Origin of the sequence: Halobacteriovorax sp. JY17 (assembly GCF_002753895.1) — a bacterium.
In the GTDB taxonomy this organism is placed as follows: Bacteria; Bdellovibrionota; Bacteriovoracia; order Bacteriovoracales; family Bacteriovoracaceae; genus Halobacteriovorax.
Genome location: NZ_NJER01000003.1, coordinates 515,328 through 572,998 on the forward strand (window position 1 = coordinate 515,328; position 57,671 = coordinate 572,998).

Annotated in this window: 56 protein-coding genes and 1 tRNA gene (2 of these 57 cut by a window edge); 25 read left to right on the forward strand and 32 right to left on the reverse strand. The window is 35.9% G+C overall.

What is annotated here, in order from left to right; genetic code table 11:
- On the reverse strand, positions 1-124 hold the 5' end (the start) of the coding sequence (locus CES88_RS14975; protein WP_290736180.1) for a LysM peptidoglycan-binding domain-containing protein. Its footprint begins 530 nt before the window's first position; 124 of the gene's 654 nt are visible here — the first part of the coding sequence; the start codon lies at positions 122-124; the stop codon falls past the left edge of the window.
- Positions 125-411: 287 nt separating this feature from the next.
- Between CES88_RS14975 and CES88_RS14980 the strand changes: the two genes are divergently transcribed.
- From CES88_RS14980 to CES88_RS15010, 7 genes are all read left to right on the forward strand, one after another.
- On the forward strand, positions 412-1,398 hold the full coding sequence (locus tag CES88_RS14980) for a hypothetical protein (RefSeq protein ID WP_290736183.1): 987 nt from the start codon (positions 412-414) through the stop codon (positions 1,396-1,398).
- Positions 1,388-1,573, forward strand: a complete 186-nt coding sequence (locus CES88_RS14985; RefSeq protein WP_290736187.1) for a hypothetical protein — start codon at positions 1,388-1,390, stop codon at positions 1,571-1,573. The genes CES88_RS14980 and CES88_RS14985 overlap by 11 nt, the downstream gene beginning before the upstream one ends.
- A 3-nt stretch (positions 1,574-1,576) precedes the next feature.
- Entirely contained in the window at positions 1,577-2,044 is a 468-nt protein-coding gene (gene folK, locus CES88_RS14990; RefSeq protein WP_290736190.1) for a 2-amino-4-hydroxy-6-hydroxymethyldihydropteridine diphosphokinase, read from the forward strand.
- 94 nt (positions 2,045-2,138) lie between these two features.
- Positions 2,139-3,287 (forward strand): acyl-CoA dehydrogenase family protein, encoded by a 1,149-nt coding sequence (locus tag CES88_RS14995; RefSeq protein ID WP_290736193.1) that lies wholly within the window; start codon positions 2,139-2,141, stop codon positions 3,285-3,287.
- 3 nt (positions 3,288-3,290) lie between these two features.
- Positions 3,291-4,079 (forward strand): electron transfer flavoprotein subunit beta/FixA family protein, encoded by a 789-nt coding sequence (locus CES88_RS15000; protein WP_290736196.1) that lies wholly within the window; start codon positions 3,291-3,293, stop codon positions 4,077-4,079.
- A 10-nt stretch (positions 4,080-4,089) separates the two neighbouring features.
- Positions 4,090-5,046: an electron transfer flavoprotein subunit alpha/FixB family protein gene (locus CES88_RS15005; protein WP_290736199.1), complete on the forward strand. Its 957-nt coding sequence runs from the start codon at positions 4,090-4,092 to the stop codon at positions 5,044-5,046.
- Positions 5,047-5,101: 55 nt separating this feature from the next.
- Positions 5,102-6,289 carry a twitch domain-containing radical SAM protein gene (locus CES88_RS15010; protein ID WP_290736202.1) on the forward strand — a complete coding sequence of 396 codons (1,188 nt, stop codon included), beginning with the start codon at positions 5,102-5,104 and terminating at the stop codon, positions 6,287-6,289.
- A 52-nt stretch (positions 6,290-6,341) separates the two neighbouring features.
- Here CES88_RS15010 and CES88_RS15015 read toward each other — a convergent pair whose 3' ends face one another.
- The 4 genes from CES88_RS15015 to CES88_RS15030 form a co-directional block, all read right to left on the reverse strand.
- On the reverse strand, positions 6,342-7,511 hold the full coding sequence (locus CES88_RS15015; protein ID WP_290736205.1) for a hypothetical protein: 1,170 nt from the start codon (positions 7,509-7,511) through the stop codon (positions 6,342-6,344).
- Positions 7,512-7,717: 206 nt separating this feature from the next.
- On the reverse strand, positions 7,718-7,909 hold the full coding sequence (locus CES88_RS15020) for a hypothetical protein (RefSeq protein WP_290736208.1): 192 nt from the start codon (positions 7,907-7,909) through the stop codon (positions 7,718-7,720).
- Positions 7,910-7,934: 25 nt separating this feature from the next.
- Entirely contained in the window at positions 7,935-8,468 is a 534-nt protein-coding gene (locus CES88_RS15025) for a hypothetical protein (RefSeq protein WP_290736211.1), read from the reverse strand.
- A 9-nt stretch (positions 8,469-8,477) separates the two neighbouring features.
- Complete coding sequence (locus CES88_RS15030; RefSeq protein ID WP_290736214.1) at positions 8,478-9,626, reverse strand: Mrp/NBP35 family ATP-binding protein; 1,149 nt, start codon at positions 9,624-9,626, stop codon at positions 8,478-8,480.
- Positions 9,627-9,794: 168 nt separating this feature from the next.
- Between CES88_RS15030 and CES88_RS15035 the strand changes: the two genes are divergently transcribed.
- Positions 9,795-10,367, forward strand: a complete 573-nt coding sequence (locus tag CES88_RS15035) for a hypothetical protein (protein WP_290736217.1) — start codon at positions 9,795-9,797, stop codon at positions 10,365-10,367.
- A gap of 28 nt (positions 10,368-10,395) precedes the next feature.
- Positions 10,396-12,456 (forward strand): lytic transglycosylase domain-containing protein, encoded by a 2,061-nt coding sequence (locus CES88_RS15040; protein ID WP_290736220.1) that lies wholly within the window; start codon positions 10,396-10,398, stop codon positions 12,454-12,456.
- Here the strand turns inward: CES88_RS15040 and ychF are convergent.
- The 5 genes from ychF to CES88_RS15065 form a co-directional block, all read right to left on the reverse strand.
- Complete coding sequence (gene ychF, locus CES88_RS15045; RefSeq protein WP_290736223.1) at positions 12,446-13,555, reverse strand: redox-regulated ATPase YchF; 1,110 nt, start codon at positions 13,553-13,555, stop codon at positions 12,446-12,448. The two genes, CES88_RS15040 and ychF, sit on opposite strands and share 11 nt — an antisense overlap.
- Positions 13,556-13,567: 12 nt before the next feature.
- Positions 13,568-14,137 (reverse strand): aminoacyl-tRNA hydrolase, encoded by a 570-nt coding sequence (pth, locus tag CES88_RS15050; RefSeq protein ID WP_290736227.1) that lies wholly within the window; start codon positions 14,135-14,137, stop codon positions 13,568-13,570.
- A 12-nt stretch (positions 14,138-14,149) separates the two neighbouring features.
- A complete protein-coding gene (locus tag CES88_RS15055) occupies positions 14,150-15,094 on the reverse strand; it encodes a ribose-phosphate pyrophosphokinase (RefSeq protein ID WP_290736230.1) in 945 nt (314 codons plus the stop codon).
- A 22-nt stretch (positions 15,095-15,116) separates the two neighbouring features.
- A tRNA-Gln gene (locus CES88_RS15060) sits at positions 15,117-15,191 on the reverse strand.
- 55 nt (positions 15,192-15,246) lie between these two features.
- Positions 15,247-17,169 carry a transglycosylase domain-containing protein gene (locus CES88_RS15065; RefSeq protein ID WP_290736233.1) on the reverse strand — a complete coding sequence of 641 codons (1,923 nt, stop codon included), beginning with the start codon at positions 17,167-17,169 and terminating at the stop codon, positions 15,247-15,249.
- Between the two features lie 93 nt (positions 17,170-17,262).
- Here CES88_RS15065 and CES88_RS15070 point away from each other — a divergent pair, with 93 nt between their 5' ends.
- A complete protein-coding gene (locus CES88_RS15070) occupies positions 17,263-18,738 on the forward strand; it encodes a hypothetical protein (protein ID WP_290736236.1) in 1,476 nt (491 codons plus the stop codon).
- Positions 18,739-18,785: 47 nt separating this feature from the next.
- Here the strand turns inward: CES88_RS15070 and CES88_RS15075 are convergent, their stop codons facing one another.
- The 3 genes from CES88_RS15075 to galU all read right to left on the reverse strand — a co-directional run bounded on the left by CES88_RS15075 (position 18,786) and on the right by galU (position 22,774).
- A complete protein-coding gene (locus CES88_RS15075; RefSeq protein WP_290736239.1) occupies positions 18,786-20,741 on the reverse strand; it encodes a hypothetical protein in 1,956 nt (651 codons plus the stop codon).
- Positions 20,742-20,867: 126 nt separating this feature from the next.
- Positions 20,868-21,887 (reverse strand): hypothetical protein, encoded by a 1,020-nt coding sequence (locus CES88_RS15080; RefSeq protein ID WP_290736242.1) that lies wholly within the window; start codon positions 21,885-21,887, stop codon positions 20,868-20,870.
- Positions 21,884-22,774, reverse strand: a complete 891-nt coding sequence (gene galU / locus CES88_RS15085; protein ID WP_290736245.1) for a UTP--glucose-1-phosphate uridylyltransferase GalU — start codon at positions 22,772-22,774, stop codon at positions 21,884-21,886. The genes CES88_RS15080 and galU overlap by 4 nt, the downstream gene beginning before the upstream one ends.
- Before the next feature lie 36 nt (positions 22,775-22,810).
- Between galU and CES88_RS15090 the strand changes: the two genes are divergently transcribed.
- The 10 genes from CES88_RS15090 to CES88_RS16675 are packed head-to-tail and all read left to right on the forward strand — an operon-like array spanning position 22,811 to position 32,465.
- Positions 22,811-23,698 carry a hypothetical protein gene (locus CES88_RS15090; protein WP_290736248.1) on the forward strand — a complete coding sequence of 296 codons (888 nt, stop codon included), beginning with the start codon at positions 22,811-22,813 and terminating at the stop codon, positions 23,696-23,698.
- Positions 23,699-23,702: 4 nt separating this feature from the next.
- Positions 23,703-24,407 (forward strand): hypothetical protein, encoded by a 705-nt coding sequence (locus CES88_RS15095; protein ID WP_290736251.1) that lies wholly within the window; start codon positions 23,703-23,705, stop codon positions 24,405-24,407.
- Entirely contained in the window at positions 24,408-25,514 is a 1,107-nt protein-coding gene (locus CES88_RS15100) for an LptF/LptG family permease (protein ID WP_290736254.1), read from the forward strand. It begins immediately after the preceding gene.
- Entirely contained in the window at positions 25,511-27,136 is a 1,626-nt protein-coding gene (locus tag CES88_RS15105; protein WP_290736257.1) for a glycosyltransferase family 39 protein, read from the forward strand. The genes CES88_RS15100 and CES88_RS15105 overlap by 4 nt, the downstream gene beginning before the upstream one ends.
- Positions 27,137-27,168: 32 nt before the next feature.
- Positions 27,169-27,762 carry a peptide deformylase gene (gene def, locus CES88_RS15110; protein WP_290736260.1) on the forward strand — a complete coding sequence of 198 codons (594 nt, stop codon included), beginning with the start codon at positions 27,169-27,171 and terminating at the stop codon, positions 27,760-27,762.
- The gene (fmt, locus tag CES88_RS15115) at positions 27,763-28,704 is read left to right on the forward strand and encodes a methionyl-tRNA formyltransferase (RefSeq protein ID WP_290736263.1); all 942 of its coding nucleotides are present in this window, start codon (positions 27,763-27,765) and stop codon (positions 28,702-28,704) included. It begins immediately after the preceding gene.
- Between the two features lie 9 nt (positions 28,705-28,713).
- Positions 28,714-29,361, forward strand: a complete 648-nt coding sequence (rpe, locus tag CES88_RS15120) for a ribulose-phosphate 3-epimerase (RefSeq protein WP_290736265.1) — start codon at positions 28,714-28,716, stop codon at positions 29,359-29,361.
- Position 29,362: 1 nt separating this feature from the next.
- Entirely contained in the window at positions 29,363-30,910 is a 1,548-nt protein-coding gene (gene hutH / locus CES88_RS15125) for a histidine ammonia-lyase (protein ID WP_290736268.1), read from the forward strand.
- Between the two features lie 11 nt (positions 30,911-30,921).
- Positions 30,922-32,136 carry an imidazolonepropionase gene (gene hutI, locus CES88_RS15130; RefSeq protein ID WP_290736272.1) on the forward strand — a complete coding sequence of 405 codons (1,215 nt, stop codon included), beginning with the start codon at positions 30,922-30,924 and terminating at the stop codon, positions 32,134-32,136.
- The gene (locus CES88_RS16675; RefSeq protein ID WP_365993258.1) at positions 32,124-32,465 is read left to right on the forward strand and encodes a hypothetical protein; all 342 of its coding nucleotides are present in this window, start codon (positions 32,124-32,126) and stop codon (positions 32,463-32,465) included. Before hutI ends, CES88_RS16675 begins: the two co-directional genes overlap by 13 nt.
- Here CES88_RS16675 and CES88_RS15135 read toward each other — a convergent pair.
- Positions 32,462-33,016 carry a TlpA disulfide reductase family protein gene (locus tag CES88_RS15135; RefSeq protein ID WP_290736275.1) on the reverse strand — a complete coding sequence of 185 codons (555 nt, stop codon included), beginning with the start codon at positions 33,014-33,016 and terminating at the stop codon, positions 32,462-32,464. The genes CES88_RS16675 and CES88_RS15135 overlap by 4 nt on opposite strands.
- 36 nt (positions 33,017-33,052) lie before the next feature.
- Here CES88_RS15135 and CES88_RS15140 point away from each other — a divergent pair, with 36 nt between their 5' ends.
- Positions 33,053-33,316, forward strand: coding sequence for a hypothetical protein (locus CES88_RS15140; protein WP_290736278.1), 264 nt, complete (start codon positions 33,053-33,055; stop codon positions 33,314-33,316).
- A gap of 25 nt (positions 33,317-33,341) precedes the next feature.
- Positions 33,342-34,826: a glycerol kinase gene (locus CES88_RS15145; protein WP_290736281.1), complete on the forward strand. Its 1,485-nt coding sequence runs from the start codon at positions 33,342-33,344 to the stop codon at positions 34,824-34,826.
- Here CES88_RS15145 and radA read toward each other — a convergent pair.
- The gene (radA, locus tag CES88_RS15150) at positions 34,821-36,185 is read right to left on the reverse strand and encodes a DNA repair protein RadA (RefSeq protein WP_290736283.1); all 1,365 of its coding nucleotides are present in this window, start codon (positions 36,183-36,185) and stop codon (positions 34,821-34,823) included. The genes CES88_RS15145 and radA overlap by 6 nt on opposite strands.
- 112 nt (positions 36,186-36,297) lie before the next feature.
- Here radA and CES88_RS15155 point away from each other — a divergent pair, with 112 nt between their 5' ends.
- Positions 36,298-37,734, forward strand: a complete 1,437-nt coding sequence (locus tag CES88_RS15155; protein WP_290736286.1) for a phosphatidylserine/phosphatidylglycerophosphate/cardiolipin synthase family protein — start codon at positions 36,298-36,300, stop codon at positions 37,732-37,734.
- Between the two features lie 6 nt (positions 37,735-37,740).
- Here CES88_RS15155 and ligA read toward each other — a convergent pair whose 3' ends face one another.
- The 3 genes from ligA to CES88_RS15170 are packed head-to-tail and all read right to left on the reverse strand — an operon-like array spanning position 37,741 to position 41,440.
- A complete protein-coding gene (ligA, locus tag CES88_RS15160; protein WP_290736289.1) occupies positions 37,741-39,624 on the reverse strand; it encodes an NAD-dependent DNA ligase LigA in 1,884 nt (627 codons plus the stop codon).
- Between the two features lie 5 nt (positions 39,625-39,629).
- Positions 39,630-41,108 (reverse strand): hypothetical protein, encoded by a 1,479-nt coding sequence (locus CES88_RS15165; RefSeq protein ID WP_290736291.1) that lies wholly within the window; start codon positions 41,106-41,108, stop codon positions 39,630-39,632.
- Positions 41,105-41,440, reverse strand: coding sequence for a hypothetical protein (locus CES88_RS15170; RefSeq protein ID WP_290736294.1), 336 nt, complete (start codon positions 41,438-41,440; stop codon positions 41,105-41,107). The genes CES88_RS15165 and CES88_RS15170 overlap by 4 nt, the downstream gene beginning before the upstream one ends.
- Before the next feature lie 125 nt (positions 41,441-41,565).
- Between CES88_RS15170 and CES88_RS15175 the strand changes: the two genes are divergently transcribed.
- The gene (locus tag CES88_RS15175; RefSeq protein WP_290736297.1) at positions 41,566-42,735 is read left to right on the forward strand and encodes a patatin-like phospholipase family protein; all 1,170 of its coding nucleotides are present in this window, start codon (positions 41,566-41,568) and stop codon (positions 42,733-42,735) included.
- Positions 42,723-44,084 carry a lytic transglycosylase domain-containing protein gene (locus CES88_RS15180; protein ID WP_290736300.1) on the forward strand — a complete coding sequence of 454 codons (1,362 nt, stop codon included), beginning with the start codon at positions 42,723-42,725 and terminating at the stop codon, positions 44,082-44,084. The genes CES88_RS15175 and CES88_RS15180 overlap by 13 nt, the downstream gene beginning before the upstream one ends.
- Position 44,085: 1 nt before the next feature.
- Here the strand turns inward: CES88_RS15180 and CES88_RS15185 are convergent, their stop codons facing one another.
- From CES88_RS15185 to CES88_RS15250, 14 genes are all read right to left on the reverse strand, one after another.
- The gene (locus CES88_RS15185) at positions 44,086-46,191 is read right to left on the reverse strand and encodes a hypothetical protein (protein ID WP_290736303.1); all 2,106 of its coding nucleotides are present in this window, start codon (positions 46,189-46,191) and stop codon (positions 44,086-44,088) included.
- Positions 46,192-46,322: 131 nt separating this feature from the next.
- Entirely contained in the window at positions 46,323-46,754 is a 432-nt protein-coding gene (gene atpC, locus CES88_RS15190) for an ATP synthase F1 subunit epsilon (protein WP_290736306.1), read from the reverse strand.
- Between the two features lie 46 nt (positions 46,755-46,800).
- On the reverse strand, positions 46,801-48,222 hold the full coding sequence (gene atpD / locus CES88_RS15195; RefSeq protein WP_290736309.1) for a F0F1 ATP synthase subunit beta: 1,422 nt from the start codon (positions 48,220-48,222) through the stop codon (positions 46,801-46,803).
- 10 nt (positions 48,223-48,232) lie between these two features.
- Positions 48,233-49,099: an ATP synthase F1 subunit gamma gene (gene atpG / locus CES88_RS15200; protein WP_290736312.1), complete on the reverse strand. Its 867-nt coding sequence runs from the start codon at positions 49,097-49,099 to the stop codon at positions 48,233-48,235.
- A gap of 43 nt (positions 49,100-49,142) precedes the next feature.
- Positions 49,143-50,645, reverse strand: coding sequence for a F0F1 ATP synthase subunit alpha (atpA, locus tag CES88_RS15205; RefSeq protein WP_290736315.1), 1,503 nt, complete (start codon positions 50,643-50,645; stop codon positions 49,143-49,145).
- 18 nt (positions 50,646-50,663) lie between these two features.
- Positions 50,664-51,203, reverse strand: a complete 540-nt coding sequence (locus tag CES88_RS15210) for a F0F1 ATP synthase subunit delta (RefSeq protein WP_290736318.1) — start codon at positions 51,201-51,203, stop codon at positions 50,664-50,666.
- Positions 51,204-51,220: 17 nt separating this feature from the next.
- On the reverse strand, positions 51,221-51,751 hold the full coding sequence (locus tag CES88_RS15215) for an ATP synthase F0 subunit B (RefSeq protein ID WP_290736321.1): 531 nt from the start codon (positions 51,749-51,751) through the stop codon (positions 51,221-51,223).
- A gap of 13 nt (positions 51,752-51,764) precedes the next feature.
- Entirely contained in the window at positions 51,765-52,208 is a 444-nt protein-coding gene (locus CES88_RS15220) for a hypothetical protein (protein ID WP_290736324.1), read from the reverse strand.
- A 181-nt stretch (positions 52,209-52,389) separates the two neighbouring features.
- Positions 52,390-52,731, reverse strand: coding sequence for a polymer-forming cytoskeletal protein (locus CES88_RS15225; RefSeq protein WP_290736327.1), 342 nt, complete (start codon positions 52,729-52,731; stop codon positions 52,390-52,392).
- An 84-nt stretch (positions 52,732-52,815) separates the two neighbouring features.
- The gene (locus tag CES88_RS15230) at positions 52,816-53,748 is read right to left on the reverse strand and encodes a ParB/RepB/Spo0J family partition protein (protein ID WP_290736330.1); all 933 of its coding nucleotides are present in this window, start codon (positions 53,746-53,748) and stop codon (positions 52,816-52,818) included.
- Between the two features lie 12 nt (positions 53,749-53,760).
- On the reverse strand, positions 53,761-54,636 hold the full coding sequence (locus tag CES88_RS15235) for an AAA family ATPase (protein WP_290736332.1): 876 nt from the start codon (positions 54,634-54,636) through the stop codon (positions 53,761-53,763).
- 38 nt (positions 54,637-54,674) lie between these two features.
- The gene (locus CES88_RS15240; protein WP_290736335.1) at positions 54,675-55,316 is read right to left on the reverse strand and encodes an RsmG family class I SAM-dependent methyltransferase; all 642 of its coding nucleotides are present in this window, start codon (positions 55,314-55,316) and stop codon (positions 54,675-54,677) included.
- Positions 55,313-57,160, reverse strand: coding sequence for a tRNA uridine-5-carboxymethylaminomethyl(34) synthesis enzyme MnmG (gene mnmG / locus CES88_RS15245; RefSeq protein ID WP_290736338.1), 1,848 nt, complete (start codon positions 57,158-57,160; stop codon positions 55,313-55,315). The genes CES88_RS15240 and mnmG overlap by 4 nt, the downstream gene beginning before the upstream one ends.
- A gap of 147 nt (positions 57,161-57,307) precedes the next feature.
- Positions 57,308-57,671: the end of a GTPase gene (locus CES88_RS15250; protein ID WP_290736341.1), read on the reverse strand. Its footprint extends 1,133 nt past the window's final position; 364 of the gene's 1,497 nt are visible here — the last part of the coding sequence; its start codon lies beyond the right edge, outside the window; its stop codon occupies positions 57,308-57,310.

Here is a 57,671-nt window from a genome sequence, read left to right on the forward strand (position 1 = left end):
CTTCGGCACTTACCTCTTGAGAGATATCTGCTGTCTTAGCTGCATTATCTTTCTTTCTCTTACTCGAACAACTTACTCCTAACGTTAATAGTGCTAGTAGTAAGAGTATTTTTGATAGTTTCATAAACATCTCCCCTTGATATCTAAAAGATTTTCTTAACTCTTTTGATACTTGTCGGATAATTATATCAAGTAGTTAATTTTTTTTAAGTTTTAATATTACTCTCACACAATCTTAAGATTACGGTACCTTAGAACCTATATTTTTAAATAAATATTGCATTTTTTGTGAAATCCCATGATTTATTGCCAGTTTTGCGACAAATCTTTGCTCATCTTTCATTTTTATCTAATAATAAAGAGAGTATTGCCCTATTTAATAAAGCTGACTTAAAAGGTATTATTTATCTAATGAAGAGAAATCTATTTATTCTACTTACATTCTTCCTCATTTCTCAGAGTATATTTGCTCAATCAGTTATTGAGGATTTCAGCCAAGACTCAGAAAGTAATCAACTAGCTTCAGAGCTAGTTACAGAGAAAATCACTAGTGTTTCTAACTCTAAGAGAACTTATATTATCACTAATGAAAATCAATCTTTTAATAAGGGAGATTTCATTACACTAGTCCTTGCAAATAAACTAGCAGCTCGCGCCATTGTTGCTAAAAGTGTTAACAATCTTGCAGGTATCAAAATTATTAAAATATATTCCCTCGACTTATTCAAAAGTTTTAGACCAGAGCTAGAAGTTCAAATAATAAGAGGTGACGATAGTTTCTTTGGTGCAAAGAAAGAAACTGAAGAATCTAAAGAAGATGCAAACCTTCTTAAGGAAGAAGAAGATCTATACAACGGTACACTCTTAGAAGATGACCTCTCTCTTGACGAGAAAACAAATCGAAAAATAAAAACAGATAATATTGTTTCTTTAAATGTAGGCCTTATCGAAGGACTGAATAACGATGGATCTACCCAAAGATATACTCACTTAAATGGTATGTGGATGTATCAATTCGATGACAATATCTGGGCAGAAATTGGCTACGGTCAAAACCTCATTAATGACTATCCTACTCCTGGGCTAGACACAAAGATGACAAATCTCTTTGTTAGAGCAAAGTATACAATTAGCGCACCATTCTTCTCTTATGTGCAACCTTATCTTGGATTTCAAATGATTAATGCAAGTAGCCCTCAGGCCGGCGTAGATGATCCAAACGATAGTATCACACCAACTCAGCCTCAACTTGACAATGAAATTCAACTTGTAGAAGATTTAAAGAAGAGGCAAGTAATTTTTGGCGTCACTGTTTTAAAAAGACTTGTTCCCGGATGGTTTATTCGCGCAGACCTCGGTTCTGACATCATGAATTTAGGATTCAGTCTTGAATTTTAAAACTATATTCTTTCTTATTTTTCTTTGTGCAAGCTGTGGAGTAAAAGGTCCTCCTAAAGCTCCTGCAGGAACAGCTGTTCCCTCTTTTTTAGACTCTCATTTAAGTAAGTACAAGACTAATGCTGAATCTGAAGATGAAAAGAAGAAGTCTGACACTAAAGAAAAAAAAGAGTAAAACATGCCTCTCATTATTGCTACTGGCTCAAATCTAGGCGACAGATTCAGTAATCTAAAAAAGGCCAAAGAAAAGCTCTCTAACTATTTTTCACTTATCGAGGAAAGTAGAGTCTACACTTCAGAGGCCGTCGATTACAAAAATCAACCAGACTTTTATAATCAGGTTCTCTCTTTTGAGACTCCGAAGATTGAAGCTAGCTCTCTAATGACTCAGCTCCTTGCAATAGAAGCTGAATTAGGAAGGACTAGAGAAATACACCTCGGACCTCGAATTATTGATATTGATATGCTCTTTTTTGATGACCACAAATCTGAAACAGAACACTTGACTCTTCCTCACCCAAAATTATTTGAGAGAAGCTTCGTTATTCTTCCACTAATGGAGCTCGAGTGCTTTAAAACTCTAAAAAAGAAGTATGAGTTTCATACCAACTTTGACAATAGTGCTACGGTTTTAAACTTTAGCTAAATTTAATCTTCCTCCATTGACCCCACCTCTTTATACTTCTATAATTTCTCTCGTACTCAATTTAAGTTAAATCTCCCACTGCAAGGATGCAATCATGGTTAACTTTGAACTTTCAAGTGAACAGAAAGAAATTAAAGAGATGGCAATGAAATTTGCCAGAAACGAAATGATGCCTAAAGCTGGTGAGTACGATGAATCTGGCAAACTTCCAATGGATATTCTCAACAAAGCATGGGAACTAGGCCTTGTGAATACTTGTATTCCACCAGAATTTGGAGGAACAGGATTCACCACACTTGACTCAATGATTATAACTGAAGCACTTGCCTATGGTTGCCTTGGAATGAATACAACCCTAATGGCCAACGATCTTGCTCTTCTTCCAATTGCTCTTGGTGGAAACGATGAGCAGAAAAAGAGATTTCTTACTCCCTTTACAGAGTCCTATAAGCTCGCATCATTTTGCTTAACTGAACCAGGGAATGGATCAGACGCGGCAGGTTTAAAAACAACAATTAAAGAAGACGGTGATCACTATGTGATTAACGGACAGAAGATGTGGATTACAAACGCTGGGTTTGCAGATCTATTTGTCATTTATTGTACAACTGATCCGGAGCTTAAGCACAAGGGGATTTCTTGTATCGTTTTAGATGATAAAAATGCCGAAGGTTTAGAAATCGGAGCCAAAGAAAGAAAAATGGGTCACAAGAGTTCTGACACAAGAGCTGTTACATTTACCAACGTGCGCATCCCTAAAGAAAATTTAATTGGAAATCTTGGTGATGGCTGGAAGCTTGCGAAGATGACTCTAGATCATTCAAGACCAATGGTCGCTGCTAGCGCGGTGGGTGGAGCGCAGTGTGCATTGGATCACGCTGTTAAATATGCTAAAGAAAGAATACAGTTTAATAAGCCAATAGCTGGCCACCAAGCAATCCAAATGATGGTTGCGGATATGGCCATGAAAGTTGAGGCTTCAAGACTTCTAGTTCATAAAGCAGCATGGCTTTTAGATCAAGGAAAGTCTAATACAGAACTAGCTTCATATGCGAAAGCGTTTGCAGCTGATAAGTTCATGGAAGTGGCTACTGATGCCGTACAAATCTTCGGAGGATACGGATACAGTAACGAATACCCTGTAGAAAAGATCATGAGAGATGCCAAGCTTATACAAATATATGAAGGGACATCTCAGATACAAAGATTGGTAATTGCTAAAGAAATTTTTTCAAGGAGCTAACAAATGAATATCTTTGTTTGCATTAAACAAGTTCCGGACACGGAAACAAAGATTACACCTAACGGTGATGGTACTTACATCGAAACTAGTTCGATCAAGTGGATTATGAACCCTTATGATGAGTTTGCTGTAGAGCAGGCCCTATTAACGAAGCAAGCCAACAGTGGTTCTACTGTGACTGTTGTTAGAGTTGGTGGTGTTAAAGACACTGAGGCCCTAAGAACTGCTTTAGCAATGGGTGCTGACGATGCAATCCTAGTAGAGTCTGATGACAATTTAGATTCTTTCATGACAGCAAAAGCCCTTAAAGGTGCTATTGAAAAATCAGGAAAGACTGCTGATGTTATCTTTACAGGTAAGCAAGCGATTGATGACGACTGTCTTCAAGTTCCTCAACTTTTAGCGGGAATGCTTAATATTCCTTCTGTTTCAGTTGTTGTTGGATGTGAAGAAGCTGGCGGAGCTTTTACTCTTAAAAGAGAAGTTGAAGGCGGAGCTTTAGAGGTTTATGAAGTTAAATCTCCTGCTTTAATTGCGTGTAATAAAGGATTAAACACTCCTAGATATGCTTCACTTCCAGGAATTATGAAAGCGAAGAGAAAACCTCTTGCACAACACTCTCTTGCAGATGTTGGAGTAAGCGATGCTGACAGAAGAGTTAAGTACTCTAACTTCCAACTTCCTCCAGAGAAACCAGCTGGGAAGAAGTTTGAAGCAATGGACGAAGGTGTTCAAGCTTCAGTTGTAGCGGAAGTTGTAGGCCTTCTAAGAAACGAAGCGAAGGTAATTTAAGGAGTTAATTATGGCAAAGGTATTAGTATTTACAGAAATTACATCTGATAATGTAAAGTCTGTTACATATGAAATTTTAGGAAAACTTGCTGGGAACGATGTAGATGTTGCAGCTGTTGGACAAGTTCCAGCGGGAGCAGTTACTGAACTAGCAAAGTATGGTGCAGCTAATGTTCACTCTCTAAAAGGTGATAATCTTGATAAGTATTCTCCAGAAGGATACGCAAATGCACTTAAGGAGTTTATTGGAAACGGTGGATACGATTATGTATTTGCTGGATCTACTTCTCTAGCTAAAGACTTAATTCCAAGACTATCTGGAATGTTCGATGCTGGTATGGCCTCTGAAGTTACTAACTTCACAATGGATGGTGGAACGTTCGCAGGAACAAGACCTCTTTTTGCTGGGAAATGTTTAGCAAAAGTTGAAATTGAAGGTCCAAAGCCTCACTTTATAACTGTTAGACCAAATGCTCTTGGTATGCCTACTTCTGAAAACGCTGCGGCAGGAAATGCTGCTGACGCCTCAGTTAACGCTGGAGAGATTAGAGCGGCTATTAAAGAAATTATTAAAGGTGCTTCAGAGAAGCTTGACCTTACAGAGGCGAATATTATCGTTTCTGGTGGTAGAGCTATGAAAGAAGCTGCAAACTTTAAAATTCTTGACGAGCTAGCAGACGCGATTGGTGCAACTGTTGGTGCTTCAAGAGCTGCGGTAGATTCTGGATATGCCCCACACTCTATGCAGGTTGGACAAACAGGTAAAACTGTTGCTCCATCACTTTATATTGCTTGTGGTATCTCAGGAGCTATTCAGCATTTAGCAGGAATGAGAACATCAAAATGTATTGTTGCAATCAATACAGATCCTGATGCTCCAATCTTTACTAAAGCTGATTACGGAATCGTTGGAGACCTCTTCCAAATTGTTCCAATTCTTACTGAAGAATTCAAAAAAATTATGTAATAAATTAAGCCACCGAAAGGTGGCTTTTTTTAGACTTTTCCCTCTATAATTAAGAATGAATTCAAAAAAAGTTTCGAAAGTATGTTCTGCCCCCTGGGTCGCTCTTGCAATTAATGCAAACAAGTCATTTTCTCTATGTTGTAACACACTCTTAGATATTAACCTTGGAAATTGGAATGACTCCAGTATTCTAGAAGTTTTTAAAAGTAGTTCTTTATCTCGCTACAGGAAGAGCTTCTTGAGTGGTGTAAAGGAAAATGCCTGTAAGGGATGCTATGCTCTTGAAGAAAGCCATTTACTAAGCAAACGTGATGACTTTAATAAATATTATAAGTTCGATCCCACTCAAAAAGTATTCTCCTATTCGGACATTAAGAGACTCGAGTTATTCTTAAGTAATAGGTGTAACTTTAACTGTAGAACTTGTGGTAGTTTTCTTAGCTCCTCTTGGAACAAGGATAGCTTAGAACTTAAAAGAGATGTATATAATCATTCTCCCCCAACGGAGAAGCAGATGGAAGAACTCTTTGAGGTAGCAAAGCATCTCCACTCTATTTATATAGCCGGAGGTGAGCCACTTATTTGCAAAGAAACCTACTTGCTACTTGACTCTCTTCTAAAGTTTAATAACGAGTGCGAAGTAACAATAAATACAAACCTTTCAGCTCTACGTTTCCAAGAGTTTAATCTTTTAAATTATATTCCTTCACTTCCTTCATTAAGTCTCAACGTCTCTATTGATGGTATTTATGACAAGGGTGAGTATATAAGAAATGGACAAAACTTCAAAATATTTGAAGAGAATTTATCCTCTTTGGCAAAGACAGATATTAAAATTTCATTTTTAATTACGATTAGTATTTTAAATGTCTTTGATGTCGCCGAAATTATTCATTATATTGTAGAGAAACAACCTGTCAGAAATTATACTGTTGATATTAACTTTGTTCATGATCCTTCTCTCTACAATATTCAGATCCTACCCGATAATATTAAATCAATGATTCAAGCTAGCCTTTATTTAGATGTGATGAATTTTAACAACTCTTCTAATTTAAAAAAATATTCCCAAAAACTCATTTCAATTTGCAGTTTTCTTAAGAATGATAATACCCAATCTAACATAGATGAATTCTTTGAAGAAACTCGCAGGATTGATACCTTAAGAAGTCAGTCATTTCACAAAGTATTTCCAGAACTGGCTTCGACCCTATCCTATCCAAACGTAGAAAGGCCAGTGTAGTTCGCTACACTGGCCTTTCTTATTTTATTAGGGGGGTATAGTTTCTTAATTCTTATTTCGAAGCTGGAGCTCTTTCTGTTTGACCAAAAGAAAATCCTCTCTCTTCTGTGATTCTAGCAAATTCTTCTTGTGTTTCTGGCTCAACAATCTCTTGCTCTTCTTCGTAATTTTCTTCTTCATCAACTTCGTAGATATTATTCCCTTGAGCTGATCTTGAAAACTCTGCATCTTTTTGTTCTTCTACAACTTCAATTTTATCAGAAGTTAAGTCTCTCATTTCTTCTTTAGCGTAAGCAGCCTCTTCTTCAATTCTATTTAATTCATCCATTTTTTCAGAAGTAACGAAGTTTAACATTGCACCTTGAAGAGGACCTGTTGCAAATCTGATTCTAAATCCATCTTTACCATTGTTTGTAATAATTCCTGTTACTTCACCGCTATTTGTCTCAGCAGAAAATTGTCCACCTGCTTTGATTTCTGGAGAATTTATAAAACTTAGTGGTTGCTCATAATTCTTCCCCATTCCAACAACAACACTAAACTCTTCAATTCTTCCTGTGCTTACAACGATATTTCCTGTTAAAAGATTTTCACCTCTTAGTACATTTGGATCTTTAGTTGGGTGAAGTGCTCTTTCAAGAACTAAGTCCTGAACTCTTTCAATTACAACTCCTGTTGTATTTTCTTGAACAACTTCTTTTACTTCTTCGATATTTGCAGCAACTTCAACTTGCTTAACTTCAACTTTCTTAATTGCTTCAATAATTTCGTAACCTTTTCCAAATTGTCTAAATAGAGCTATTGTTCTTCCGCTCTCATCTAAGTATGAAACTCTTAGAACCATTGGCTCTTCTTCACCAACTTTAACAAGTGAAGTTCCAACTAATTCAAAATTCATTTCTACTTTATTTTCAGCTTCATTTGCATTGAAAACAACTTCGTTATTCTCATCTTGAATTCTTCTTATTTCCCACTCACCATTAATGATTGTTGAGTTTAACTTATTTAAAGGTAAGTACTGAACTGCTGGTCTAGCTGCTGATTCTGAAGCGACATGTCTCACAACTTTCTGATCATCTAATCTCTTTACAACTTGAACCTTACTCTCGTTCATAAACTCATTAGAATTAAAATTGGCATCTCTAACCGCTTTAACTCCGATAAGAACTGAACTAGCAGTTAAGAATCCTGTTAATGTTTTAAGAGTCAGTAGTGACTTCATGGTTATCTCCCTTTCAGACTTACTTATATATAAGCAAGTACCATGCCAAGCGTCATAGGCCAAAGAAAGACACAAATCTGTATTTAGATATCTCTAAACTACTGTTTTTATGTGTTTTGATTAAGGAATAAGTATATTGGTGAGGATTGACCGTCTAAAGAATAGACGGCCTGTATAAAATATATATAGTAAATTGAAGCCTTGAGCTACTCTGCCTGAAACTTAGTTCCTTCGTAATCACTGTGACTTACTCTGAATCTTTTTAATGCAATTACTACAAGGTCATCAATCTTATAACCTGTATTTTCGGCCATTCTTGCAAACGCCTCCACTATTTCTTTCTCCACATTAACAGTTAATTCTTTTAATTCGCCTTGATTGTGTTCTTGCGTTTTCAAACGAGTTCTCCGGTTATATTAATTCTTATTTATCAATTACTTTTATTGCCTTCTTCTTCCTAAGAGAAACAAGCGCCGCTGTAACCTCAAAGTCATAAAGGTCACAATTATTATAAATATCTGCCACTAATGAGTATTCCGTCAAGACGTTCATTAGTTTAAATTCAGAAGCACTAACATCAGCACCTATTGAGACAAAGTCCCCATTGAGAATAAGCTTCAGATCTAAAGGCGGCTTCAAGGCCTTAGATTCACGGTGCTTTATATATAAGCTTTGAGAATTATTCTTAAAATCCTCAAAGCTTAAACTAAAATTCCTATGCTCTTCTGGAACAAGCTCAGGCTCAACAATGAATTTAAGAGGCGTGTGATCCATATCATCGAATAGCGCCAAATAAAGAGCCTTCTCACCCTTAAGACCACTATACTTACAATCAACTATTAATCCGTCTGCAATCAGAACTATCCCCAAGTACTGACCACTAGTGCGATTTAAAATATTTAATCGACCAGTAAATCCAAAAGTTGTTTGTTCTTCAATAGTTCCAAGAAGTGACAAGATGATCCCCTACTTTCCTAATATTTTAGAAAAGAATCCTTTTTTACCAGTACCATTCATCTTTGCATTTACCTTAGATGCTAAGTCCATATAAGACTTCCAGACAGGGCGCCCTTCATGCTCTGGTGACGACATATAAGGAACTCCTGTATCTGAACCAATTCGTAAAGCTATTTCCATAGGTATTTCACCCAAGAATTCTGCACTTAATTCCTTACAGGCCTTTTTCACTCCGCCCTCACCAAAGAGGAAATACTTCTTTTCTAGATTATCATCTGGAACAAAGTAGCTCATATTTTCAATCATCCCAAGAATTGGAATATTTACTTTTTCAAACATCTTCATTCCCTTTCTCGTATCTAAAAGGGCCACCTCTTGTGGTGTTGAGATTACAACTGCCGCATCAACTTCAGTCGCCTGAACCATACTTAACTGCATATCCCCTGTTCCTGGAGGAAGATCAATAATCAAATAATCTAATTCACCCCAATCAACATCAAAGAGAAATTGATTTAAAACTCCTCCAAGCATTGGTCCACGCCAGATAACAGCATCATCCTCTTGAATGAATAAACCAAATGAAATAAATTTTAATCCAAAAGACTCGATTGGTAAGATCTTCTTATCTTCATTAGCCTCTGGTTTTGCATCTCTTTTTCCAAGCAACATTGGCATTGAAGGACCATAAATGTCCGCGTCTAAAATTCCAACCTTAAAACCTTGATTCTTTAAAGACATTGCAAGATTGACTGAAACAGTCGACTTACCAACGCCTCCTTTACAAGAAGAAACTGCGAGAACATTTTTAACATTTGGAACGCGCTTCTTATTTGCGCCTACTGGTCCATGACCTGCTTTAATGGCCGCTTGTTCTTTCTTTGGTTCAGCCGGTTTTGCAGATCCTGCAAATACATCCTTCGAATCCTTAGACACTGTCATTATTGTTATATTATCTTCTTCGAAATCGGCCTTTAGAAGCCCATAGATCGAATCTTCAATAACTCTCTTTTGAGCAGGAGTGATTCCTTCACGGTCGTATTTTATTAGAACACTTTCTCCAGTAACTTTAACTTCTGTTATTCTCTCTTCTGCGCCAAGTGTCATTCCCGTTGCAGGGTTAGCTATTGTACAAATTAAATTCTTAATCTTATCACTCATAAATTACCTCTTTATTTATTCTCTATTTATATCTCGAAATAACTTATTCGTTAAGAACAATGATTAAACCTGACCGAAAAGGTCGCATAAATTTATTGGTAGCACTAGATACCATTCTCTTATATCATAAGGGATACTAAGCTCAATCTGTTGAAAGGAATCGACCGAATGTCTGAACCATATAAGCGAAGTATAATTTTAATCAATCCAAGATTTCAGATTAAGTTCAGTATCTTGGTATGTGTATTTCTATTTATTTCAAGCGTATTCTATCCACTAACAATTTATGACCTAGTCACAAAGCTCGTTGAGCAGGCAAATGCTACATCTCCTGATATGGCGGCAAAAATGGGTACCTATAAAAATAACCTAGTTTTTGTACTTGCACTCTTTCAACTAGGCTTTACTGCTGTAACTTTCATAGCTTGCCTCCTCTTTAGTCACAAGATTGCAGGTCCAATTTATAAAGCACAGAAATATCTTTCCGCTATCAGAGATAGGGAAGGAAATGGTAAACTATACTTCAGGCAAGGGGATTACTTCCAGGAGCTGGCAGATGACTTCAATGAAACTTTTGAGGTTATTCAAGAAGACTATAAGAAAGATATGGTCTACCTAAGTGAAGTTTCTTCATATATTAATAATCTTACGATGGTGGTTCCAGAAGATAAGAAGGTCGTTTTAGATGAAATTAAATCAAAGCTAAACGAAATTCAAGATAGGTATCACACAATTTATTAAAACTTACAAAAATGACAGGAGGTCATCTTTGTTAAAACTAGCAACGATTGCTTCATTCACTTTGCTCTCACTCAGCAGCTACGCTGTTAGCAAACAACCTCAAACTTTTTCTATAAAAACGTCTAAGAATGATGAGAAGTTCGCAAGATCATTTCATCAATTCTATAAGAATGTTAAAAGAAAGAATCTGGACTATACCGCAATATCTCTAATGAGTAAGAGGCTTAAATATACTGAAGCCTTCAAAGAATATACTCCCCTAGTAGAAACCCTCTTAAAGTTCAAGAAAGCTCGTCTTAGCGGAGAGGAATTTAATAATGTCTGCAAACCAAAGAACTTTGATACTAAGAATTTACCAGACCTTGTTAAAAGATCATATGTTCAACTAGATCAATTTTGTCGCTGGAAATTTTTAAAGAATGTTTCTACTGGTAAGAAAAATAAAACAATCTCTTTTAAGAATTTAGAGTATTTTAAATATGCTCTACCTTATTATCTAAAAGGAAAGAGTAAGCATGAGTTTATCACTTATCTCTCTCAGATTGATAAAAGCTCTAACTTACACATTCTTATTTCAGATCTTATGACTGAACAATACCTAGAAAAACAGTTTAAACCAAACTCCGATCATTTAAAGTTCATTAGAATCAATAATGCTCTTACAAACTATGTTCAGTCGGCCGGACTCACGGATAGCTCAGAAAGAAATTATTTCACAAAAGCATTCTACGAAATTAGGTCCAACTTAAAAAGCCATTTAGAAAAAGATGAATTTGACCTTGCTTTCCAAGCTGGGCATCAACTTATCAGCTTCTACGACTCTAATAAACAATATATAAGCTCAGATAAAGCTTGGTTGAACATACTCACAAGTGGAAAGAACTTTCTCTATAAACAAGAACCTGAAAAAGCTCGCTACTTCTTTGAGTACGCTCTTACCATCGCAACTAACGACCAGCTTGACGAAGCTCTTTTTCAATTGCTCTGGACTGATATTCTAGTCGGAAAATATAAGAAAGCCGTTGCAACAATTGAAAAGTTTCAATTGATAAAGAACTACTCAAAGTACAATTCAAAAGTAAAGTTCTGGATTGCCTATACTCTTTATAAAAATGGTGAAAATGAATTATCTAAGCATCTTTTTACTAAGCTAACGGAATCATCTCCCTTAAATTTTTATGCAATCATTTCATACAAGAAACTCTTAGATATTTTTGACGTAGAAGATAAAGCAAAACTTCTTGGAAAATATACCGAAGAAATTAAGCCAAATGTTCCAAAGAACAAGGCATACTCTAAGAACTTTATTTCTTCTTTAAAAAGATTATCTCTATGGCTAGAACTCAACCTTGACGCATTTTCAAATAATGAAATATCAGAAATAATCTCAAGAGACTCGAGCTACGTTTTCCAAGATGAGAAAGTTGCCAAGAAAGTTGAGAATAAAGAACTTCGAAAGTATCTCATTGAAAAACTTGTTAATCTTTTTACGAAAGAGAAGAAATACCTTCACTCCTTCAAGCTTGTTCATAACTCTCTAGAGAATGAAGTATTTGAACTAGATGCGTTTACTTTAAAGAATCTATTTCCATTTCAATACCTTCAAAAGATTAAAAATATCGACAAGACTATTGACCCTCTAGTTGTCATCTCTCTTATTAGACAAGAGTCTGCTTTCAACCCACAGGCAAGGTCTCATGTTGGGGCAAGAGGTTTAATGCAACTCATGCCTGCCACAGCGAGGCAGTACAAGAGAAATGTTCGTACCGCACATCTAAAAAGGCCAGACGTTAATATTAAAATTGGAATCACTTACTTAAAGAAGCTTCTTAAAAAGTATGATGGAAACCTGATCTACACACTTTCAGCATATAATGCGGGAGAAAGTAGAGTAAAGAGATGGAAGAAAAATATTTTTGTAAATAACGATCCAATGGTTACGATCGAATCCATTCCATTTAGAGAAACGAGAAAGTATGTGAAGTTAATTTATAGGAATATATTCTTTTACAATCTACTTTCAAATAAGACTGTCCTCGAGAAATCTCTCGAAGACAGCTTTATTGTTGGTGTAAATACTAAACGTTAAATCTAAAGTGAATAACATCTCCGTCTTTGACGAGATATTCTTTACCTTCAATTCTAAATTTACCTGCCTCTTTGACCTTTTGTTCTGTTCCCAGTTCAAAAAGGTCATCGCAGTGGTAAATTTCTGCTTTGATAAATCCTCTCTCAAAGTCAGTATGAATGACACCTGCTGCCTGAGGAGCTTTGTCCCCGGCCTTAAAAGTCCATGCGCGAACTTCTTTTTCACCTGCAGTAAAATAAGTCCTAAGACCTAACATTTCATAAGCTGTTTTAGTTAAAGTTTGTAGACCAGATTGCTCAAGCCCTGCAGCTTCTAAGAACTCTTTCTTTTCTTCTTCTGTTTCCAGTGAAGCAATTTCAGATTCTAATTTTCCACAGATAACACTGACTTCAGCATTTTCTTTTTCGGCTAGAGCTCTAACGCTCTTTATATAATCGTTATCACCATTCACACAATCTTCGTCAACATTGCAAAGATATAAGACCTTCTTCATTGTGATTAAGTTAAGGTCTGCAACAAGCCCTCTCTCTTCATCAGTTAACTCTAAAGCTCTTGCAGCAAAACCTTCTGTAAGATGAGCTTCAAGTTTTTCAAGAATTGGCTGCTGAGCTTTTGCTAAACTTGATATGTCTTTATTATGATTCTTTATAAGCTTTGGAAGGTTTCCAATTTTTTTAGTAACAACTTCTGCATCAGCAAGAGCAAGTTCAATATTAATAGTTTCAATATCATCAACAGGATCTACCCGTCCGTGAACGTGTACAACATCACCATCATCAAAACATCTAACAACATGAATAATTGCATTCACTTGCCTAATATGTCCAAGAAATTGGTTCCCCAGCCCTTCACCCTTACTTGCACCTTTTACAAGACCTGCAATATCTACAAACTCAACAATAGTTGGAATAGTCTTACTTGGCTTAATTAGAGAAGTAATTTGCGCAAGTCTTGAATCCGTTACGCTAACGATTCCCACATTTGGCTCAATTGTACAGAATGGGTAATTTGCCGCTTCCGCCGGAGCTGAAGTCAGTGCTTGAAAGATTGTTGATTTCCCAACGTTTGGAAGTCCTACGATTCCGCAATTTAATGCCATACTTATATCCTCTTAAATTATTTTCTTCTTACTATATGTTCTAGCTGCACTTTGAAAACCTTTTTCAATAAAAGCTTCTACCGCTTTTGCTGCACCTTTTAAATAACTTTCTAAAAACTCTGCATCTTCCCCGTGGTAGCCCGAAAGCACCCAGTTGCTCACTGACCCGTGAACTGGCCTGCCAATCCCAACTCTCAACCTCTTGAAATTTTGTTTTCCAAGACACTGAGCAATAGATTTTAGTCCATTGTGTCCCGCTAGACCTCCACCGTCCTTATAAGCAATCGTTCCAAAGTTTAAATCGAGTTCGTCATGAACGACAAGAATATCTTCAACTGGAATTTTAAAAAAGTTGGCCAAGGGAGCAACAGACTCCCCACTTAGATTCATATAGGTCAAGGGTTTTAAGAAGATAACCTTCTCGCCCTCAACCTCGAGAGTCGCCATCTCTCCTTTGTACTTATCTTGCCACCTTAGATCTGAGACAAAGGATAAGTTATCAAATGTTTCCCACGCAATATTGTGGCGAGTATTTCTATACTCAAGACCTGGATTTCCAAGGCCTACTATTAATTTTGTCATCATATCACCCGATTAAATAAACAGAGAGCTCACAGAATCGTTATTAAAAGTTCTGTGAATGGCCTTTGCTAGAATTTCAGCCGTATCTAATACATGAATTTTATCTATGGACTCAGCCTCTGGACTCAGAGGAATTGTATCCGTCACTATAATTTTATCAAGTTCATCTGCCCCAGCGATTCTATCTAGCGCAGGCCCAGAAAAAACGGGATGGGTAGCGCAAGCATAAACCTTCGTGGCACCATTATCCTTCAGGGCCCTGCAAGCTTCAATTAAAGTCCCTGCGGTATCAACCATATCATCAATAATAATACATTCTTTGCCTTCTATATTACCGACAATATTCATGGCCTTTGCCACATTCTTTCCTGTCCTTCTCTTATCTATCATTGCAATATCAGCTTTTAATTTCTTTGCGTAATGACGGACTCTTTCAACCCCGCCCGCATCTGGAGAAACAAAGATACTATTGCTATTAAAAATTTCAGCTCTTATATATTCTAGAAGAACTGGGGAAGCGTAAATATTATCAAAAGGTATATTGAAGAAACCTTGAATCTGACTCGCGTGTAGATCCATTGTAATTACTCTTGTAGCTCCTGCCGCCGTTAAAATATCCGCTATCAACTTTGCAGAAATAGGAGTTCTTGGAGAGGCCTTACGATCTTGTCTAGAATATCCATAGTGTGGAATTACCGCTGTGATAGAGGCTGCCGACGCTCGCTTTAGTGCATCGATCATTATAAGCAATTCCATTACATGGTCATTAACAGGCGTACTGGTGGACTGTATAACAAAAACGTCCGCACCGCGGACATTCTTTTCTATTTCACAATATATTTCGCCATTGGCGAATCTTACAAGCTGTGGGTCTACTAATGAAACATCGAGAAATTGGGAGATACGAGAAGCAAGCTTCGGGTTAGAAGATCCGGAAACAAGTACGATCCGCTTCATATAAACTCCCATCAAAAAAAGATGGCTGGGCTGGAAGGGTTCGAACCTTCGCATGGCAGAATCAAAATCTGCTGACTTACCACTTGTCGACAGCCCAACATATTTTAGAATTATACAAGAATATACTCACTTACGGTTTATTTGACAAGCCCCTATCTAATCAAATGTCCACTTTTTTCGCAGGTTAACTCGCCTAATCGTCTTCCTCTAGTCAATAAAAAATCCTGAAAGATTTTAAATGAAGTCGTACTTCCATAGAGTCTTAATCCATCACCACTTCTATTTGAGTCAATACCTGTCCAAATAACTCCAAGGTTCCAACCATCATAAAAGACGAACCAATTATCGTACCCATTATTTGACGTCCCAGTCTTTCCAAAGAATTTCAATTCTTCTAAATTCTTAGAAACGATTCTTTTAATAGTTGTCTTCGTTGGATCACTCAAAACATAGAGAATTGTATCTTCCCAGGCCTTATTTCCCTTGGAAACCTCTTCACACTCTTTCTTTAAAACTTTCTTATAAACTTCAAATAACTCATAAGTTGATAGTTCAATTGATCCAAGCAACTGGCTTGGATATTCTGCAAGAGGGGTTTGCATTCCAGGAATATACTTTGTTGCAAGTTTCTCCACTTCATCGAATCCGTAGTGATCAGCAAGACGAACAAGAGGCCTATTAAGAGATTCCTGAAGAGATCTAGAGATTGTGACATATTCATCTGTGACTTTATGGGATTCCCTCGGTGACCAATCTCCCGACTTTAATTTAAGAGTAATTTCTTTTGACTCAATTTCATCACTCCACTTCAATCCTAAATAGGTCATCAATGAATAATAAACAGGCTTTAAAGCACTCCCAACCGAGTTTCTCTCTGAACTTATTGCTTTTATTTTATCTCTTTCCCATTTTGAATAATAAGAGAAGAAATTATTATTCTTCAAATTACCCATCACTACTTTAACTGCAATATCTTCTTTCTTATATTTCTCACGCAGGGACTCTAAGATTGAAATAGAAGACTTCACTAAAATATACTGCTCATAAGAGCTAATTCCACTTTCTTCATTAACTCTAGAAATATAAATAAGGGGTTTATATCTATCACTAAGGGCCCTCTTTTTTAGTTCTCCAATCCATTGATCCCAGTCTCCATCAGTCCACAAACTATCTGCACGACTCGAAAATAAACTCATCTCCACTAATTTATTGAAAACAACTTTTGATCTAAGCTTCAACCTATCTAATTGTGTGAGAGGATTGTAGTAGTACGGCCCCTTTAAAAGGCCAATTAAAATTGCTGCCTCAAAAGGATCGATCTCATTTGGTTTCTTTCCGAAGTAAAACAAAGAAGCTGAATAAATTCCCTTTATTCTTATACCGTTAAAACTTCCCCAAAAAACTTCGTTGAAATAGGAAGTGAGTATTTCTTCCTTTGAAAATTTTGTTTCTATATAAATCGCCACAACCATTTCTTTAATTTTTCTTTTAAATGATTTTTCGTTGCTATAGAACAAATTCTTAACGAGTTGTTGAGTTAGAGTTGATCCCCCTTGAGCAAGACGTAATTCTACAATGTCTGTAGCTAGCGCTCTAAAAATTGATTTTAAATCAATCCCAAAGTGATTTAAAAATCTAGAATCCTCTATCCCTATTAATCCTTTCCAAAAAACAGAAGGCATTTCTCCAAATGGAACCCTTCTTTGATAACAAGAGGATTTTTCACACTCATTCAAGGCCACTTCAGGGAGCTCTATTTCATCTTTAGTTAGATAGCCACTCTTGTACGTTTCAATTTGATTTCTACCAGTAAGCAATTGGGTATACTCATCAAAACTGAGTTCGCTATTTGTAAAAAGCCAATAGTCATATAAATCTGACTTATTTACATAAACATCGCTATCTATTTTAGATTTAGAAACCCCTAAAGAAATACTTTTATCTAAACGCTTTAGCCGCTCTACTGGTACATCGCCAATTGTTTGAACGACAAAAATTGACGCAACGATCGTTGTGATTGCCGAGATCGTTAAGATTATTAAAACTATTGTTTTTATATGACGCGATATTACCAAAGTATTTCTCTACATTTTTGACTTCATTTCTTCTTTTCATATATTATCATGAGACGTTCAGATACTTAAATTCATTTATTAAGGGAGTAACTAGTGTTACGTAAGAAATTTGTCTATTTATCAAAAGTCGCAACTCTTGCAGCTTTAACTATAAGTACGGCCCAAGCACTTCCAATTGATTGGCACGGTGTTTTTGGTGTTGATACAACACTTATTAACAACTACAGAAGAGTTAAAAATACTACTGACAATAAGCCGATGGCCACTAATGTAGGTTCTCAGGAAATTGGACTTGGTACAGGAAATGAGAAAGCTTCATTTCAAAGTTATGTCTTTAGATTAAACCCACATATTATTGTAAACGATTCAGCTAGCTTTAAAGCTGAGCTTACTTCTGGGTACGGAAGAGGTGGAAGACTTGGAGATGACAGAACTACAGATGCAACAAATGATAATTTTGGAAACGCTCTTTATATTCAAAACAAATCATCTAGCTCTGAAAGCCTAGTAATAAACCAAGCCTATATGGAACTCTACTCTGATACTGCGACTTATGTAATTGGTCGTCATACAACAGACTGGGGGCTAGGAGCTGTTTATAATTCTGGAAAAGGAACTTGGGACAGACATGCTTTCTCTAGAGATGGTGTAACTGCAAAAATTAAAATCGGGAACTTTTTAGTTGAACCTTATTGGGCAAAAATTGACTCCTCTGGATCTCTTTCAAGAAATACAAAAGCTAACGAGATTGGTGCCGGCCTTCTCTATGACAACGTCGATAGAGATATAGCTTTTGGTCTTCTCTATGCTAAGAAAAACAATAAAGCTGGAAACACGAGAGCCGATACAAATACAACTGGTGCCCCTGCTGCTTACTCTCTAGGAGAGACAAACGTTAAAGTTACAGATATCTACTTCAAAAAGATATTTGGTAACTTCAAACTCGAAGTAGAAGTTCCAATCGTAAGCGGAGAAGTTGGGAAAGTTTACAACACAACTTCGACTAAAATGAATTCTAAATCTTTTATTTTTGAAACTGAGTACAAAGTTAATGACTCATGGACTATCGCTTTTGACTTTGGTTCTATCAGTGGTCACTCAGGATCGACATCAAGCTATGAAGCAATGTACTTAAACCCTAATTACCAAGTTGCTAATCTACTTTTTAGATACAACCTTCAGGCAATTGGGAATACATCATACAATCTTTACGACTCTTATATGACAAATGCTACTTACGCAAAAATTGCTGGTGAATATAAGTCCGACAAGTGGTCGTGGGTTGCTGCAATGATTTGGGCCAAGGCCAATGAAACTGCAAAACTTGGACAAAGCTCTTATAACCACACAAATAATAAGACATTTACTGCTGCTGATACGCAGGCTGATGACCTTGGAATGGAAATTGACTTAAACTTTGATTACCACTGGAATAACGCTGTTAAAGTTGGCGGATCTCTAGGTTACCTATTTGCTGGGGACTACTTTTCATTTACTAACGATCCAACAAATAAGAACACTGCTGATAACTCATTTGCGCTTCAGTTAAATTCATCAGTAGAATTTTAGATTACATTAAATTCTTTATATAAAAAAAGCTCCTTACGGAGCTTTTTTTATCTTGGCTGCATTAAAGGCATCGCAAACTGTGGCGTTCCCATCGAATACATAGAGGATTGTCCTCCTCCTGACATCATAGAGTTTCCACCTAGAATACTAAAGCTATCGTAAGGCGAAGCTGCTGACTGTAAAGAAGCAACCTCTCGATCATTTTGTTCTGCTTGTCTTCTCTGAGCAGCATCATAGTAAGACTGATAGTAAGAGTACTTTTGATTATACCCCTGAACATCTGCTTGAAGGCCTTTCATTTTACTTTCAAACATCTTCGTTCTCATACTTTGAGAATTTTGCCAGTACTGACATCTGATTGGATTCTTCATTCCACCAAACATACTACTCGCACAGTATTCTTGATACTTCTTATACTCATTTTGTTGAAACTGAGAATATTGAGTTTGCATATTCTTCTGTGCATTTGTGTAAAGCTGTTGAGTTAAGTACATTGGAGTCTCTTTTCCTCTCGCTGCTTGCGAAACAAAACTCCAGTCTCTCTTATCTTCTTTACTATACTTTTTAATTCTCTTTGCAATCTTATTCTCTGCATCTTCCATATCTTGCTGTCCATCACAATCAAGGCATACTTTTGAAAGCTCGCTTGAGTTTGCATAGGCAGAAAGAAGGTCTTTACCAGTGGAGTGAAGATTGTGGACTTTCATCGTCTCAACCCCATCAGTCATGTCAATTTCAGATAACCCAGATAGAGCCTCTGTTACTCTTTCAATTCTACTCTCTAAAACATCTCTCTTTTTTACGCTTGCTTCAGAGTCTGATTCTTCTAACTCTTCATAGCTTGCTAGAGATCTCGCAAGAACCTCTTTTGCTGGCGTTGCAATTTCGCTATTATACTGTCTAGAGAGAGCTTGTATTTCTCTCGCAATAGCTTTCGCTTTTCTCTTATGTGTCTTATTTGAAGGATCGTTATATTTTTCAATTTGACTTAACTTATCTTCAATTTGATTAACGATCTTTTCACTCTTTTCTTTAATGTCTTTTGAAAGTAGTCTCGCGTAAACGTCTTGAATTTTTAACTGTAACTCTGAACTATTTCCCGTATCTTTTGTTATTAATCTCTCGATTGCGTAGATATCGCCTTCTTTTGCAGACTGACATGCTGCTCTTGCAAGGTCCCACTGCTTATCGTATTCAGACTTAAAAACAAATTTTGAACTTTCAGATGATTCTTTATCAATTCCATAGTCTTGTACTTTAGTACATGCCCAAGAACCTTCCGTATCATCAATTGTTTTATCATCGTAAGTTTTATAATTATTATTTTCGAATACAGGACTTGCAAAAAGTATTTTCGAACTTCTCTTAGAATCCATATCGTCTTGCATTTTTAAGAATGATTTTGAATAATCAAATTTTTCGCTATTGCGATCCATCTCATATCCTGAGCCTTTTTTTACAACATACTCATTCTTAACTAAGCAACGACTAACTTTTTCATCCATTGTCATTTTACTAATTAAGGCAGAAACATCGCCCTTTTTCTCATCTTCAGTTAAGAAAAGGTCATTCTCTGAAAATTCTTTTAGATTTATAAATTGAATGATGTGATTATTATCTCCATCAAGAATTCTATTAACTTTTAATGTCGCACATTTTGAAGCGAATTTCTTCAGCTCTAATTTAAACTCTTTATTAGAATGGGCATCAATTATTGGAAGCTCACCACCATTTAGGTACTTCAACTCATCCATTGAAATAATCCCATTCTCCTGAACTTTCTCCCTACACTTAGCAACAGGTATTTTACTTGCCCCCACAGTATCTGCACTAACATTTCCACTAGAAGGTGAACTCGAGTCTGTAGATGATGATCCCGAGTTATTTCCCGATTGTTCAGAACCAACAACATTAATATTGGATAACGAGAAACCTCCGGCCAATACACTTGGAGAGACTGTACCAATCGTTAGAAGTATTAAAAGATTTTTGTTAAAGTTCATAGTTTATTCCTATTACCATTACGATAAAAAATTCTATCTCATTATGAGTATCGGAATCTTAGAAATAAACTTGAATAAAAGGCTTAAAGGTGTCTTAAAACAGATAGTTAGACACCTTTATTGATATTAATAAATTAAGATTGGACGCTTAACCAAAATCTTCTGCCCCTTATCGTTAGCCACAGGCTCTATGTTTTCCCCCACAGGCTTTGGATTCTTGGCCAAATTCTCTTCTTCAATCTTCTTATAGCTTAGAGCTCTTTTAGAGAGGTCGTCCCCCGTATTATTAATTACATTTAACCCTAAGAATCTCACATGATAATTTATTCCACCTTGATCCTTTATAAGGATATGTTTTGGCAGTTCATGTCTTCCGTTAAAGAGAATATAATCTGAGAAGAAAGACTCTACTTCATCAGTTCCTCTAATTACCTTCATTCTTACCAGTCGATGCTCTTCATTTGTAAATCTAGCGGTTACACCATTTAGGTCCAAATTTAGAAAGAAGCTTCTTCCATCTTTTATAAGCCTCAATGATTGATTTTCAGAATACATACTTGATGATCTGATCTCTTGAATTTTCTTCTTCTCTTCCTCGTCTTCACTTTCGAGAGGAGACTTTAGCTCTTCCGTTGTTTCTTCACTTTCTTTAACTGCGGTTAAATATTTTTTATACTTATTAAAGAGTTCCACCTTATCTTTATTGAGTGATTCTTTATTACTTATAAAGTTTTGTGAATATCTTTTTAAGATACTTGAAATGGCTTCAGATTTATTAAGTCCGTACATTGTTAAAAGAGAATAAAAGAGAGATCTTTCAATAAGCTCATCATTTTTAACTTTTGGTAAAAAGTTATTTAGAAAGAGTGTACTTACAACATCATTATTACTCATTTTTCCTTCACTATACTCAACTTGAAGAAATTTAATTCTATCCTCAGGCTCAATGCTAAAAATGAACTTATAGTATGATGGTTTAAAATATTCTTCTTCAGTTGCATCTCTCTCTATCATCGCCTTTAGAACAACAAGGTTTCCATCGATATCTTGGCTATTAGGATTTCGAAATAAACCCTCAATACTAGGTGCCGCTGCAAGTGTATTAAAAGTAAGAATAAATAAAGCAATTAGTGAAAATATTTTCATCTTTTTATCCCATATGTTTTAATTTTTTCTCTAATAATATTAAGCATTAACTCTTTCGTTGATTCATCTCTAAGTGCAAATTCAACTGTAGCATTTAAGAATCCTTCAATATTTCCTGTATCGAAACGATCTCCATCAAATTTGTGTGCATAGACTTCGTCTCTACTGGCCAACATATTGATAGCATCAGTTAGTTGATACTCACCACCGACTCCTCTCGGTATCTCATTTAGGCATTCAAAAATATTTCCAGAAAGAATATATCTTCCAGGCGTCGCTAAGTTTGTAGGAGCCTCACTAGGTTTTGGTTTCTCAATCATTGCTTTCATAAGAAGTGTTAGCCTCTTATCATCGATAAATTCACCATCAACAATTCCATAGCGGTAAGTTTCGGCGTTAGGAACTTCCATTACACCAATAACAGACTTACCATTATTCTTCTTTGATACTTCTATTAACTGTTTTGTAGCTGGTCGCTCACCCCTAACGATATCATCTCCCAAAATTACAGAGAATGTCTCATTTCCTATGATTGGGGAAGCGCAATTTATGGCATGTCCTAAGCCTAACTGCTCTTTTTGTCTCACTGTTATAATTTCGATCATTGAACTTACGTTTTGAATGAGCTCCAATTCTTTTATCTTACCATTTTGCTCAAGAAAGTTTTCAAGTTCTAGATTTCTATCAAAGTAATTCTCAATAGACCCTTTTCCCGATGAAGTCACAAAGATTAATTGCTCAATACCCGACTCAACTGCTTCCATAACTGAATAGTGAACCATAGGAATATTTATAATCGGTAGCATTTCTTTGGGAGTTTGTTTCGTGGCCGGAAGAAACCTTGTTCCTTTACCCGCAACGGGGATGACGGCCTTCCTAATATTCATTATACTATCCTTAGTAAACTTTAATTTGGAAAATTTATGAAACTTAGATTATCACATTTATCACTATTGTCCATCTGTCTTGCCTTTACGCTATGTGCTCAAGGTCGAATTATGGAGTATGAAACGACTAGGCTAAAGTCGACTGCTGGTGCCGGAGCAGGCTCTCTTTTAGTCGAAGAATCTATTTTCTTAAATCCCGCTGCAATATCATTTTTTAATACAAGTACTTTCTATTTTCAAAAAGTCAGCACAGAACAAACTCCAGATAATGGAGTAATGTCTGAAGCCGATGCGATTAGTTTTATTGCCTCTGACACAAAAGGATCTTTAAAAGGAGCTGTCGCTTATACAAAGCAAAAAAAGGGAGCTGAAAGTAGAAAAACAATGGCAGGTTCAATGGCCTCACCATTGGGAAAAACATCTTCTTTTGGTGTTAGTTACCAACATATCACTGAGAATACTGTTGATGAGTTTCATCAAACTCATGAAGAGAGCTATAAGAAGTTCACTCTTGGTGTCACTAGAATTCTTACTCCTGACTTCACAATGGGTGTTGTTGCCATTGATCCTCTAAGAGAAAGACCTCAAGATTCCAAGGCCATTATTGGATTTCAATATGTTTTCAAAGATATTATTTCTGTCATGTTTGATGGTGGAGCTGATTGGAAAAATAACCTTTCTTCAACACTTGTCTGGAAAACTGCTGCTCAAATCAAATTCCTAGATAACTTCTACCTTAGATTTGGTACTTACAGAGACAAAGCCCTTAAAGAACGTGGCTCTGGTGCTGGAATAAGCTGGGTACAACCGAAGCTTACAATTGAAGCAGCTTTAAAGAACTCTAAGTTAGAAGAAGATGACAATCTAAGACAAGAAGGAGAGAAAGTACAAGAGACTTCTCTTTCAATGTCATATAGGTTCTAAACAAATGAGCCAAGATAAGAAAGCTTCCGATGAGGAAAAGCAGCGCCCCGAGAGAGTTGTTAATGCTTACAGAGACCGTTTAAAAGCCCTCAAGCAGGCTAGACAATATTACTCCAATGGAGAAATACCCAAGGCTGTTGAAAGGTACTCAACCTACTTAAATAATCTCGCTTCATACTTTGGAGTTACAGAAGACAAGTTGACTCCAGCATTCTTTGATGCTGAAAAAGAAATTTCAGAGCTTCTACTCATTAGTCAAGCCTATTGGGATCTCTCTAAAGCCTACGACAGAAGTCCTAATCTACACAGAGAATCGATTCGCTGTCTTGAGCAATTTGTTAAGTTTACCAATGGGTTTAAATATCAACACATTAACGCTCAAATGCTTCGAAAGTTTATAAAGAGAAAGCAGGCCCATAACCTCAAATCTTTTCAAAATGCCTATACAAAAATTCAGGTTGAATCAAAAGGATGCTTTATTGCAACCTATAGCTTTGGAGAAAATCATAGTGTCACAAATGATCTTAGGCTCTTTAAACAGAGAATTCTTCCATATAAAATTGGGCTTAAATTTATTGAAATTTATTACTTAAGTTCACCTAAGCTCGTAAATTACTTTGAAAAAGCTGGAACTCTTGGACAAGTAATTAATAAGATGGTTCTTCGTCCTAGCTTATTTGTTTTTTCTAAATTGGTGAAAAAGTTCTAGATGGGTATTATTAGAAAATTAATATTAAAAGAGTGGTTCAAGTTCTTCGCAGGCTCAGTCATCGCTCTATTTATGCTCGTTTCTGTTGCAAATTTAATCTCAGGCTTCCTAAGAGGAAATGTTACAGCAACAGAAGTTCTCATTAATCACTTTATCGAAATCCCTGGCTACCTTAACAAAATATTTCCAGTGTCCTGCCTAATGGCAAGTTTATTTAGTATTAATAAATTAAAAACAAGAAGTGAGCTCACTGCAATTTTTGCATCTGGATACTCCCGTAAGAACTATATTATTGATCTTATTTTCGCATCACTTGTTGTTACAATTATTCAGTTCTTAATGAGTTCATACATCTCTCCATTTTTTAAATCACAAAGAGAGAATCTCATAACCGAATCTACTCATAAGTTTAGCAATCTTAAAAGCCAAGGACTTAGATCTTCTACCATAGGTAGTGGAAAGATGTGGTACAAATCTGACGACTACTTCATTGCCTTTACAAATTATAATCAAGTAAAGAAAGAGTTGTATAATGTCACTCTTTATAAACTCTCTATTGATAACTACCTCGAAGAAATACTTGCAATGGAAAAAGTATTCTGGGAAAAAGGGATATGGGTAGGAAAAGAAGTTATTACACTTGATCATTTAAACGAGAAATCATTTCCAAAGGCTGACTCCAACCGAGAAACAATTGTTAGTCTTTCAGAAACCCCTGACGATCTTCGACAAATTGAAGCCGACATTACTATTTTAGATATTGTAAAGCTTTGGAAGTATATCAAACAACTAAAGAGCAGTGGTATCAATATAGATGAGTATATGGTTCTCTTTTATGATAAATTTTCAAACTCAATCATCTGTATCATCTTTGCGATCCTTGCATCTGTCTCTATTTTTAATCCAAATAGAAGAAGTAGTTCATTTGGTAAAAATATTGCAGCCGTTTTCTTTTTTACTATTCTCTACTGGCTTGTTTATTCATACCTAATTGAACTAGGTAATAATTCTAAACTGATACCATTTGCTGCGACATTTTCAGTCCCTGCAACCTTTACTATAATTCTAATTATTATTTTTTCCAGAAATAGGAAACTTGCAAAATGACCTCAATAAGCTCAATCAAAAAGCTTTCAATTTTTTCAATTTTCTTAGTTTTTGCTCTCTACATTTGGGACATTGGAAATCTCGATGCCATAAGACAGGGAACGGAAGGCTTCTACTTACAAATTGCGAAGGAAATGTTTGAGAACAGCTCAATCCTCACACCTCTTTATAATGGAGAAAATCATTGGTCTAAACCCCCTCTCCAATTCTGGATGGCCAACATATTCTACTTCTTTGGTGGCGGTCCAAGTATTTTTCTTTCTCGATTTGTTATTGTTATTTTTTCTCTATCCACTATTATTATTTCTTCAAAGATTGTGTCTAGAGTTCTATCTAAGCCCTTTCTTTTAATATTTGTCTATATTAGTGCGACTCTTGGAATGTTTAAATATTCCCGAATCTTCATGATGGAAATGCCTCTCACTATGCTTACAACTATTGGAGCGCTCTACTTCTATCAATATCTAGAAAATAAGAAAAATGCACTTCATTATGCAGCACTTTTTCTAGGTCTATCGGTGCTAGTCAAAGGTCCCGTCTCCTTAGTAATGGCCGGAGGTGGTATTGGATTATTTCTTCTTATTGAATGGTATATGTTTGGTTTTAATTCAACGGACTTAAAAAAAGCCTTAAAGTGCTTAACTTACTCTCTGGCGATTGCCTCGATTTGGTTTATTATATGTACAATTAAATATGGACATGAATTTATCGATTACTTCTTTCTCAGAGAAAATCTAGGAAAGTTTGCCTCTAAATCTTATCCTATTAGGCATGTCTTTCAAGGACTACTTATTTTTTCTCTTCCATGGAGCCTCTACCTACCGACAAGCCTCGCACAAGTTAAAGATCACTGGGTAAAAGTTAAGAATGATAAATTTCTTATGTTCTCTAACTGCTGCTTCTTCGTTTTTTTTACTCTTTGGTTAATTCCTTCGCAGAGATCTCATCACTATGCTATGCCTTCTCTAGTATTCTTTCTTATATCAAATTTTATTTTACTAAATAATTACTCATTAAATGAAAAACGTCAGAAGATGATGAACTTAGCAAATGTCACAATTGCTGGACTAATGACATTAACCGCTCTTTTATTTGGAACACTTCTAATTTTTAAAGATGTTCACAATTCAACTTCTTTAACAATTAAGGTCATCACTACAATATGCCTTCTTCTTCTTGGATCATTTTTATTTGTAAAAAGTAAGAAGCAAATTTCTAAATACTTTATTGCGCTCTTTATTATTGGAAACCTTTGGAATATTTTTATTCCATCATTCATACTTCCTTATCTTCCAAAGAAAGTCATAACACTTATAGGTAGTAGGGAAATAAGCGCCGCTGTGAGAAAACCTTACTTCATCGAAGAAGCCCTTGAGAGGAAAGTTCACTGGATTGGGGGAAGTAAGATCAGACAGTATATTCTGGAAAATAACCATCTCTATATAACTCACCAAGTCACTTACGATAGATACCAACTAAATAACTTAACAAATGTCGTAACTAGCTGGAAAATCTGGCGACGTGGAGTTAAGCTCAAAGATGGCATTGAAGCTCTTAGCTCTAAAAATATCGACCAGCTAAAAGATACTGTATACCTCTTAGAAAACAAGCCCTTGAAGTAGACTTACGCGCAGCCTCCATGCTATAAGGGCTCATGGAAAATTCAAACTTTTTAGAAGATTATAAACTTGAAGGAGAACTTCTTCAAATATTCACCTACCCTGCACCTGTCCTAAAGAAAGTTGCAGAACCCGTCGCTGAATTCAATGATGAGCTACGTGCACTTTGTAAGGATATGCTATTTACAATGTATCACGCTCCGGGAATTGGTCTCGCTGCTCCACAGATTGGAAAGAGCATTCGACTCTTCGTCATGGATATTGATTTCGATAGAGAAGAAGTAACTAGGGCCGACGGAAGTACCGATCACACTCTTTCTAACTTCAATCCATTAATATTTATAAATCCAATAATTAGCAACAGGCACGGTGAAGTACTCTACGAAGAAGGCTGCCTAAGCGTTCCAGGAATTTATGAAGAAGTTAAAAGGGCCGAGACAATTACCGTCGAGTACCAAGATATGTGGGGAGAGAAGCATTCAATAGATGCCGACGAACTTCTCTCAATTTGTATTCAGCATGAGAACGATCACCTTGAAGGTATCGTCTTCCTTGAAAGACTGAGTATGTTAAAGCAAAACTTCCTAAAGAAGAAATTCCTTAAGCAGAAAAAGAAGAAAGGAAACTAGATGAAGAAGTTGAATGTAATCTTTTGTGGAACTCCTGACTTTTCTGTTCCCGCTCTTGAAATGCTATTCAATCATCCTCATATCAATCTTGCCCATGTCATTACAATGCCAGATAGGCCAGCAGGAAGAGGACAAAAACTTCAATCTCCACCGGTGGCAATTTTTGCAAAAGAAAATAGAATTCCACTTATCCAAACTGAGAATATAAATAAAGAAGAAGCATTTTTAAAAAAAGTAAGTACTGAAAAAATAGACGCTATTGTCGTTCTTGCTTTTGCACAATTTCTTGGATCTAAAGTTCTAGAACTTCCAAAACTTGGTTGCTTCAATATTCACACATCTCTTCTTCCAAAGTACAGAGGTGCCGCACCGATTCAATACGCTCTACTAAATGGAGATAAGGAAAGTGGAGTAAGTATTCAAAGAATGGTTAAACAGATGGACGCTGGAGACTTAGTTCATTCTTATCCGATGCCAATTGATCATAATGAAACAGGTGGACAACTATATACCCGCCTAAAGTTTCAAGCGGCCCTTAGTTTAAACACACTAGTATATGAACTCATTGACGGCTCTGTAACTTTTAAGGAACAAGAACACTCTCTCGCAACTTTTGCACCAACTCTAAAAAAAGAAGACGGCTATCTCGACTTTACAAATAAAAGTTGTGAAGAAATTCACAATCAAGTTAGAGCGCTCATTCCATGGCCAGGAACCTGGTGTAGCCTCAATGGGAAGAGACTCAAAGTTTTTTCCGTTGAAAAATCTCTCAAAACTACCAACACTGGCAATTGCGATACAAGTGATGGCAATCTACTTATTGGCTGTAAAGACGGAACACTTAGACTTACAGATGTTCAAATTGAAGGCAAGAAGAGATGCACAGACTCTTCTCTAATAAATGGAATGCAAAACTCTACAAATGAATTCAAAATAAACTAGAGAGAAATTATGATTATTTCACCAAGTCTTTTAGCCTGTGATTTTTTAAATATTGAATCTGAACTTTTAGCATTCAAAGATTTCAAGGACACTTGGTTTCACTTAGATATTATGGACTCACACTTTGTTCCCAACTTAACGTTTGGTCATCCTATCGTGAAATTGATTTCTAAAAAAACCGAAATTCCACTCGATGCCCACTTTATGGTAACCAACCCTGAATTCTATATCGACACTTTTAAAGATTATAATATACATAACTTCACCTTCCATATTGAGGCGACAGATAATGCTCTCGAACTGGTAAGAAAAGCTAAGAAACTCTACCCTAGCGTTGGTCTATCGATAAAGCCCAAAACTCCTTTAAATTCTATTACTGAAGAGTTGCTAGCTGAAATTGATCTTATACTAATCATGTCGGTTGAACCTGGTTTTGGTGGACAATCATTCATTGAAGAAAGTTACAAGAGAGTCGAACACTTTAATAAATTAAAAGAAAAATTCCCTCAACTCATGATTCAAGTCGACGGTGGAGTGACTAACAATAATGCAGCAAACTTAAAGAAGTCTGGTGCAAATAATCTCGTTGCAGGCTCATATATATTTAAAGATGGCCCAAGCACGTACAAAGAAAAACTAGAAAGCTTAAGGAGATAGAATGTCTAACGTTGAAAAAATAATCTTTAATGGCAAATCATTAACAATAGAACAAGTTCATCATATTGCTTTTTCAAAGCCTGGGAAAGTTGAAGTTAGTATTTGCGAAAAAGCTCTCGAAAGAATGAAAGAATCTCGCGCCTACGTTCACAGCATTGTTGAAAAAGGTGAACCTGTTTATGGTATAAATACTGGCTTTGGCGCTCTTTCAAGCATGCATATAAAGAAAGAAGAACTGGCCACCCTACAATTAAACTTAATTCGCTCTCACTGTACTGGTACAGGTCGACCTTTTAGTCGAGAGATTACTCGAGCAATTATGATCCTTAGGGCAAATTGTCTAATTTCTGGCTACTCAGGAATTCAACCTGAAATTGTTCAACTTATTTTAGACTTTTTAAACTTCGATATTAATCCAATTGTGCCAGAGAAGGGATCTGTTGGAGCCTCTGGAGATCTCGCTCCTTTATCACACATCGCTCTTGCCTTAATAGGAGAGGGAGAGGTGATATTTGACGGGAAGCACTCTAATTCAAATTTTGCGATCGACCAAATAGGAAGAAAGCCTGCAGTCCTTGGTCCAAAAGACGGCCTAGCTCTTATTAATGGAACAGCTGTTATGGCAGCCATTGGAGCCTGCGCAGTAGTCGAAGCTACAAATATAATGAAGATTGCAGATATAAGTGCCGCTCTCACATTGGACGGAGTGAAAGGAACAAGTAAAGCTTACTACGAGGGCATCACAAGACTTAAGCCACACCCTGGGCAAATTGATGCCTGTGAAAATCTTAACAACTTACTTAAGGATTCAGAAATTAAAGATTCTCACGATGACTGTGGGAAAGTACAAGACCCATATTCTCTACGCTGTGTTCCTCAAGTTCACGGAGCCTGTAGACAAACACTAACTCATGCAAGAGATGTTATTTCAATTGAACTTAACTCAGTAACCGATAATCCTCTTATTTTTCTTGAAGAGGACTCTGTTGTTAGTGGAGGAAATTTTCACGGGGAAGCACTTGCTCTAGTTATGGATTACTTAGCGATGGGTGTTGCAGAAATTTGTAATATTTGTGAGAGAAGAATTGAGAAAATGATGAATCCAAGTTTTTCTGATCTTCCAGCCTTCTTAACTAAGAACTCTGGCCTAAATTCAGGACTCATGATTGCTCACGTTACTGCAGCGGCATTGACATCAGAAAATAAGTACCTATGCCATCCAGCTTCTGTTGATAGTGTTCCAACATCAACAGATAAGGAAGACCACGTATCAATGGGTGTAACTTCAGGAAGAAAGTTATTAGAAGTTATTGATAACGCAAAAACAGTTCTTGGAATTGAACTTCTTTGTAATACGCAAGCATTAGACTTTCAAAGACCTTTAAAATCATCAAAGGCACTTGAAGCCGTGCATACACTCATCAGACAGCACGTTCCACCAATTGAAGACGACAGAGTATTTTACAAAGATATGGAAAATATAAAGAAGCTAATTTCATCTAATGAAATTGTTCTGGCAGCAACAGAACATATTGAAAAATTAAATTAGGATTATCTTGTATGAGCTTAAAGGCATTTAGAAATTTTTCTCAAATTGTAACCCTTGCCAAGAGTTTTGAAAAAGACGGAAGACATCTTCAACCAGAAGACCTCTCTATTATTGAGCAGGCTTCAATTGTTTTCGACAGTGACGAAATTGTTTGGGTCGGAAGAGATGAAGACCTGCTAAATGAATATCAGTCTGTTCCGTCAGAAGATTTTCACGGCAAAACTTTACTTCCAGAACTTGTTGATTCGCACACACACCTTGTTTTTGGTGGCGATAGATCATCAGAATATTCTATGCGACTAAACGGTGCTGACTACCAAGATATTGCAAATGCAGGTGGCGGTATACTTTCCACCATGAAAGCAACAAACCTTGCAACCCATGACGAATTATTTGAATCTGCAGTAAAGAGAATTGAAAGAATCTATAGCTATGGTGTTGGTACAATAGAAATTAAAAGTGGGTACGGCCTCAACTATGAGAAAGAAAAAGAGTGCTCTCTCCTTATTTCTAAACTTAAGGATCACTTCAAAGGCCAAGTGCAAATTAGTAACACCTTTATGGCCGCTCACGCAGTTCCTAAAAAATATGAGAGCTCAAACGAATATATAAATAAAGAAGTTATTCCTCTCCTAAAAGAGCTTTCAGAGTTTGGAATTATTGATGCCGTCGATATTTTCCACGAGGAAGGATACTTTGATGAAGTTGATACTCAACAGTTATTTGATGTTGCCTCATTTTTAAATATTCCAGTTAAGAGTCACGCAGATGAATTCAAGGATAACAAGGGTGCAATACTAGCAGCAAAGAATCATGCCTTAAGTACTGATCACTTACTCTGCACAGGCGATGATGGCATTAAAGCACTTGCAGGATCTAATACCGTAGCAACACTACTTCCTGGTACTGGATTTTTTCTAGGGAAACCTCAGGCCAATGCTCGTGCCTTTTTTGACGCTGGCGTAAAAGTTGCTATTGCTTCAGATTACAATCCTGGCTCATGTCATTGTGACAATGTTTTACTAGTTGCCTCCCTCGCTGCTCCTACCTATAAGATGAATATTGCTGAACTCTGGTCTGCTATTACACTCAATGCAGCTCATGCACTAAACCTCAAAAAACAAGGAGCTCTTGTTCCTGGACTAGCGCCTAGATTTACAATTTTTGATACGGATAATTTAGATAAAATTACTTATCACTGGGGTGTTAACCTTTGCATTCGTTAATAAGAATCATATTCATTCTTCTCCTTCTTACCTCTTGCAACGATAAGCCCCAAGAATGCGCTTGTACCTTTGAATACAAACCTGTTTGTGCTGATGGGAAGCAGTTTGACAATAAATGCCTCGCAAAATGTAATGGGGCCATAAATTTTTCAGAAAGTAGATGTGACTGTAATTCCGCATCAGGAGAGGTTTGCGCAAGACCACCGATGCCCCCCTGTCCAGAAGGAATGATGTGTACACAAGTAATGCCTCCACCAAAGCTCTACTCCAGCGAGTGTGAGGCTTTAAAGGAGAAGGCAGAAATTTTAAAAAAAGAAATGTGTAATTAGTTCTTTAAAAGTTTATCAAACTTTTCATATACTTCTTCAGAGCTAAAATCTTTTGCCCCATTTGAAACTTGAATAACTTTTCCCTTGTGAAAAATTATAGAAACAGGAATCGCAGAAACCATAAACTTCTCTAGGATAGATCCATCTGTATCTGCAATATTTTGAAAATTTAACTTATACTTTTTGACGATTTTCTTAATATTTGTCATTTGATCTTCATCATCTTGATTAACTCCAAGAACCATGACTTTTGAATCATCATACTTCTCTTTCATTTTTACAATTGAAGGAAATTCAATAAGACACGGCTTACACCAAGTTGCCCAAAAATTAATGACAACAATAGGAGCTTTTATCTCTTTAAGCTTTATTTTTTTGTTTTCCGTAGTTTTCAACTCAAGTGAATTATAAAGTGACTCATAATGAGTAAATACTTTCTTTTCAACTTTTGTAGCATCGGCCTTTAAGTCGAATAAATTAAATACACCCTGACCTACCCCTAAAACTGTTAGGAAAGCGAGAGCTATATAAATTGGAAAATATTTCTTCATTGAGACCCCTGCCTCTTTAGATTAGCATTTATTATAATGGAAAAATCTGATTTATTTAACCAAGAATTCAATTCCCATCAACAAGAATTACTGCAATATCTTGACGCAAATATGCCCCCAGCAAAGCTTTTAGTCAACAATAAGGGTCAGGCATTTATAGAATTTCTATTCATATTACTCGCCATGATTATGATCTCTTTTGGCATGCTAAAGGGCTTAAATAGTTCAATTTCTGAGCGCTGGCTTGGTACTGTTAAGGCCATTGCAAAGCCCACCCCCACTGACATACAATTAAGATAAATTTCATTTAATTATAGAGGTTACGATGAATTACATACTCTCAATAGATCAGGGAACTACTGGAACTACTGCCGTACTTATAGATGCTCAATCAATGAGCTTTGTTGATAAGGTAAATAAAGAGTTTCAACAAATTTTTCCTAAACCTTCATGGGTTGAACATAATTTAAATGATATCTGGGAATCCATTGAATCTACAATTAAAGAAGTTTTAAAGAAGAACAACATAGAGCCTGATCAAATATCTTCAATTGGAATCACAAACCAGAGAGAGACGACCTGTGCTTTTAATAAAAAAGGTACTCCTCTCGCGAACGCCATTGTCTGGCAAGACAGGAGAACTAGTGATTTCTGTCACTCTTTAAGAGACAAAGAAGAATTTGTTAAAACAAAAACAGGCCTAAAAATTGATTCCTACTTTTCTGGAACCAAAATGAACTGGCTCTTAAATAATAACGATAAAGTTGAACAAGCTCATCGAAGCGATAATTTACTATTTGGAACAATCGATACATTTATTCTCTATAAGTTAAGTGGCTCTCTCGCCCACAAGACAGAAGCATCAAATGCTTCAAGAACACTACTTATGGACTTGAAGACAAGTGATTGGTGTGCAGAACTTTTAGACTTATTTAAAGTTCCAAGAAATACACTCCCTGAAATTTGTGATTCATTCTGTGAGTTTGGAAAAACAAAGGGACTATCCTTTCTTCCAGACGGAATTCCAATCACCGGTATTCTAGGAGACCAGCAAAGTGCCCTCTTTGGACAGGCCGGCTTATCAGATGGAGACTTGAAATGTACATATGGTACTGGTGCTTTCATGCTTTTAAATACTGGGACAGAAATTAGAGAATCAAAGCATGGCCTCTTAACAACTGTAGCCTATAAAGAAAATGGAACTACCTACTATGCTCTAGAAGGCAGTACTTACATTTGCGGTGCTGCAGTTCAGTGGCTTAGAGACAACATGGGGATTGTCGAGAATAGTTCGGATATTGAAGAGCTCGCAAGGAAAGTTAAGAATCTAGATGAAATGGAGCACGTAATGTTCCTTCCATTTTTTACAGGGATTGGATCTCCCCACTGGTCCTCTGATGCCAAGGCTGCAATCCTAGGACTTACTAGAGATACAGGAAAAGAGCATATCGCAAGAGCATGCTTAGATGGCATGGCCCTTTCGATTAATGATTTATTACAGGCAATGGCACTAGATATTGGGAGTGAGATTGAAACTCTTAAAGTTGACGGTGGAGCTGTTGTTAATGAGTTACTTATGAATATCCAATCTACAATTTCAAATGTTGAAATTATTAGACCACGTGTAATAGAAACTACTGCCTATGGTGCTGCACTAGCCTCGGCCATAGGAGCTGGTCTTATAGGAAAAGAAAAAATTCCCGAGCTCTGGAAAAAAGATATCTCCTTTAATGGTAATAAAAACGAATTATCTCATTATGAAATGAAGAAGGAAAAGTGGACCAAGTATATAGACTCTCTATTCTTATAGAGAGACTATTTTTTCTAACTCATTAATCCTCTTTAATCCAATAAGCTGAAGCTTTGTTCTTCTTTGATATTCAAGAGATATTTTCTTTGATGTAATAACTTTCTTGTAGTTCAGTTGCTCCATTTCTTTAATTCTCTTTTCAATATGAGAAACACTTCTAACTTCTCCATTCAATCCCACTTCTCCCAAAAAAATAACGCCTTCTTCAATTTTCTTATTTCTATAAGAGCTAAGAAGGGATGCTATTATACTCAAGTCTGTATCTTGTGTTTTAACTTTAAATCCACCGACAATATTTAAGTAAATATCATTATATCCCATGGGTATTCCCAAGTACTTTTCAATAATCGCCACAATCATTGCCAATCTATTTACATCAATTCCTTGAGTTGTTCTCCTTCCGTTGCCGTACTTATTTTCAACAACAAGCGCCTGTACCTCAATAAAGAGAGGCCTTGTTCCTTCATTAATACAACTTAGGCTTCTACCAAAAGTTTCAGAACAATCAGACTCTAAAAAATACTGTGATGGATTTTTAACTTCTTTTAATCCATCTTCTTTCATTTCAAAGATACCTACTTCATTAGTGTTTCCAAATCTATTCTTAATCGATCTTAATATTCTATAGTTTCCTAACTGATCTCCTTCAAAGTAAATAACACAATCAACCATATGCTCTAAAATCTTTGGCCCTGCAATTGTTCCCTCTTTTGTAATATGTCCCACAACAAAGCATGTAGTAGAACTTCCCTTCACATGATTCATTAATTCGTAAGTGACTTCACGGATTTGTGAAACTGAACCTGGAGAGGATGGCACATCCGATGAAACTGTTGTTTGAATTGAGTCTAGAACAATCACAGAAGGCTTAAGCTTCTTTATTTGACCAAGAATTTTCTGCCAATTTGTCTCATTATAAATAAAGTACTTTGATCCTTTAAGGCCTAAACGATTTGATCTCTGCGCTATTTGATGAATAGACTCTTCCCCTGAAATATAAAGAATTGACTCGTCATTATATCTTTCAGAAAGTTTTGCTAGCACTTCTGTCAAAAGAGTAGACTTACCAATTCCCGGCTCTCCTCCAACGAGAGTTAAGCTACCAATCACAATCCCGCCGCCCAGAACCCTATCAAACTCAGATATTCCAGTAACCTTTCTCTCATAGCTAGAAACTTCAACTTCTCCAACTCTCTTAGGGCTATTTTCGATATCCTCCCTAATAGCAACCTTTCTCCCTAAGACTTCCTCCTCCTCAAAAGAGTTCCATTCCGAGCAGTTTGCACACCTTCCCGCCCACTTTAAGGCCCGTAAACCACAGTTTTTACATACATAAGCTATTGAAAGCTTCTTACTCATAGGTAATTCCTTCACGAATCTCTAATTCATTTTGCCATACGCATCAACAACTTATATGTAATGAATATATTAAGTTTAACTGCAAGAGTAATTGCTAGATTAAAGGTGAAATATGAAATTCTTATTTATTATTCTACTTACATTCTTATCTCTAACCTCTAATGCTGATACCAAGTTCTATTCAAAATTTTCTCCAAATCAAGGGGACGAAGCCTTTGAAATTATTTATGAAAAGGTGAAGAGCTCTAAAAACTTCGTCTACGCAACGATCTATTCTTGGTCAGACAAGGGAATAACAGATTCATTTAAAGAAGCACTTGAAAAGGGTGTCGAAGTTAAAATCGTTCTCCACCCAAGCCTGGCTAAAAAAGCAAGTATTCAAAAAATTGCAAAAGAGCTTGAAGAACTTGGCGCTGATTTGAAAATTGCCAAAATGAATATGCATGAGAAATTTGTTCTAATTGACGATAACTTTGTTGTTAACTCATCAGCCAATATGTCAGGCGGCGCAAAAACAAAGTATAGTGAAAACTTTATTTACCATAGCAATGAAAGTATTGAAGGAAAGGCCCTTCTAGTTCAATTTAAAAAAGAATTTATAATTCTATGGAATTCAGCAAAAGATATTTTTACAAAAGGAGAAACCATTGCAGAAAAACTTCCTCTTGAGACTCTGCAAAACCTCCCTGAATCTTCAGACGTAACACTTTATTCTAGTTCTATGAATTTTAAAGTCACTGAAAATAAAGTCACTTCCAGTGCCTATAAGCAAGGGAAGTACTACACTCTTAGCCGAAATGGTGGTGTTAAAAACCAAACATGGCTAGTAAGAGATGCTATCCTTAAGAACATTAAAGCTGCCAAGATGAATATTTACTTATCACTTAATCACTTTAACATTAGAGATATTTCAGATGCTTTAATAGATGCCGTAAAAAGAGGTGTTGAAGTAAAGTTGGCCGTGGATAATCAGGAATTTAAAACAAGAATAAATAACAAAGAAATGACTCCACAATTCGTAAGTGATTGGAAGAAAATTGAAGGTAATTCAAAAAAGACGGCTCCTGTAAGAGTTAAGTATTACTCTCACTTACCATCCCCTAGATACTGGCTTTTAAATCATCATAAGTTTATTCTAATTGATTATGATCAAGAAAATCTTGATGGAACAACTCTTATCTCTGGCTCATATAATTTAAGTAAAACTGCTGAACACAATCAATTCGATAATATGGTTGTATATAAGACAATTAGAAATGAAAGAATTTTTAAAAGTTTTATGAAAGAGTTCAACTCTCTTTGGTCTTGGAACAGAGACAGTAAAGATCTTCCAAAAGAAGAATTCATTAATCAATTCACTGATCTTAAAGATGACACTTCTGTTTCTCTTCACATGAAAGAAGCTATCTCTCTCAATTGGGATGAAGTCTTAAAACTAAGAAGAAAGGTTTCTAGCTTTGCTAAAGGGATTTTTAAAGGACTCTATAGTCATAAAGACTGTCTCTACTATGACATTAAGAAACAAGCTTTCTGGGGATGCCCAAGATAATTCACACTAAGAGCTAGTCAATTTGATTAGCTCTTCTTCAGTTAGAATTTCAATTCCAAGACTCTGTGCCTTCTTTAACTTACTCGAACCACTCGTTTGATCATTTGTAACAAGTATATCAGTATTCTTTGTTACAGAACTTACAACAATTCCGCTCGCATCACGAATTTTTCCTTCTATGACAGATCTCTTTTCAGAAAGTGATCCCGTAATACAGATTTTCTTATCCGTTAGAGCCGTTTCATTTTTTACAACTTCTTCAAATGAAAATCCAACCTGTTCTAATTCATTAATTAATTCAAACTTAGCACTTAAAGATTCAAAGAAATCAACAGAGGACTTTTCAGCGAAACCATCAATTACCCTTAATTTTTCAGGGCTCAATTCTTTTATTTTTTCAAGACTATCATAACCAGCAAAGACAACCTTCTCACACTTATTATAAGCTCCACCGCTAATCCCAAGTGCTGAGAGGAAAGTAATAAGATCCACCGATTTACTTTTTTCAATCGCAGCGATTAACTTTGTTGCCAACTTTTCTTTAACTTTATCTAAAGTCAGAAGATCATCCATTTTTATTTTATAAAGATCTGAAATTTTTAAAACTAATCTAGCCTTTATAAGCTCATCTAACCTCTTAGAGCTTAGATCATCGATTCCTATCTTTTGAATATAGTTTAGAATGCTCTCTTTAATTATTGCTGGGCACTTCTTATTCACACAAACTAAACGTATATCTATTATTCTTACTTCTTCACCACATGAAGGGCAGTTTTCAGGAAAAGAGAATTCATTTCCAGAGTCATCTACAAGCTCTAAAAATTTTGGTATCACCTCGCCAGACCTAACAATTTTAATTCTATCTCCGGATTTTAAATTAAATTGTTTTACTAAACCGAAGTTATGAAGAGTTACTCTCGAAATATTTGCCCCACTCAACTCAACTGGCTCAACATTTGCCACCGGAGTTAAGATTCCGTTTCTCGAAACGCCCCAAATGATCTCTCTTATATTTGTGTCCTTAGCTTCGCCTTGAAACTTAAATGCCATTTTATAACGAGGATGATGAGCTGTTTCACCAAGTTCTCGGTGCCATCTCTGATCATTGAAACTAAAAACAATTCCATCGATTAGAAATTCTCCCTCCGCCATAAACTCCTTTGCTTCTTCTATCGTTTTCTCAATAGATTTCTTATTCTTATGCAGAGTGTATTCTAAAGTATCAAAACCTTCTTTCTGTAGAAATTTAACTTTCTCTACTTCCGTTTCAATGCTTTCTTTTCCTAAAAGTTCAAATGCCTTAAATGTTAACTTTCCTGAGAGCTGTAAGTAATCTTTTCTAGATATTAATCCCGCAACAATATTTCTTTGAGAGGTAGGTTTTTCTAACCCAAGAGAAACCATTTCATCAGAGAGTTCAAAGAAACTCCTTTCTTCACAATATATCTCCCCACGAACTTCTATATTTGCTTTCTCAGAGATCATCTTTGGTATTGATTTTATCTCTAGTGCTTTTGCCGTAATATTCTCACCAAAACTACCATCTCCTCTTGTCTTTGCCATAACAAGCTCCCCCTCTTCATAAATAAGAGAGCAACTCATTCCGTCAATTTTATACATGGAGATTATTTCACGAGAATCCATCCAAGATTCAAGCTCATCAATTTTATACGTTTTAGCAAGGCTAAGCATTTTCTGTTCATGCTTAACTTTATTATCTGATCGTTGTTTTATCCCTACAGTTTTGAGTATTGCACTCTCAGGACTCAACAATCGAAGCTCTTCTTCTAACTCATCAAATTCAAGGTCTGTTATTTCAGCCCGACCAAGATAATAGAGCTCCTTATGGTGCTCTATTAACTCTTCTAATTCTCTAATATTTTTTTTCATTTTATCTAAAAGTTAAACCTAACTCCACCCTTAAAAGCTGTGTCCTTAAGAGACATTGATTGCCCACCAGTGAATTTTGCTTTATTGCTATTAAACTCTAACCCACCTTCTATTTCCATATTTGGACTATAGTTGTGGCTTCCGCCAATTTCAATATTATAATTACTACTAGAATCATCTTTACCATAAAGGAAAACATCTTCTGAATAGCTTGAAGTCAGCATGAATTCTAACCTAATATGTGCTCTGAATTTCTTCATAAGAGGTATACTTCCCTTCCCTCCAAGAATCACACCACTAAATGAGACTTCTCCAATTTTATTTGCCGAGAGATCATCATGGCCGTAAGTATACTTAGCATAACCAACATAGGCATCAACTTGAGGGCCAAAAAAGAAACCAAGAGGAAGATATCTATATCCAAATTTTAATTTAAACTTACTATTTGTAGTTGAGTTAGAATCAACTGAAAGATTTCCACTCTTCTTTTTCTGTGACCCAAAGTTTGAACCTAACTCAAAGCTACCCCAATAATTTCGAGTGGCCCAAAGTTCCGCTTCAATATTAACTCCCATTAACAAACCACTTAAAGAGTTTGTTACTGCCCCTGTAGTGCTTGAGACTTTGCTTGAATTAAGAACACCAAATATTCCTATGGTTCCAAGCTTACCAAATGAGAAGTCATCTTTTCCGCCTGCTTGCTCATAAGGGATTTTTAGAAGATCTGCTTTTTGTGCATTCGCATCTTTCTTTAGAATAACCCAATCATCAATTTCAACTCTTTTTCTCGATTCATACTTATCTATTTTTCCTTGGGCCTGCGTTGGAGAAACATAGAAGATTCTTCCGTTTGAAAGTTTCTCAGTTTCCCAATCAACAATTTCTTTAAAGAGAGGATGTCTCTTCTTTTTAATAGGCCTAATAATCTCTACAGAATCATTGATAAAGACCCCATAACTCTTTCCAAAATCAACTGTAAATTGATTTCCAAGTATTCCAAGTATTCTTCCATCATAAGGAATATTTTTTTCATATTGATCGAGCCAATTCTTTACTGTCTGTCCAATAACTACTGGATCATTATTCGATAACCTTAACTTCTCTTTGAAGTAAACATCTTTTCCGTTGTCTCCAATGATATTCATCTCTACTTCTACGCCATTATCTTCACTAATAAGTTCAATTCTAATTAAACTTCCCGCTTTTGTTTTTTCGGCAACAACCTTTAGAACATCCTCATTGTGAAGATGCTCATCAAGATTTCTCTTATAGTTTCCTAAGATATTTATAATTTCTGAGTTTGACCTATAGTAGCACCATTCTGATGTCTTAAGATATCTCTCAACCTCTTCATAAACTTTAAAACCAAGCGCTCCACCGATAGAGTCCTTAACAGGAAGAAGCATGCATTTTCTCATCGACTGAGATGCGTTCACACTCATAGAGGCGAATGCGATAAAAAGTATTAGAATTATTTTATTCATAGTCCTACCGGGATTTCTGGAAGTTGATTAGTATTAGACTGGCCTTCATAAAGGTCCACGAGCATTTTCAATTCATCATTTTCTAGCTGCAAGCTTTTCAATTGAAGTTGTAATTCTTGAATTTCTAATTTCGACTTTAGGAGTTCCCCTTCTGTACCATTTCTATTTTCATACTTATTATAATTTTCTTCACTCATGAAGATAAGAAATTTACCATTCTCTTTCTTAAATCTAACTCTTTCAGATTTAATATATCTTCTAACAGTAGAAACTGAGATATTTCTGAGCTGTGAATATTCTGAAATGGATAGCCATAATCCTTCAATTTGCATAATCACTCCATGATTTATGTATTTGTAATCATTTTATTCAATTTATGATGAATAATCAAAAATAAGTGGTACTTGAGTAAAAGAGTTCTCTTTTTTTTAATTCAATACGAGTCTATAATCTATCCATGCAAAGAGTAGATATATCAAATTTCAAGAATAAGAAAACCGCCCTCGTTATGTCAGGTGGAGTAGTTAAAGCTGCAGCTTGGCATCTTGGTGTAGCACTTGCCCTTGAAGAATTAGGGTTTACCCTGAAAAATAACAATTCTCACGAGAGCGAACTTGAAATATCAACCTATGTAGGTTCAAGTGCCGGCTCTCTAATAGGACTCTACTTTGCCCAAGGCTTTAGGCCAATGGATATAATTGAGGCCACAATTAATAAGAATAATAGTAAGATTAGAGCAATTAACTATAAGGATATGCTAAGCCTTAAAAAGCCTCATGGTACACCCACTAGTTATTATGACCCTCTAGAAGGTTTCCCTGGTCTTTTAAAACGACTTTTAAAGCCACTTCTCTCTGTTCCAGGGATATTCAGTACACAGGGATTGCACGATTATCTTATAGAAAACGTTATTACAGAAAAAACCTTTGAAGAACTCAAGGCCGATCTATTTGTTGTGGCCACTCAACTCGATCACACAAGAAAAGTTATCTTTAGTAAGTATAATTACCCAAATCCAACGCATGATAATACTGCAAATTACTATACCGGGATTCCTTTAGCTGAAAGTGTAACCGCCTCAATGAGTGTTCCACCATTCTATAGTCCGTATCCAATTAAAAACCCTCATACAGGTCAAACAGACTATTATATTGATGGAGAAATTAGAGAAACCCTTTCAACTCACGTAGCCTTTGATCATAATTGCGATTTCATTATCTCTTCTTGGACACACACTCCCTACCATTTTCACGATGAAATAGGATCCCTTGTTAATTATGGTCTTCCGGCCATTTGTACTCAGGCCATATACCTAATGATTCAAAAGAAGATTGTGGCCAATAGGGCCAGAAGAGAGCTTTCTGCAGACATCATTAATACAGTGAATGATTATCTGAAGGCCAATAAATTCGATATAAAACACAGAAATCAATTAACCTCAATACTTGAGCGTAAATTGTCTTATAAACCAAATGTTCACATGATTGATATTTTCCCTAAACATGAAGATTATCAACTCTTTTTTAGAAATTCATTTTCTTTAAGCCCTGACAAAACTTCTGAAATGGTTTCTGCAGGGTATAAGCGAACAATAAATATTTTCAAACGGCACGAATGGGAAAGTTAATTCTATTATTTTTATTATCTATTAAATCTTTTGCTTTAGTACCAGAGAACTTTTTCCAAGATGATTTAACAATCATTGAAAGTATTGTTTTAAAGAAGAAAGTTGAATACTTTGATCTTGGTCCTCTATATAAAGGTGATCAATTTCACTTCTATGCAAGAGATCCCGAGAATAGAATTTCTAATGAGTTCCCAATACCTAAGTATTTTTATAATAAGGTTCATTTTTGGTTTAATATCTACACCCTCTATGACTCTAACTACTCCGTTCTTCACGACAAACAAAATATGAGTGTTATCTATGATGTTATAGACTATACCTCTCTAGCTGAATCAGGCCTTAATCACCATACGAAATTTGCTCTTCAGTCTAAGCTTACGCTTAACAAGGTTACTGAATTAAAGAAAGTATTTAAAAACCTTGGAGACAATAAAAACCTTGGACTAAAAGAGCAGAATATACTTAAGGTATTGAAGAATTCAAGAATTCAAATTCCAAAAGGTGTGACGAAGAGAAAACTCTTCTTCAAAAAGCTTGCTAATAATCTGAGAGCACAAACAGGACAAAAGGATAATATTCAAAGAGGATTATCTAATATACAGCCCTTTGAAAGCTCTATGGATAAATACTTTGAAAAATTTAAACTTCCAAAGGAGCTAAAAGCAATTCCTTTTCTAGAATCCTCCTTTAACACAAAAGCAAGATCGAAAGTAGACGCTACTGGAACGTGGCAATTTATGAAGTATACGGGTAGTCACTTTATGCCAATTAACAGATACGTTGACGGCAGAATGAATCCGCTTCTTTCCACAATTAGTGCTCTACATCTGTTGAAGCAAAATAAAATGATTTTAAAATCTTGGGACCTTGCTGTTACCGCTTACAACTCTGGACCTAAACACTATATCAAGGCAAAGAGGCAGTTAAAAAAGAAAGACGCCGATCTAGAATATATACTAACAAATTATAAGCATGCTCATATTGGCTTTGCTTCAAAGAATTTTTACTCTGAGTTTCTTGCTCTCGTTTACTCACTAGCTTACCGAGAAAATTTCTTTGAAAAGCCAAAAGGCGATCCCCATGAAAGAGTAAAGGTCTTTATTACGAAGTGTACTCAATCGCCTGCTTGGTACTTTAAAAATGTCGAAAAGATTGATCCTGAAACAAAGTTAATCAATCTACACTTCAGAAAGAGACGCTTAGGTACCAAACTTCGAAAGGGTCAAATCATCTTCGCCGACGTTGACTTAAATAGTAAGAAGTATTACGAACTACCTGATAAGTATATTACGAAGAAGTATCCTAAGAACTGGCATCAACTCGTTTCACGAATGAAATGTGGAAAATAATCTATAGTTGCTCAACAATAATTGTATTTGATGAGCAAAATGTTTGAATATAATCTCTAGATTGGTCTGAGTATTCAACTTCGATATTCATTGTTCCCGTTGTATCCCCAACCATAAACACTTTCTTTGCAAAATCACTTGCATCCGTATTGAACATTCCATCTTTATCTAAATAGAGTTTTTCAATCCCAATTGGTCCTTTATAACTCTCGCTTGCAACCTTCATATCTACGATATTCTTACTAAAGTTCACCTGGATTAAACATTTATTATCCAGGTCTCCAATCTTTAGTGTATCCATTACATAATTTAAATACTCTCTACTTGGCACATGTAATGATTTATTATCCATAAACCCTACGTAGATACTTTCACCCAAATGTTTTAATTCCACATACTTTCTCATTCCCAGAGGAAGAACAGGTCGTTCAATTTCGTATAAATTTAAGCCGATAGATTTAGAACCAATACCTGTATTGAAGTATCTAATATCATCTCCATCAATATTTAACTCAAGATCATTCTTTCCAAGAAGTTTTGTTTCGAATAACTCAATCTTCTCTTTCTTGGATTGAATATATGTATTTGATTCATAGAGAACATGATCTTCAACTAGGTGAACAATTTTTTCACCTACTTCATTATTTAGAGTTAAATATTGAATAAGCGTATTACCTGGCTCAACACCTACGTAGAGGATAAATCTATAATCATCACCTTCTTCTACTTTTTTAAATCTATCATTAAGGAGTATTCTTTCTACATACTTATGATCAATATCGATGCTATCAGTAGATTCATCTAACTCAACGAGAAGCATTGCCCCTCTAATTCCTTCAAATCTTTTAAAAACATCATCTCTTTCTAAAAGAGGAATATTTACTAAGAAGTCTCCATACTCTAATGGAAGTTCTACAATTGTTGGAAAAGTATCACTACTAAGTATCGTCCCTCTTATTGTTGATACTCTCTCGTTAATCATTTCTTCAATTTCAATTGCCCCTATAGAACCACTTGATAGTGGTTCACCAAAGCTCACATCGCTAACAAATTGAAAAGGAGTTGTATTTTTAGATAATCCCTTTCCTATTATTCCCAGTGAAGTTCGAACACTAAGTTTTGCATTTGTTGGATAACTATTCTTCTTTGGTGCACTTAAAGATGCTTGTACTAATTGTGAGTAGTCAGGTGTTTTGGTTGGTGCAGACTTTTGAGTAGTCACTTCTTTCTGAGTATTCACTTCTAGCTTTACCTGCTTTCCCGCTGGAAGTAATTGCATAGCTTCATCAATTGATAACACTTCTTCTTTAAGAGGATTCTCAGTTAAAGCAACGACCTGCTTTGTTATTTCTTTCTTCATTTCTTTATTTGATACTTTAACAATTTCTTCTTGTTTCTTTTCTGAGTAGTCAAAGAATAACATCTCATCATTCTTCTCTTCTTTTACTTCTTTCTTTTTTCCTTCTTCTTTCTTGGCAACAATCTCTTCTATATCAACATTATTAACGAGCTCATTTATTAAGGCCTCTTCATTTGGAGCAAGTTTTTCAGTTGCCGATAGTGCCACTGAAACCTCATCTCCCTTTGTTACTTCTTTAAGACTCGAGAGTGTTTCAACTTTTTCTTCTTTTATGGCAACGGCTTTCTCCATCTTCTCTTGATGAATATTGAATTGGCTATCCACAGGCAAAGTAAACCCGTTCAATAAACTTGCAACAACAAATGTCTTAACCACTGGGACCTCATATCCTTTCATATCAATTAACTTTTGATTATTTACCTCTAGGTTTTCTAAATTTTCTTCTCTCTTCTTAGAGGCTCTCGAAAGTTTAAAAGATTTAGAAGGTTTAGAAGCTCTTTGAAATCTCTTTAATGAGATCCTGTATTTCGAATTTAATTCTCTTCTTAAGAGGTCTTTTTTTACTAACGTTTCGTCGCTATTTTTCACATTAACTCTAATACTAGAAATGCCTTTTGAAGCCTTTAATAGTGGGTTTAGATCAAATGTTGTCTTACTTGTAAAATGAACATAGGACTGTTTTGCGACCTCGAATGAGGCGACAGTGAGTAGCGTGAATATGGTTGTTAGAAGTACGTATTTTTTCATTACTAGTACATCTATTTTCAACGCTAACAGATTAATTTTAAAGTACTAAATGTTTGCCTAGTGATTTTATGAATAGGCATAAAAAAAGGCCACATGAAGTGGCCTCTTTTTTATTTAATTTTGACTATTCATTAAATATTTCTGCTTCTAACAAAGTCATGAAGTTGAATTCTGAGCTTAGCTCTCTCTTCTTTTCTTCTGTACTTATCAATTTCATCATCAGATAGGCCTTGAGACTCTTTAAGCCTTTCTTCAGCATTTTTTAATGCTTCAATTGCTCTATCTCTATCAATTTCTACAGCTTCTTCAGCAACATTTGCGAGAATAGTAACTTTCTGGTCAAGTATTTTACAAATACCCGTCGTGATCCCAAAGAATCTATCTGGATCATCTGCTCCACCAAAAACAGAAAGCATACCAGTATCTAATTTAGTCACAAGATGAGTGTGATCTTTTAAAATATTGATTTGCCCTCTTTCAGTAGGAACCAAAAGTGCTTCAGCAGGAATATCCTTAGCAACGATTGCATATGGAGTTAAAATATCTACTGTAAAATTATTCATACTAATCCCAAATAATTCTGAGGATGCAAGCACCCTCAGTTATTAATTAATTACCTTTAAGAATCTCTGCCGCTTTTTCTTTAACCATTTCAAGGTTACCCATTAGGTAAAAAGCTTGCTCTGGAAGAGCATCACATTCACCAGCAAGAATTGACTTGAATCCAGAAATTGTATCTTCTATAGATACGAATTTACCTGGGTTACCAGTAAATTGCTCAGCAACAAAGAATGGCTGTGAAAGGAACTTTTGAACCTTTCTAGCTCTACCAACGATAAGCTTATCTTCTTCAGAAAGCTCATCCATACCAAGGATAGCAATGATATCTTGAAGTTCTTTATATCTTTGAAGGATTTCCTGAACTGCTCTTGCTGTATCATAGTGCTCATCACCAAGAACTTCTGCAGAAAGAATTGTTGAAGAAGAAGTTAGTGGATCAACCGCTGGGTAAATTCCAATCTCCGCAATTGCTCTTGAAAGTTCTGTAGTCGCATCAAGGTGAGCAAACGTAGTTGCTGGCGCCGGATCCGTATAATCATCCGCAGGAACGTAAACGGCCTGAATAGATGTAATTGAACCATCTTTTGTTGATGTAATTCTTTCCTGCATAGCACCCATTTCTGTAGAAAGAGTTGGTTGGTAACCAACGGCAGAAGGGATACGACCAAGTAGTGCAGAAACTTCTGAACCGGCCTGAGTAAAACGGAAGATATTATCAACGAAGAAAAGAACGTCTTGTTTTTCAACATCACGGAAATATTCTGCAACAGTAAGACCTGTAAGGGCTACTCTAGCTCTTGCACCTGGTGGCTCATTCATCTGCCCATATACCAGTGCTGTTTTATCGATAACACCAGACTCACTCATCTCGTCGTAAAGGTCACGACCCTCACGTGTTCTTTCACCAACACCAGCGAATACTGAGAAACCACCGTGTTGAGTAGCAATGTTATTAATTAGTTCCATAATAAGAACTGTCTTACCAACACCTGCACCACCAAATAGACCAATCTTTCCACCCTTTAAATAAGGAGCAAGAAGATCGATTACTTTAATACCTGTGAAGAACGGCTCTTTTGATGTTGCTTGATCATCAAATGTAGGTGCTTCTCTGTGGATATTACTTGTTTGCTTGTTACCGATATCACCTCTTTCATCAATTGGCTGTCCAGTAACGTTAATAATACGTCCTAGAACTTCTTTACCAACTGGAGCTTGAATACCTTTACCAGTGTCAACAACTTCTAAACCTCTTGCAAGACCTTCAGTTGCATCCATAGCAATACATCTTACTACGTTGTCACCTAAGTGTTGAGATACCTCAACTACTAGATTGTTCTTCTCTTCAGAAATAACTTTGTTTGTTAAAGTTAGAGCGTTGTAGATCGATGGAAGTTTTCCGTTTGGAAATTCAACGTCAACAACTGGACCCATAACTTGCTTAATGTACCCAATATTAGTCTCAGACATTACTAGCTCCTTAGCCATTTAATGACTCAGCACCTGATACAACTTCGATTAACTCAGTTGTAATGGCCGCTTGTCTTAATTTATTCATTTTAATAGTTAGTTTATCAATTGCTTCTTTACAGTTAGCAGATGCAGAATCCATTGCACTCATTCTCGAACCATGCTCAGCTGCTAATGCATCTAAAAGAGATGTATAAACAGAACTCACATAAGTTTGAGGAATTAATGAATCAAGTATTTCCTTTGGTGTAGGCTCATACTTAAAATCAAATGGAAACTTTTCTTTTAACTCTTGCTTTTCTTCTTCAGCTAAAGACATTGGAAGAACTTGTTTTACACAAGGATCAAACTCTATTGCTGATTCAAAAATATTATAGGCAACATAAATTCTACCGATTTCACCAGACTTAAACTTTTCAGCAAGTTCCTCAGCAACATCAACCATTTCATTATATGTCGGCTCAATTTTTTCAAAAGAAAAATCTTTCGCTACAATAACTTCTTTCTTAACCAGGTCTTTAACCTTCTTACCAATGAAGTAGCATTCCACTTCTTCCTCAGTTTGAGAGATAAACGCTTTAACTTTCTTAGAAAGTTGAGAGTTGTAACCTGCACAAAGACCTTTATTGCTTGAGATAACAAGAAGTGCTGACTTCTTATTATCGCTTTCTACTAGGTATTCGTGGCTGTAATCTTGAACAAGAGCAGATACAGTTTTGATTGTTTCCTCAAGTTCCTTAGCATAAGGACGTGAGTTTTGAATCGCCTGTTGAGCCTTACTCAATTTTGCAGCAGAAACGAGCTTCATAGCAGAAGTAATTTTATATGTACCTTTAGTACTTTTAATTTTCTTTTTAAGCTCTTTAATATTTGCCATTATGGCTCCTCATAAAGAGGAAGAAGTTTTACCTTCTTCCTAATTAGTATTTAAATCCTGCTACGAATTCTTTAATGATCGAAGTTAACTTTTCTTCATCTTGAACAGCTTTCTTCTCATTGATCTCTTTAACCATATCAGCGTGCTTAGTATTGATTAAATCAACTAAACCTTTTTCACATGCTTGAATTTGGTTAACTGGTACAGAATCTAGAAGACCTTTTGTAGCAGCGTAGATACCAATTACTTGATCTACAACTTGCATAGGAACATATTGTCCTTGCTTAAGAAGTTCAACTAGTCTCTCACCTTTTGAAAGTTGAGCTTGAGTTGCTGCATCTAAATCAGAACCAAAAGCCGCGAATGCAGCAAGCTCTCTAAATGAAGCAAGATCAAGTCTAAGAGTACCAGCAACTTTCTTCATTGCTTTAATTTGAGCTGAACCACCAACTCTAGAAACTGAAAGACCAACGTTAACAGCTGGACGTACACCAGAGTTAAATAAGTCAGACTCTAGGAAGATCTGTCCATCTGTAATTGAAATAACGTTTGTAGGAATATAAGCCGAAACGTCACCTTCTTGAGTTTCAATAACTGGAAGTGCAGTTAGTGAACCTGCTCCAAGTTCATCAGAAAGCTTTGCAGCTCTTTCCAGAAGTCTTGAGTGTAAATAGAAAACGTCCCCAGGGAATGCTTCACGACCTGGTGGTCTTCTAAGTAGTAATGACATTTGTCTATAGGCCTGAGCTTGCTTAGTTAAATCGTCATATACGATAACTGCGTGCTTACCATTGTCTCTATAGTATTCACCCATTGTACAACCAGTGTACGGAGCAAGATATTGAAGAGGAGCTGAATCAGATGCAGTTGCAGATACAATGATTGTATACTCAAGTGCTCCGGCTTCTCTTAGTTTCTGTTGTACTTGTCTAACAGTAGAATTCTTCTGTCCGATGGCAACGTAGATACATACAACATCTTTACCTTTTTGGTTGATGATTGTATCGATCGCTACTGCAGTCTTTCCTGTCTTACGGTCACCAATAATAAGTTCACGTTGACCTCTACCAATTGGGATCATTGAATCGATCGCCTTGATACCTGTTTGAAGAGGCTCATGTACTGGCTTTCTTGCAATAATTCCTGGAGCTTTAATTTCAATTTTACCAAACTTATCGCTCTTAATTTCACCTTGACCATCAATTGGCTCACCAATTGCGTTAACAACTCTACCTAGTAGAGCATCACCGATTGGAACTTCGACAATTTTCTCAGTTCTCTTAACAGTAGAACCTTCTTTAATGTCGTTATCGTTACCAAGGATGGCCACACCAACGTTGTTAGCTTCAAGGTTAAGAACCATACCTTTAGTACCTGTTCCAAACTCAACTAGTTCTCCGGCCATAACATTTTTTAGACCGAATACTCTGGCAACACCGTCACCAACAGTTAGAACTGTTCCTACTTCATCAACCTGTAATTTAGTTTCGAAATTGGCAATTCTACTTTTAATAATGCTCGTAATTTCTTCTGGGTTCATCGACATTTGATACCTCTTTAATAATTATTCACTTAATACTGAATCTTTAAATTTTGCTAATTGATTATCTAACGAAGCATCAAGCTGTAGATCTTCTACAGTTACTTTGTAACCTGCTGTGATGTCTTCATTTTGTACATAAGTTAACTCTGTTGTTAGCCCTAGTTTTTCTTTAAGATAACTTGTCATCTTAGTTTTAAACTCAGGAGATACATCAGATCCACTTCCTTCGATTGTCCCTCTTAAAAATCCTTTATTATGATCATCGATCACAATAACTTCTTTAAAAATTAAAGGGAAAATACTTATTCTTTTTTCGTTAATTAGAAAATTAACAAAGTTCTTAACTATTGGAGCAAGACCTAGCTTTGAAAGAACTTCTTTCATAACGCTTTCTTTTTCTTCAATAGTAAAAACATCTAAGAACAGTAGATTTTCTAGATTATTGTTCTCATTAATAAGAACACTTAAATCTGTAAGCTCTTTCGCAGCATCTACATTGGCCTCTTTGGCTAATTCGATAAGTGACTGAGCGTAAGCTTTTGCAACAATTTGTTCTTTCATTACTTAACCACCAAGAGTTAGATTTCAGCTATTAATTTATTCGTAGCTTTATCTTTATAATCTTTATTCTCATTTATTTTAGATTTTGCTTTTGCAATTACTTCATCAACTAGAGATGCATTAATTGAACGAACAGCTTGATCTTTTTCGTAAGCAACTTTTTGATCGGCATCAATATTTAGCTTTTCAATAAGCTCTACTGTTTCAGTAGCACTTGCTTTTTCGAATTCTTCGATCTGCCCTCTTGTTTCTTTCATAATCTTTTCAGACTCAGATTTAAGAGAGTTCATTTTCTTTTCATACATATCAAGTTTAATTTGAGCTTCTTTGTCTTTCTCTTCAGCTACATTATAAAGAGCTTCCACGTCTTCAGCATTTTTAGTAAAAGCCGCACTTATTGGCTTTCTAAGTAATACAACCATTACCAAAAACAATGGAATAAAGTTCCAAGCTGGTAATATAAGTTCAGAAATGTGACCTCCGTGGGCCCCACCACCAGCTGCTTGAACATTGGCAACTGTTAGAATTAAAGCAATTAACTTCAACATCTATATATCCTTATTAATTTGTTAGTTTATTAACGAGATCACTTGATAGAGAATCTGCCTCTTTTAACACATTTGCTTTATGTGTTTCTAATTCGGCCATAAATTCTTTTCTCTTAGTTTCAACTTGAATATTTAATTGGTTCTCTACTTCTTTCAATTTTGATTTTTGTGCATCTAATGCGCTATTTTTCTTATCTGAAAGTAGTGAGTATGCTTCTTGATTAGCTTTATTTAATTCTGCTTTATATTTCTGTGCCAACTCTTCCGCTTCTGCAAACTTCTTATTTGCATTACCTTCAAGTCTTGTTGTTTTATTTTCTCTTAACTCTAGCACTTCCTGAAGTTTTCCAAACAAAGAATACTTAAGAACAAAATAGAAAATAATTACTAATGCTAACTGATAAAAGAAAGTAATATCAGCACCTAAACTTTTAAAAATATTAAGAAAAGTATCCATTCTATTTAAGCTCCAAATCTATTAACTTCATACTAAAATTACGAAGAATAATTTTTAACGATTTATGTATATAAACGACCTTAATGAATACTTATAGAGGCGTATAACGTCAAGGAATTTAAGAATTAAGAGGTAAGAAAAATATGATTCTAACAGAGTTCTTTTAATGAATTTTATTTGATTAATTTTCCTGATCACGCATTTTTGTTGTACCGTGAAATATAACGCCCTCTTCCACAATTAAGCTCGGAGTTGTTATTGTCCCTTCAAACCTAGCTGGCTTGATAATTTCCACTCTACTCGACGCTTTGATATTACCTTTTACCGTTCCTGAGATTAAAATAACGTTTGCGTTCACATCTGCGTTAATAATTGCCCCTTCAGAGACAATTACTGTATCATTTGAAAAAATACTTCCATTAACAATTCCTGCAATTCTTGCAACACCATTAAACGAGAGATTGCCTTCAAACTTACAACCCTCTTCAATTATTGCTGAAATATCTTTTTCATTATTTTGCATGGTTTTTCCATTAGTGGTTCTATAGGACCAAATTTATGTGCCCCCATAGAACCATTTTTTAGAGTGGTCCTATGGGACCACTTATTAATTACTCATTAAATATTCAAAAATATCATTAAATTCTGCTTCGTTAGAGTATTTAAGAACTACTTGTCCTGCTCCATTTTGCTTCGAATTTAATTGAAAGTGAAAACCTGTTTTCTTTTCAAGTTTTTGCTTTAAAGAATCTAGTTTTTCATCAAAGAAAGGATTTGCTCTCTTTGGTTCTTTATAATTCTTTTTAGACTTAATCAGTTTCTCTAGCTCTCTTACTGAGAGATTATTAGCTACCGCTTCATTCGCAAATCTAATCGCCTTTTCTCTATCTTTTTCTGCCGCTAAAATTTTTGCATGACCAAAAGATAGAAACTCTTTTTGAAGTAATTCAATTACGTCTCTTGGAAGTTTTAAAACTCTTAGAAAGTTTGCAACAGTTGATCTTTCTTTTCCTAATTTCTTAGCAACTTCTTCTTGAGTAAGATTGTACTCATCCATTAATTGATAGTAAGCAAGGGCTTCTTCAACACAATTAAGATCTGATCTTTGAACGTTTTCAATGATGGCCATTACCATTTTTTCACGATCAGTTGCTCTCTTAATGACAGCTGGTATTTTTGTAAGCCCTGCAAGTTTAGAAGCTCTAAGTCTTCTCTCTCCTGCTACTAACTCAAAACCTTTTTCGAGCTGAACAACTATAACTGGCTGGATAACACCATTTTCTTTAATAGATAATGATAATTCTTCTAGCTCTTTTTCTTTAAATATTTTTCTTGGCTGATTAGGGTTTGTTTTAATTTCTGAAATTTCAATCATTGCTGGTTGATGATCAATAACAGTTTTAACCTCTTGCTTAACTGCAGAAGTATTTGAATCAATATCAAACGCCATTTTATTTTTTAAATTACCTAGAACAGCATCATTATTTGCGCCAGATATTAATGATCCTATTCCTTTTCCAAGTGCTACTTTCTTTGCCATTAGATACCTCGCCTATTGTATTTGATCTTGAGATTGAACATGAGAACTTTCTAAATTAGGAACTTCTGGCAACTCGCTTGTCGCCTGTTCCTCTACCGGTAACTCCGGTAATCCCTCTGCCTCTCTCTCTTTCAAGATCACTTCCTTGGCGAGTGCTAAATATGCTTCACTTCCTTTTGATTCAATATCGTAAAGAATAATTGGTTTACCAAAACTAGGACACTCTGCAAGTTTTACATTTCTTGGGATAACAGCGTCGAAAACCTTCTCTCCAAAATGCTTTCTAATTTCACCTGTAACTTGCTTGTGTAAACTTGATCTACCATCAAACATTGTAAGTAAAATTCCATCCATTTTAAGATTTGGATTTAGATTCGTTTTTATAAGCCTAACCGTATTTAAAAGTTGGGCCAAACCTTCCATTGCTAAATACTCTGTTTGCATTGGAACAATAAAGGTTTCTGCAGCATTAAGTGCATTTACCGTTAATAGCCCTAGAGATGGTGGGCAATCGATTAAGATATAGTCGTATTCATCCATTATTGGCTCAAATGCAGACTTGAGCTTAGCCTCTCTGGCAAAAAGGCTTACAAGCTCAATTTCAGCTCCTGAGAGATTGTTGTCACTTGGGCAAATATGTAAATAAGGAAGTTCAGTTTGATAAATTGCTTCTCTAATTGGAGCCTGTCCGATCATGGCGTGATAGATATTGCACTCAGAATGATTCGATGCATCAAGGCCTAGGCTGATACTTCCGTTTCCTTGTGGATCTAGATCAATTACTAGAGTTTTTTTCTCGGCCACTGCAAGGCAGGCAGCAAGGTTAATGGTAGACGTTGTTTTACCAACTCCACCTTTCTGGTTCATCATAGCAATGATTTTAGCCATTTAGGTCTCCCCTAAGATAGTTCGTGTGTAGTTAAAAATTAGATTAGTTGCGACAGATTGACAAGATTTTTAATCTCTTTTTTTAGTGTTCCACGTGGAACAGTTCTATTTTTTAAACCAATTAATGTCCTACCGTCTGTGCCTTCTAAATCATAGAACAACTCTTCAATAACTTCCCATTTCTTTTCGGTTGGCTCCAACTCTTCAAGTTCATAGAATGAAGGTCCTTTATAAAAGAAGACCGAGGTTTGCTCTCTGTACTTAATTAATGGAATAAAATTTTCAATTGTCCCGACGGCCTTAAAAGTAATAACTACAGGTATGTCAATGTTAACTGTCTCGATTCTATGGTGATAGCATTTAACATTCTTTAACCCAAGCTTCTCGGCGATTTCTTGAACCACTTTTGCTTTCTTGGCTCGTGCCTCAAATCCAACAAACTTCTTTTCCGGAAAAAGATATGCTAATGGGAGAATAGGAAATCCTCCACCAAAGCCAACATCTACGACAACCTTTGTATCGTCTATAGCCTTCTTAAAAACCTTACTTACTTCCAAAGGAAGAACTGAATCTACGATTTGTTTTTGAAAGAAATCTTCGAAAGTTGTAATTCTTGTAAGGTTAATACCTTTGTATTCACCGGTTAAGAGATCGTGATACCTCTGAGCAAACTCTTTCATTGAATTATATTTCCTGCCACAAAGGCCAATGTTGCTGGTCTAATACCATCTATTCTCTGAAGCTGTGAAAATGTTGTAGGCTTAACCTCTTCAATCCTCTGTCTGCATTCATTGGATATATTCCCAGCAATAATACTCTTCCAGTTAATTACTTTCTTCCCAAGCCTATAAATTCTTTCATTCTCTACAATTGATCGATTTATATAGCCTTCATACTTTAATGAGATTGCACAGGCGTAAAGAACTTCAGATGAGAAGCTTACGCCTCTCTTTAAAAGTTCTCTTTCCAATGTCTCAACAGGATTTACCTGACTTCTTCTAATTAATTCATCCATCGCAAGATTTTTAGACAATTCACCGTATCCAGACTCTGCAAAATACTTTTTATTAGCTGGTGTTGCATAAATGCTCGAACTCTTTACTAAATTCCAAAGAATTTCATACTCATCTAAGAATTCCTGGTGATGAATATCGATTTCACATGATAAACCAAGTGCCAATCTGTACTTGGCCATTCTATTTACCGAATTATCCTCTCTAACATAGAGTCTATTTTCAGACCTTGCTGTAAAAAGCCTGTACGGTTCATCTCTCTTATTAGAAATTAAATCTTCTACCATTACTCCGATATAGGAATCAGCTCTATCAAGAACCATTTTCTCTTTACCAAGAAGAGAGAGTGCTGCATTTACCCCAGCAATCAAGCCTTGCCCTGCAGCTTCCTCGTAACCTGATGTCCCATTCACTTGTCCAGCAAAGAAAAGTCCTGGAATATCTATATATTCCAAGCAATCACTCAGCTTAGATGTATCTACAACATCATACTCAACAGCATATCCGTAAACTTCTATCTCGCAGGCCTCAAAACCCTCTATTGTGCGCAGAAATTCAAGCTGAACTTCCTTTGGCAGGCTAGTAGAGACCCCATTTGGATAAATTGTATTAGCTGTAAGCCCTTCGGGCTCAACAAACACATGGTGTGAATTTCTATCTGGGTAACGAAAAGCTTTATCTTCTATACTTGGGCAATATCTTGGACCTACCCCTTTAATTTGACCGTTATATATGGGAGATCTTTCTTTATTTTCTCTAATAATCCCTAAAGTGTTCTCATTAGTGTGAGCAATGTAACAAGATCTCTGCTCTACAAACCTCTCGCTAGCTAAATTCAAAGAATGAAAGTTCTTTGTCTTTGGATCACTCTTTTGCTCTACAAACTTACTATAATCCAAACTGTCTTTATTCAACCTGGCTGGCGTACCAGTTTTAAATCTAGTTTCTAAAGTAGAAACCTTTGAAAAGAGCTCATTCATTCCCGGAGACATTTGACAGCCTACACGTCCACCAGCATTTGACTCAGAGCCAGTGTGCAATTTACCATTGAGAAAAGTTCCTGTCGTTACAACACACTTTCTTGTAAAGAAAGCACTCTTTTCCGTCTGTATGCTAAAACCATTTACACCATCATTAATTGAGACAACTTTCTCTTTGACGACACTAATATTTGGGACTGCTGCGATAAAAGCTTCAGCATTTGCAGTATAGAGGTCTTTATCAACTTGCACTCTTGTGGACTGTACAGCGTATCCTTTTGATTCATTTAAAATTCTATACTGTATGGCAGAGCTATCCGCAATCTTTCCCATTAGGCCACCGAGGGCATCAATCTCTCGAACGACCTGACCCTTACCCACTCCACCAATTGCAGGATTACAAGGGGCTGAAGCAAGTCCCACATTTGGCATCGAAAGAATTAGAACCTTCAAGTCAAACTGTGCTGAAATCCATGCGGCTTCGACCCCAGCATGTCCTCCACCAATAATTGCAATATCATATTCTTGCATTCAAACCTCTAATTGTTCCATGTGGAACATTTGAGAACTATCGTTAAAACTTGTTCCACGTGGAACTTTTACAGAGAATTTAGTAGAGAGATTTAAACATTTGGAGCAATAATGTCCATAAATAATTGAAAATATTGTAAAAAAACCCTATTTTCCTATACAAAAATTACTAAAAATATTATTTAAAACATCATCTGGAGAGATGATTCCTAGTAATTCCGATACTTTAGCTTCCAAAATATTTAATTCAGAGGAGATAATCGCAATATCAACCTCGTCATTTGTAAGTTCCTGAAATTGCAACATTGATAAATATATATTATTTACACACTCTCTATGCCTTGAAACAAGTAGCGGATTGTCCTGACAAAGAGAATTAAACTTAGAAATAACTAGTTTTTCAATAACCGCTTCTAGTGGTTCTATAGGACCATTTTTTATTAAATTTACTGCCCCCATAGAACCAGCTCTGTCTTCTACTTTTGCCCCCATAGGACCAAAATCATTTTCT

What these genes read in the sequence shown, in the direction of transcription:
- CES88_RS14980 (WP_290736183.1), top strand. Translation starts at nt 412, where the DNA reads ATGAAGAGAAATCTATTTATTCTACTTACATTCTTCCTCATTTCTCAG.
- folK (WP_290736190.1), top strand. Translation starts at nt 1,577, where the DNA reads ATGCCTCTCATTATTGCTACTGGCTCAAATCTAGGCGACAGATTCAGT.
- CES88_RS14995 (WP_290736193.1), top strand. Translation starts at nt 2,139, where the DNA reads ATGGTTAACTTTGAACTTTCAAGTGAACAGAAAGAAATTAAAGAGATG.
- CES88_RS15000 (WP_290736196.1), top strand. Translation starts at nt 3,291, where the DNA reads ATGAATATCTTTGTTTGCATTAAACAAGTTCCGGACACGGAAACAAAG.
- CES88_RS15005 (WP_290736199.1), top strand. Translation starts at nt 4,090, where the DNA reads ATGGCAAAGGTATTAGTATTTACAGAAATTACATCTGATAATGTAAAG.
- CES88_RS15010 (WP_290736202.1), top strand. Translation starts at nt 5,102, where the DNA reads ATGAATTCAAAAAAAGTTTCGAAAGTATGTTCTGCCCCCTGGGTCGCT.
- CES88_RS15015 (WP_290736205.1), bottom strand. Translation starts at nt 7,511, where the DNA reads ATGAAGTCACTACTGACTCTTAAAACATTAACAGGATTCTTAACTGCT.
- CES88_RS15030 (WP_290736214.1), bottom strand. Translation starts at nt 9,626, where the DNA reads ATGAGTGATAAGATTAAGAATTTAATTTGTACAATAGCTAACCCTGCA.
- CES88_RS15035 (WP_290736217.1), top strand. Translation starts at nt 9,795, where the DNA reads ATGTCTGAACCATATAAGCGAAGTATAATTTTAATCAATCCAAGATTT.
- ychF (WP_290736223.1), bottom strand. Translation starts at nt 13,555, where the DNA reads ATGGCATTAAATTGCGGAATCGTAGGACTTCCAAACGTTGGGAAATCA.
- pth (WP_290736227.1), bottom strand. Translation starts at nt 14,137, where the DNA reads ATGACAAAATTAATAGTAGGCCTTGGAAATCCAGGTCTTGAGTATAGA.
- CES88_RS15055 (WP_290736230.1), bottom strand. Translation starts at nt 15,094, where the DNA reads ATGAAGCGGATCGTACTTGTTTCCGGATCTTCTAACCCGAAGCTTGCT.
- CES88_RS15075 (WP_290736239.1), bottom strand. Translation starts at nt 20,741, where the DNA reads ATGAACTTTAACAAAAATCTTTTAATACTTCTAACGATTGGTACAGTC.
- CES88_RS15080 (WP_290736242.1), bottom strand. Translation starts at nt 21,887, where the DNA reads ATGAAAATATTTTCACTAATTGCTTTATTTATTCTTACTTTTAATACA.
- galU (WP_290736245.1), bottom strand. Translation starts at nt 22,774, where the DNA reads ATGAATATTAGGAAGGCCGTCATCCCCGTTGCGGGTAAAGGAACAAGG.
- CES88_RS15090 (WP_290736248.1), top strand. Translation starts at nt 22,811, where the DNA reads ATGAAACTTAGATTATCACATTTATCACTATTGTCCATCTGTCTTGCC.
- CES88_RS15095 (WP_290736251.1), top strand. Translation starts at nt 23,703, where the DNA reads ATGAGCCAAGATAAGAAAGCTTCCGATGAGGAAAAGCAGCGCCCCGAG.
- CES88_RS15100 (WP_290736254.1), top strand. Translation starts at nt 24,408, where the DNA reads ATGGGTATTATTAGAAAATTAATATTAAAAGAGTGGTTCAAGTTCTTC.
- CES88_RS15105 (WP_290736257.1), top strand. Translation starts at nt 25,511, where the DNA reads ATGACCTCAATAAGCTCAATCAAAAAGCTTTCAATTTTTTCAATTTTC.
- def (WP_290736260.1), top strand. Translation starts at nt 27,169, where the DNA reads ATGGAAAATTCAAACTTTTTAGAAGATTATAAACTTGAAGGAGAACTT.
- fmt (WP_290736263.1), top strand. Translation starts at nt 27,763, where the DNA reads ATGAAGAAGTTGAATGTAATCTTTTGTGGAACTCCTGACTTTTCTGTT.
- rpe (WP_290736265.1), top strand. Translation starts at nt 28,714, where the DNA reads ATGATTATTTCACCAAGTCTTTTAGCCTGTGATTTTTTAAATATTGAA.
- hutH (WP_290736268.1), top strand. Translation starts at nt 29,363, where the DNA reads ATGTCTAACGTTGAAAAAATAATCTTTAATGGCAAATCATTAACAATA.
- hutI (WP_290736272.1), top strand. Translation starts at nt 30,922, where the DNA reads ATGAGCTTAAAGGCATTTAGAAATTTTTCTCAAATTGTAACCCTTGCC.
- CES88_RS15135 (WP_290736275.1), bottom strand. Translation starts at nt 33,016, where the DNA reads ATGAAGAAATATTTTCCAATTTATATAGCTCTCGCTTTCCTAACAGTT.
- CES88_RS15140 (WP_290736278.1), top strand. Translation starts at nt 33,053, where the DNA reads ATGGAAAAATCTGATTTATTTAACCAAGAATTCAATTCCCATCAACAA.
- CES88_RS15145 (WP_290736281.1), top strand. Translation starts at nt 33,342, where the DNA reads ATGAATTACATACTCTCAATAGATCAGGGAACTACTGGAACTACTGCC.
- radA (WP_290736283.1), bottom strand. Translation starts at nt 36,185, where the DNA reads ATGAGTAAGAAGCTTTCAATAGCTTATGTATGTAAAAACTGTGGTTTA.
- CES88_RS15155 (WP_290736286.1), top strand. Translation starts at nt 36,298, where the DNA reads ATGAAATTCTTATTTATTATTCTACTTACATTCTTATCTCTAACCTCT.
- ligA (WP_290736289.1), bottom strand. Translation starts at nt 39,624, where the DNA reads ATGAAAAAAAATATTAGAGAATTAGAAGAGTTAATAGAGCACCATAAG.
- CES88_RS15165 (WP_290736291.1), bottom strand. Translation starts at nt 41,108, where the DNA reads ATGAATAAAATAATTCTAATACTTTTTATCGCATTCGCCTCTATGAGT.
- CES88_RS15170 (WP_290736294.1), bottom strand. Translation starts at nt 41,440, where the DNA reads ATGCAAATTGAAGGATTATGGCTATCCATTTCAGAATATTCACAGCTC.
- CES88_RS15175 (WP_290736297.1), top strand. Translation starts at nt 41,566, where the DNA reads ATGCAAAGAGTAGATATATCAAATTTCAAGAATAAGAAAACCGCCCTC.
- CES88_RS15180 (WP_290736300.1), top strand. Translation starts at nt 42,723, where the DNA reads ATGGGAAAGTTAATTCTATTATTTTTATTATCTATTAAATCTTTTGCT.
- CES88_RS15185 (WP_290736303.1), bottom strand. Translation starts at nt 46,191, where the DNA reads ATGAAAAAATACGTACTTCTAACAACCATATTCACGCTACTCACTGTC.
- atpC (WP_290736306.1), bottom strand. Translation starts at nt 46,754, where the DNA reads ATGAATAATTTTACAGTAGATATTTTAACTCCATATGCAATCGTTGCT.
- atpD (WP_290736309.1), bottom strand. Translation starts at nt 48,222, where the DNA reads ATGTCTGAGACTAATATTGGGTACATTAAGCAAGTTATGGGTCCAGTT.
- atpG (WP_290736312.1), bottom strand. Translation starts at nt 49,099, where the DNA reads ATGGCAAATATTAAAGAGCTTAAAAAGAAAATTAAAAGTACTAAAGGT.
- atpA (WP_290736315.1), bottom strand. Translation starts at nt 50,645, where the DNA reads ATGTCGATGAACCCAGAAGAAATTACGAGCATTATTAAAAGTAGAATT.
- CES88_RS15210 (WP_290736318.1), bottom strand. Translation starts at nt 51,203, where the DNA reads ATGAAAGAACAAATTGTTGCAAAAGCTTACGCTCAGTCACTTATCGAA.
- CES88_RS15215 (WP_290736321.1), bottom strand. Translation starts at nt 51,751, where the DNA reads ATGTTGAAGTTAATTGCTTTAATTCTAACAGTTGCCAATGTTCAAGCA.
- CES88_RS15220 (WP_290736324.1), bottom strand. Translation starts at nt 52,208, where the DNA reads ATGGATACTTTTCTTAATATTTTTAAAAGTTTAGGTGCTGATATTACT.
- CES88_RS15225 (WP_290736327.1), bottom strand. Translation starts at nt 52,731, where the DNA reads ATGCAAAATAATGAAAAAGATATTTCAGCAATAATTGAAGAGGGTTGT.
- CES88_RS15230 (WP_290736330.1), bottom strand. Translation starts at nt 53,748, where the DNA reads ATGGCAAAGAAAGTAGCACTTGGAAAAGGAATAGGATCATTAATATCT.
- CES88_RS15235 (WP_290736332.1), bottom strand. Translation starts at nt 54,636, where the DNA reads ATGGCTAAAATCATTGCTATGATGAACCAGAAAGGTGGAGTTGGTAAA.
- CES88_RS15240 (WP_290736335.1), bottom strand. Translation starts at nt 55,316, where the DNA reads ATGAAAGAGTTTGCTCAGAGGTATCACGATCTCTTAACCGGTGAATAC.
- mnmG (WP_290736338.1), bottom strand. Translation starts at nt 57,160, where the DNA reads ATGCAAGAATATGATATTGCAATTATTGGTGGAGGACATGCTGGGGTC.